The sequence below is a fragment of the Anaerococcus vaginalis ATCC 51170 genome, from assembly GCF_000163295.1.
GTDB classification, from domain to species: domain Bacteria; phylum Bacillota; class Clostridia; order Tissierellales; family Peptoniphilaceae; genus Anaerococcus; species Anaerococcus vaginalis.
Map to the genome: position 1 here is coordinate 1,705,966 of NZ_GG700527.1, position 57,671 is coordinate 1,763,636.

The following is a 57,671-nucleotide window of genomic DNA, read 5'->3' on the forward strand; positions in this document are numbered from 1 at the left end:
AATTAAAAAGGTAAAAACAGTATATTAAATATCTGGTGACGATAGCAGAAGGGATACACCTGTTCCCATACCGAACACAGAAGTTAAGCCTTCTAACGCCGATGGTACTCGGAGGGAGACCTCCCGGGAGACTAGGAAGTTGCCAAACAATCAAGACTAGCATAAGCTAGTCTTTTTTGTTGTCTATAAATATAATTTTTTTGATTTTAAATTTATTTTTTGCTTGTATTTTTTATTTTATTTTTTTAATATCTGATTATTTTTATATTTTACATAAGATATTTCTATTCTATTATTTTTTCCTTCATTTTATAATTATATTATAAAAAAAGGAGGTATTTATGATTGAAAATCAATTACTTTTAAGCTCGGTTTTTATTGCTGGCTTTTTATCGTTTTTTGCTCCTTGTACTTTTTCTTTGATGCCTGCTTATATTGGTATCATTACGGATCAAAGGGGAGAATATAAAAATTTTAAATTTGGAAAAATTTATATAAATATTGGTGCTATTATTAAAACTATGACTTTTATTTTGGGTCTTGCTACTAGTTTTGTTATTTTGGGTTTTGGTGCAGGTTTTTTTGGAAAATTTGTTAATAATAGATGGGTAATTTTTATTGGGGGACTTATTGTGTTTTTGCTGGGTCTTCATCAAATGGAAATTATTAATATTGAAAGATTGAATGTTACTAAGACTGTTAATTTTAAAAATAAGAAAACTAAGGCTTTGGGGACTTATCTTATGGGGCTTTCTTTTTCTTTGGGTTGGACGCCTTGTGTTGGTCCAATTCTTGGAGCGGTTCTTCTTACTTCTGCAAGTAGTGGTAAGGAATTTTATGGGGCTTTTATGATGCTAGTTTATTCTTTTGGCCTTATGGTTCCGTTTTTATTGATGGCTGTTTTATCATCTACTCTTAATAAAAATTTTGATTTTTTTAGAAAGCATCTTATTTTTATGAAACGTTTGGGTGGATTTTTGATAATGGTAATGGGCGTTGTTCTTATGACTAATCAATTGCCTAATCTTACTTCATTTTTTAATAATTTATTTATTTAGGAGGATATATGAAAAAATCTTTAGCAATTCCGTTTTTAGTTATAGCTTTTGCTCTTAGTGCATGCTCTAGTGAAAAATCGGCGGATAAAAATATGAATGATATGAAGGATAAAAATATTTCAAGTAATAGTAAGGAAAATAAAGATAGTGATAATTCTTTGAATCTTGAGGATAGGGACGGAAACAAGGTTTCTTTGGATTCTTTTAAGGGAAAGAAAACTTATATTAAGTTTTGGGCTTCTTGGTGTCCTATTTGTTTGTCAAGTCTTGGTGAATTGGATGAATTGTCTAATGGTAATGGGGATTATCAGGTTGTAAGTGTGGTTGCTCCTGACCAAATGGGGGAAAAATCTAAGAAGGATTTTATTAAATGGTTTGACGGTTTGGAATATAAAAATATTAATACTTTGTATGATACGAGTGGGGATTTTATTAAAAAATTTAATGTTAAATCTACTCCTACAAATGTATTTTTGGATTCTGAGGGTAAGCTTGTCAAGGTTGCTCCGGGGGCTTTGGATAAGGATACTATTAATGAAATTTTTAAACAGATTAAATAGGAGTTTTGTATGAAAAGTAAATTTATTTTTGTTTTTTTGATTTGTGCTATCTTTTTGGTGGCTTGTTCTAATAAATCTAAGAATAAGTCTAAGGATAATGGAAATATTTCTAGCACAAATGAAGAAATTGGCAAAAAAATTGATGAAATTATTGACTCTAATAATAAGAAAAATTTAAAGGAAATGGAAAATCAAAAAAATATGGAAAAAGAAAAGGGAAATTATTCTAAGGATGATCTTAAAAAAATCTACCTAGCTGGTGGTTGTTTTTGGGGTGTTGAGGAATATATGCAAAGAATTTATGGGGTTTATGATGCTGTAAGTGGTTATGCAAACGGAAAGGTTAATAATCCGACTTATAAAACGGTAAGTAGTGGCAAAAGTGGCTATGCAGAAACTGTGGAAGTAACTTATGATAGTAAAAAAATAAAGCTTGAGGACTTGCTTAATCATTATTTTAAAATAATTGATCCAACTAGCCTTAATAAACAAGGAAATGATAGGGGAAGTCAATATAGGACTGGGATTTATTATGTGGATGATTCTGATAAGGAAGTTATTGATAAGGTTATGAATTTTCAGGCAAAAAAATACAGCGAAAAAATTGTGGTTGAAAATATGAAACTTAAAAATTTTACTGTGGCTGAAGATTATCATCAAGATTATTTGAGGAAAAATCCGAATGGATATTGTCATATTGATTTATCGAAGGCTAATGAAGTTGTGATTGACCCTGCTAAATACCCAAAACCATCGGATGATGATTTGAAGAGAAAACTTACGGATATTCAATATAGGGTTACTCAAAAAAATGAAACTGAATCTTCTTTTTCTAATGAATATTGGGATAATAAGGAAAAAGGTATTTATGTTGATGTAGCAACTGGCGAGCCTTTGTTTTCATCAAGTGATAAATTTGATTCGGGTTGTGGTTGGCCATCTTTTTCTAAGCCAATAGCCAAAGATGTTGTGACATATCGTGAAGATAAGTCGTATAATATGAACAGAACTGAAGTGAGAAGTAGGTCTGGGGATTCTCATTTGGGGCATGTTTTTAATGATGGCCCTGAAGAACTTGGCGGTCTTCGTTTTTGTATAAATTCAGCTTCGATTAAATTTATTCCACTTAAAGATATGGAAGATAGGGGATATGGATATTTAAAACATCTTGTAAAGTAGGGGATTATGTATAAATTGTTAATAGCAGATGATGAATCAATCATAAGAAAGGGCATAAAAAATTTAATAGATTTTGAGAGTTTGGAAATTGATCAAGTTTTTGAGGCGGAAAATGGGAAAGAGGCTGTTGATTTGGCCTTAAAAAACAAGATAGATATAGTTATAATGGATATAAATATGCCTATAGTTGATGGTCTTAGTGCTAGTAAAAAAATAAAGGAGAAAAATCCAGATTCTTACTTGTTAATTCTTACAGGCTACAATTATTTTGATTATGCCCAAGCTGCTATTAGGGCAAAGGTGGACGATTATATTTTAAAACCTGTTAGCAAAAAAGATGTAGAATATATGTTAAAAACTGCTGTAAATAAGCTTAATATTAACAGAAAAAATGAGTCTTTGAAAGAGTATAATGATGAGAATTTAAAGGCAAAAGAATCTTATGAGGATATAAAAAAATATATTGATAAAAATGTATTTTGTGAAGATTTTTCTTTAAATAAGATGGCAAGCGACATTGGTTACAATAATAATTATTTAAGCAGTTTGATAAAAGAAATTTACGGTTTATCTTTCCAGGATTTATCCAATAAATTGAGAATGGAAAAGGCAAGGATTTTGCTTTTGACAAGCGATATGAAAAATCAAGAGATAGCAGATGCCGTTGGTATCTATGATGTTTCATATTTTTCTAATAAATTTAAAAAATATTTTGGCAAAAGTCCAAAACAAATTAGGAAAAAATAAATGAAAAAGATTTTCAAAAAAATAGAATTCAAAATAAGTGCTTGCTTTTTTGTAATTTCTATTCTTATAATATCTCTAATGCTTTTTTCTTGGTACAAGCAAAGTTCTTCAAAGCTTATGAAATACGAAAAAGAAGAAACAAGCCAAGAAGTCAAAAATGCAAGTATTTATGTGGCAAGCTATCTAGAAAAAAACAAAAACCTTGCAAGTCTGTTGGCTATGTCAGCCGAAAGTCAAAATATAATGGATGATAAGACGGATTTTAAAAATTTGAAAGACATAATAAAAGTTAGCGAAAAAAGCGATGAATTTATAAAAAAAATTTTCCTAGTTTCTGAAAATGGAAATATTATCTCAAATGAGAAAGTAAATTTAGAAACAAATAAGGATATGAAAAATATTTCTTGGTATAAAAAACTTATAAATTCAAATAATATGGCATTTGCAAGCAAGGCTGATTTTTCAAAAATATCTAGCGATTCGTCAAAAAATATAATAAGTATTTCCAAAGAAATTAAAGATAAAAACAACAAAAGATTGGGCTTTGTGGTTATAAATCTTTCCTATAAATTTTTGGAAGATTTTTTATCGACAATAAATTTTGGAAAAGATGGCTATGTTTTTATTTTGTCCTCAGAAGAAGAACTCCTTTTTAAATCAAAAAATATGGAAGATTTTGGCAAAAAAGATTACGAAAAACTTTTAAAAAAGAGGATGAAACCAGAAAAAATGGATTTTGTTTCATCCAATGTTTTTATTCCAAATACCCAATGGAAGCTAGTAGGAATTTCCTTTTCAAACGCAATTTCTAATTTAAAAAAACAATTAATAGAAAGCTCCCTAATTCTCGCCCTAATCGTTTTTGTTTTGACTTTGTTAGTGTCGATTTTTGTGTCAAAAAAAATAAGCAAACCAATAATTTATTTGATTGGAGAAATCAAAAAAACCGACAAAAAATTATATAAAATAGAATCACTCCCTCAAGCATCAAGTGAAATACAAATCTTAACAAAAGAATACAACAACCTAATAGATAGGATTTTTGTTCTAACAGAAGATATAGAAAAAAAAGAAGAACAAAAAAGAACCTACCAAGTCAAAGCTCTCCAAAGCCAAATAAATCCACATTTTTTATACAATACCTTGGATACAATTTTGTGGCTTGTAGAATTTGGCGAAAATGAAAAAGCAATAAAAGTAACCAAAAATTTAGGAATGCTTCTAAGAAACAGCCTAAACATTGACGAAGATTTCGTAAAACTTGATAAGGAAATAGGGCATGCAAAAAATTACCTAGATATACAAAAAATAAGATATGACAATAAATTTACCTACGAATTTATAAAAAAAATACAAACAAGCAGTCTATACGTTCCAAAATTAATACTCCAACCAATAATAGAAAATGCAATTTATCACGGAATAAGAGAAAAAAAATCCAAGTCTTACATTAAAATTATAGTAGAAAAAAATCCAGAATATTTAATAATAAAAATAATAGATAACGGACTTGGTCCAAAAGAAAAAAAAGAAAATATTCCAACAAAACTTGGAGGAATAGGCATGGAAAATGTAAATAATAGGATAAAACTTTTGTGTGGAGAAAAATATAATTTAAAAATGCAAAGAGAAAATGGCGAAACAATAGTAACATATAAACTAAAAATAATAAAGGAAATTTAAAAAATTAATAAAAAATGGGCTGTTTCAACAGCTCAGAGCGTAGACAAACCCTCAAGCACGAATATCGGACTTCAAAAATTGTTGATTTCTAAATTCCAAAATTCTAAAAACGCAAACTTGCTAACGCTCAAACAGTGCGTTTTTTGACGAATTTTAAAATTTGAAATCAAATCAATTTTTTCCGTATGATATTCTTAGCATGAGGATTTGTATACTTTGTCAACAGTCTGGGCTGTTTCAACAGCTCATTTTTTGTGTTTTAATTTATTTAAAGTTTTAGTTTACTTTTGAAAATCTAGTATGTTAATATATATGTAAAAATATTTAATAATGAGGATAATTTTATGAACTTAACTAAAAAAATTTTTACTAATAGGTTAATTTTAAGAAAGGCTAAGATTTCTGATGCATCTTTGGCTTATAAGAATTGGATGGATGATGAGGAAGTTACTAAGTTTTTAAGATGGAAAGCTCATAAAAATGTTCTTGAAAGTGAAAAAGTTATAAAAAACTGGGTTGATTCTTATAAAAATGATGATTTCTTTCAATGGATTATTGAACTTAAAGAATTAGCTGAACCGATTGGAACCATTAGTGTGATTTCTATTGATAAAAGTGTTAATTCTTGTCATATTGGTTATTGTATTGGGAAAAAATTTTGGAATATGGGATATACCTCTGAGGCTTTTTCTGCTATAATTTCTTTTTTATTTTCTCTTGGTTTTGATAGGATCGAATCTTCTCATGATCCTAATAATCCTTATTCTGGCAAGGTTATGGAAAGATGTGGTCTTGTTTATGAGGGTAGGTTAAGAAAGGCTGATTATAATAATCAGGGGATTGTTGATTCTTGTGTTTATGGTATTTTGAGGGAAGATTTTGAGAAATAATTTGTAAATTATTTATTTGGATTAGCTGGGCTTACAAAAATTTAAAAGGCGATAAAAATAATTTATCGCCTCAGAATGAAGACAAACCCAGGAAAAATCTCCTGGGTTTTCTAATATTATTAAATTTTTAATGAATGTTATAATATCTGGGCTGATTGTTTCTGTTTAACTGCTCATTAAATTTTTACTACAGACATGGCTGTATGTGTATTCGTTTTTATTTTCATGTCTATTTTTAACAATATAGGGACTGTAACAGGCCTTTCAATAAAAGCGGGATTAACAGATGAAAATAATGAAGCAAAAGATATGAATAAATCTTTTCTAGTAGATTCTTTAGGAACAATTGTAGCGGGGTGTTTAGGAACAAGTGTTGTGGGAACAACATTAAAAACTTCAGCCGGCATAGAAGAGGGAGGGCGAACAGGACTTATGGCAGTGACAAGTGCAGTAAAAGCTATAGATTTTGATAATATAACAGAAGCTATACCTGCATTTTTAACCTTTATCATAATTCCTCTTACTTACAGTATTGCGGATGGTATTATGATAGGAATTTTATCTTATGTAGTATTAAATATTATAACTGGTAAATTTAAACAAATATCTTTACCAATGTATGCTATGGGAATTTTGTCTTTAGTTAAAATGTTATTTTTATAAGGAGAGAGAAATGTTAAAGAGTGATATGAAAGCGAATTTGATAATAAAAGATGTCAAAGTAATAGATGTGTTTCAAAATGAAATTTACAAGGGAAATGTAGCAGTGAAGAATGGAAAAATTATTGGCATTGGAGATTATGAAGATGCAGATGAGATTGTAGATGCAAAAGGATCCTACCTATCACCAACTATGACTGACGGACACGTGCACATAGAGTCTTCTATGGTATCTCCAGCTGAATTTTTAAAATGTTTAGTTGCAAGAGGAGTTTCAACTATAATAGCAGATCCACATGAGATAGCAAATGTGTGTGGGCTTGATGGGCTTGAATACATAATAGATGAAACAAAAGATCTACCGGCACATGTATATGTAATGTTGCCATCATGCGTTCCATGTACACCATTTGAAACAAGTGGAGCTATTTTAAAAGCTTGCGATTATAAAGAGATGATAAATGATCCGAGAGTTTTGGGGTTAGGAGAAATGATGGATTTTGTTGGAACAGTAAATCGCTCAGAAGACATCTTGGAAAAAATTGACTTGGCTAAAAATAGCAATAAGGTAGTAGATGGACACGCCCCACTTTTATCAGGAAAGGCGTTGGACGATTATGTACTAGCTGGTATTTTAACAGACCATGAGTGTTCAGCTGTAGATGAAATGAAAGAAAAGATTCGCCGAGGAATGTACATTCAATTAAGAGAAGGTACAGCTGCTAAAAATTTAGAAGCACTGATAAAAGGAGTTACAAAAGATAACATAAGTCGTTGTTTCTTCTGTACAGATGATAGACATCCGCAAGACTTGTTAAAAGATGGAAATGTAGATAACAATGTGAGAAAAGCAATTAAATTGGGGATGGAACCTTTATATGCAATTAAAATGGCAACTTTAAATCCGGCTCAGTGTTACAAAATGGAAAATTCAGGGGCAATTGCACCGGGGTATGTTGCAGATTTCTTTTTATTCGATGATTTGAATAACATAAACGCAAAAGCAGTTTTCATTGGAGGCAAGAAAGTAGCAGAAGATGGAAAAGTAATAGTAGATTTTCCACAAAAACTTTCTCCAAAGGTACTTTCAAAAATGAATATAAGAGATTTTAAATTAGAAGATTTAAAACTTAGATTGAATTCAAACAGAGTCCATGTAATTGAAATGGAAAAAGAATCACTTTTAACTAAGAAAATTATCTGTGATGTAGATGTAAAAGATGGTTACTTCGAATACTCAGATGACGGAATAAGAAAAATAGTGGTAATTGAAAGACACACCGGAAATTCTGCAATAGCAATAGGATTGATAAAGGGATATGATATAAAAAATGCCGCTGTTGGAACTACAATAGCACACGATAGCCATAATTTAGTTGTTATTGGGGACAATGATGAAGATATGCTAAACGTAATAAAGAAAATAGATGAGATGAGTGGTGGAATGGCAATATCTTCAAATGGAAAATTAGAAGGGTCTTTAAGACTTGATATAGCAGGCATTATGAGTAGTAAATCAATGACAGAAGTACATGAAGAGATCAAGAAATTATTAGAAAAAGCAAAAGAGCTTGGAGTAGGAGATGGAATAGATCCATTTATGACTCTTGGATTTATGGCTCTACCGGTTATACCGGATATAAAGATGACAGACAAAGGATTGTTTGATGTAAATGAATTTAAACACATTCCTTTAGAAGTTTAAAAAGTAGGTGCATTTGCACCTACTTTGTCAACAGTCTTAGGCGATAAAAATAATTTATCGCCTTATATTTTTATTTATATTTATAAAATCCTTCGCCAGTTTCAATACCCTTTAAGCCTTTGGCAGCTCTTTCTTCCAATTTTTTAATAGCTTTTGCAATTGGAGAATTTGGATCATTTGCTTGAGGATTTGTTTTTGAAATATTTATTACAGTTGTAATACCAACTATATCAATTATTTCGAAAGGTCCTCTTGGAGAGCCAGTTCCGATTTTCCAATCCATATCTATATCTTTTGGATCAGCAACATCATTTCCATAAAGATTTAGACCGGCGTTAATAAATGGAACAAGCAAAGAATTTAAAATATATCCTGCTTGCTCTTTTTTGATTACAGCTGGATACATACCTATATTTTTTGCAAAATCAATAACACTTTCAAAAGCCTCATCACTTGTTTTGTCATGCTTCATTACCTCAGCAAGATTTTGTCTCCAAATTGAGTTAGCAAAGTGAAGACTTAAAAATTTGTCTTGTCTACCAGTATATTCTCTGAAAGTTGAAGGCAAGAAAGTTGAAGAATTTGTTGCAATAATTGTATCTTCCTTTAAATAAGAAGAAATTTTTTCATAAAAATCTTTCTTTTCATCAACAATTTCTGCAATTGCCTCAATAACAAGATCAGCATCAGAAAAAGCCTCATTCAAGTCAGTAGTGTATTTTATTTCTTTGAAAATTTTTTCATTTACATTTTTTAATTCTTCTATTTTTTCATTAGTAATTTCGTTTTTATCCTTGAAAAAAGACCTAGGGTAATTTGGATTTTCAGCTCCAATATATGAAGGACAAGCCATAAGCTCCTTAGAAAAAATATTGTGTAAATTTTCAATTCTTGGCTTAATTCTTTCAATAGAACCTTCACTTCTTCCCCAAATCGTTACATTAAATCCATGAAAAGCTGTGACGTATGCAATTTGAGCACCCAAAACGCCACCACCAGCTACGGTTACATTTTTTATTTTCATTATTAGCTCCTTTTTTATATATATTTTCCACTCATATATATTGATATACCCAAAATTTGATTTTTTAAATTTTATTGTAGAAATCGACATAATAAATTAGCAAATATAAAAGGAGATTTAAAAAATAAGCAAAAGCATCAGATACCAAGGTGTAATTTTTATTTATCCATTGATATTTTTAAGCTCTTTTACCATGTCTAATTTTGAAATTTTATAGCTTTCAATAATTTGTGTAATTATAAAAGTAAGTAAACTCAAGAAAAATGCAAAGGCAAATATTTTATTTGGGATAGATATATCCACAAAAATATCTATTTTTTCCATGGAAATTTTTATTAAAAATTTTAGTATTGTATTCAGTAGTGGCATTAGAACAATCTCAAAAATTACTAGTAAAAAGAGTATGGTATTGATGTATATTTTTACAACTTCTCTATCTTTAAATCCAAATATTTTAAGGTAGCTTATATTTTCTTTTGATTTATCAATAATAGTTGTTGAAATAACGCTCGTTATTATAAAATAAAAGGCTAGCGAAACAAGAAGGACAATTTTAAAAACAAATTTAAAGTGGTCAAAAAAATGGTCCATAAATTTTGTCATATCCTTTTTGTTTATCTCTGTTATTAAATTTTCTTTTGAAATATCTAACTTTTTATCTGATAAGTAACTATTAAAATACGAAGAATCTTTTCCTATTAATTTATTTAAGTTTTGTCTATTTGTTAAAATTTGCAAAGTTTTTATCTTATCATCAATTTTTTTAATCTTTAAGGTATTAGTTTTATTATTATAAGAGTTTAAGACTTCTATTGTATCATTTTTTTCTAGATTAAATCTTTGTGCAAGACCGTATGATATAACAACTTCATATTTATTAAGCTCATTTAAATTTTCATTATCATACTTGCTATTTTTATCAACTCCATAAATTTGAATTTTTTTGTCATCAAAATTTACCAAATTTACATTTACAATGCTAGCCATATCTGATTTTATGAGTTCATCCTTTGTCTTTACAAAGTAAATATGGTCATATTTCATCTCATCTTTCATTTTTTTTGCATAATTTTCAAAAGAAGGTTCAAGGCAAAGAGAGAAAACCAAAAGCAAATTTGCTAAGAAAATTCCAAATAGTAGGGCTAGAAAATTTAGTTTGTTGTTTAATATCAATCTTAGTTTTGTCTTTTGCATAAAAGAAAAATTTTTCAATTTAAGTTTTGATATTTTATTTTTCTTATATAAATTTTTTCTCAAAAAGTCAATAGGATTGTGATTTAAAGAAAAATATACAACAAAAAAATTAATTACTAAATATATAAAAATAGGCAAAATAGTCGTAAATGCAAAGGTAAGATAGCTTGTATTTAGCTCAAATTTTGGTAGTTCAAAGGAAAGATAATATACATCAGCATATTTTTTATAAAAATAAGTAAAGGCTATAAAATTTCCACAAATGGATGCCAAAATTGCCAAAAACAAAGGCATAGCCATATAATTTTTTAATAATTCCTTTTTTTTGTAACCAGAAGCTAAAAGACAACCAATTATTGGAGATTCATTTTCGATTAAATTTTTTATTTGCACAGCACTAATAAAGGCTAGAGAAATAAATAATAAAATACTAGCCGAAATCATAGTAGGCACATCCCCATCCATATCATCCATAATATAAGTTATGCATTTATTATCATATCTTGTAACACCATCAATCATTAGATTATTTTTATTGATAATTTTTCCAAAATTTTTAAGCCTTTTATTTGCAACTTTACTATTTTTAGAAAATTTATCATGATAAGAATAATTATAAACAATTTTTTTATCCTTTATCTTATCAAAAGTTTTAGAAGACAAAAGACAAACACCAAAATATCCTGTATCCATAACAATATCTTCCCTATTTTTAAGAAGAGTAGAATAGTCAGGCAAAGAAACAAGGCCTGTCACGAGATATTTTTTATTTTTAATTTTCAAAAAATCCCCTATATTTATTTTATTTGCCCTTGCATAATTAGCAGAAATAGCAATTTCATTGTCATTATTTGCCAATCTTCCATCAAAAATTTGACTAATATTGATATTATTTCTATTTTTAAAAACTCTTAAAGTCCTATCATCATGATAGTTTTCGTCAAAATAAAAATTTTCATAAACATTCAAAGAAAGATCTTCCAAGGCTTTGATTGTTTTATTAGATAGTTTATCAATACAAACAAATTCTCCATCCTCAACTTTTCCATCATCAATTTGCTTGTAATACAAATGTTTAATAGACTGTTGGGCAGTAAAAAATGATGATGAAAAAATAATTAAAATGGTTAAAGTTAAAAAAATAGAAAAAAATTTAAAAGGATTAGATTTTATTTGCCTATAAATTCTTTTATTAAGAGGATTTTTCATTACCAAGAAACCTCCTTAGCAGATATTTTATTTGGATTTACAAAAAGATTCTTTATTTTACCATCATGTAAATTTAAAATAATATCACACATTTTACTTATATTAGTATTGTGAGTTGCAATTAAAATCGTAGAATTATAAATTTTATTTAAATTTTCAATTAAATTCAAAACATCCTTGGCACTTTCATAATCAAGAGCACCAGTTGGCTCATCACAAATTAAAATTCTAGGGCTTTTTACCATAGCCCTTGCAATAGAAGTTCTTTGAGCTTGACCTCCAGAAATTTCATTTGGGAATTTATATTTTTGGTCAGATAAACCAAGATTATCAATCAAATCATCAATATCAAGAGGATTATCAGACAAAAATTTACCAAGCTCAATATTTTCTATAACATTTAAATCACTAATTAAATTATAAAATTGAAAAACAAATCCCAAATTATTACGCCTAAAAATTTCCAAATCTTTTTTATTTAATTCACCTAAATTTTGACCCAAAATATTAACATTTCCTATGTCAATTGTTTCAATTCCACCAATAATATTCAACAAGGTAGATTTTCCAGAGCCAGAAGGACCTAAAATACAAATTATTTTTCCTTCATCAAAAGATAAATCAATTCCCTTTAAAACTTCTATCTTGTTAGAATTTTTTCCATAAAACTTATGTAAATTTGAAATTTTAATCATAATTACCCCTTCTAAATAAAAAATTACAAATAAAGATTAACAAGTATACAATCTTTTTTTTATTATAAAACGAATGAGAATCTTTATCAACTAAAATGTGCAAAAGCTTTTATAAGTTTTTCTTATATGCACCATAACTTATATGTATTTTACAACGATTTCAATCTAATGTATTATAATAGTGAAAACGTAATCATTTTTAAAAAGGGGTGAATATTGTGAAAGAAAATGAAAAAATTTCAGGAAAGGCGTTAATTCCATTTTTGGTTTTTATCGTTATTTATCTTGCCACAGGTATCGTACTTCATTTAAGAGGAGTAGAAATGGCATTTTATCAATTGCCTGCACCTATTGCAGCTTTTGTTGGTATTATTAGTGCATTTTTATTATTTGGTGGAAGTATTGATGAAAAATTTGACAATTTAGTTGCAGGTTGTGGCGACTCAAACATTATAATTATGTGTTTGATTTACATATTGGCTGGCGCTTTCTCTGCTTTGGCTTCTGCCTCTGGTGGAGTTGATTCTGTAGTTGGTTTGGGACTTTCTTTTGTTCCTGCTAAATTTTTAACTGCAGGTGTATTTTTGATAGCTTGTTTCATTTCTATTGCTACTGGTTCTTCTGTTGGTACTATTACTGCTCTTGGACCTATAGCTGTTGGTCTTGCTAAATCTGGTGGTATCAATATGGCTTTGATGCTTGGTGCCTTGGTTGGTGGCTCAATGTTTGGTGATAACTTATCTGTTATTTCTGATACAACTATCGCTGCTACTAGAACTCAAAACTGTGAAATGAAAGATAAGTTTAGGATGAACTTGAAGATGGCTCTTCCTGCTGGAATAATTACTTTTATTTTGCTATTAATTTTGGGTGCACCTGAAAGTCAACCAGCTCAAAAAGATTTATCTTACGATATTATTAAGATTATTCCTTATATTTTCGTATTGGTAGTTGCTCTTATGGGAGTTAATGTATTTTTAGTTTTAACTGGTGGTATTGTTTTATCTGGTATTGTTCTTCTTATGAACAATGGATTTGACTTGCTTGCTCTTTCTCAAACTATGTGGGAAGGCTTTACTGGAATGTTTGAAATCTTCTTACTTTCTATGTTAATTGGTGGTCTTTCTAATATGGTTACCAAAGAGGGCGGTATTAATTGGATTATTGCAAAAATTAGAAAATTTGCTAAGGGAGAAAAATCTGGTGAGCTTGGTATAGCTGCACTTGTTTCTCTTGCTGACGTAGCAATTGCTAACAATACTGTTGCAATTATTATCTCAGGTCCAATCGCAAAGAAGATGTGTAATGAATATAAGATTGATCCTAGAAGATCTGCATCACTTCTTGATACATTCTCTTGCGTATTCCAAGGAATAGTACCTTATGCTGCTCAAGTATTGATAGCTGCAAGCTTTACAAAAGGCGCTGTAGCACCATTCCAAATCATACCATATTTCTGGTATCAATTTATTTTGGGAGTAGTTTCAATAATTTCAATTTATGTACCATTTACTCAAGCAAAAGATAAATGGAATTTTGAATATGATATGGCTGAATCAAAAGTTGCAGGTCATGTTAAAAATTTGGAAGACAATGAACAAGCTCACGCTTAGTTAGGGATAAATATTCCTTACAAAGCTTTGAAAGATTTTTGGAAGATTTGTAAACATAACCTATATCCATAGATAAATTTTCTGGATTTTCAAGCTTAACAGTTTTGATATTAGGAAATCCACTATTTGGATGAAGGCAACCTGTTCCAACATTAAAAGAATTTGTGTTGGAAATAAGACCTAAAGTCGTGCCCCTATCTTGGGTATAGATAACCTGTTTGTGATCAGGTAAGTTTACAAATTCTTCCGGCAAAATCTCAGTGTCATTTTGCTCATAAATTATCATAGGATAATTATAAAGATCATCTATCTTAATCAAATTTTCATTTGCTAATGGATGGTCTTTGTTAATGAAAACATGAGGAATGACCTTTGCAATTGTAACATAAGATAAAGATTTTTCTTTAAATAAATTAAAAATAGCTTGCCTATAAGGTTCATTTATGTAAATAAAGGCAAGATCAGAATAATCGTTTTCAACGTGGTTAATGGCATCAAGGGATGTGGTTTCTTTTAAATAAAATTTGAAAGAATTATCCTTGTACTTGTCAATTAATTTCATAAAAGCTGAAACAGCAAAATTAAAGTGCTGACTTGAGACTCTAAGCTCAGAAATATCCTTATTATCTGGAGCATATTGTCTTTGGATTTCCTTATACTTGCTGATTAAATCTTGGCATTTTATGAGATACTCAAGTCCCTTGGCGGTTGTTTGAGTTCCACTTTGATTTCTCTCAAAAATTTTAAAACCCAGTTCTTTTTCAAGATCATTTATAGCCATGGAAATGGCAGGCTGGGATGTGTAGAGGTTTTTTGCAGCCTTTGAAATAGAACCTGTTTTAGAAACTTCTATAGCGTAAATAATTTTGTTTAAATTCATAATATCTCCTTAGTCTCTTTGGATATATTATATTAAATATTTAGTAAAAATGAAACAATGGAAATGAAAGGATTAGAAAATGACAGAAAACAAAAAAAGATCATTTGCAACAGAAACAATTCACGCAGGCGCAATAAAGGATACATACGGTTCACTAGGACTACCAATATATCAAACATCAACCTTTATTTTTGAAAATGCAGAACAAGGTGGAAGAAGATTTGCCCTAGAAGAAGACGGATTTATCTATTCAAGACTAGGAAATCCAACCAACGATGCTTTGGAGAAAAAACTAGCAACACTCGAAGGAGCAGAAGCTGCAGTATCAACCTCATCAGGAATGGGCGCAATCACATCATCAATCTGGCCATTTATCAAAGCAGGAGATCATATCCTAGCATGCGGAACACTTTACGGATGTACATTTGCATTTTTAAATGAAATAACAAAATTCAACGTAGACGTAGAATTTATAGATATGACAAATCTAGAAGAAGTTAAAAAACATTTAAAAGAAAACACAAGAATAGTATATCTAGAAACACCAGCAAACCCAACCCTAGATGTAATAGATATAGAAGAAGTAGTAAAACTTGCAAAGAAAAACTCAAAAGACACATTAGTAATCGCAGACAATACATTTGCAACACCATACCTACAAAATCCATTAAAATTAGGAGTAGATATAGTAGTCCACTCAGCAACCAAATACCTAAACGGACACGGCGACGTAATAGCAGGATTCTCATGCGGATCAAAAGAATTAATGACTCAAGTAAGACTCGTAGGCCAAAAAGACTTCACAGGATCAGTTTTATCAGCACACGATGCATTTTTAATCTTTAGAGGAATGAAAACCCTCGAAGTAAGAATGAAACAACACGTAGCAAACACCAAAAAGGTTGTAGAAGCATTACAAAAACACAAAAACGTAGAAAAAGTATACTATCCAGGCCTAGAAGATTTCAAAAACCACGAAGTAGCAAAAAAACAAATGAAAGACTACGGAGCAATGGTAACATTCGAAGTAAAAGGCGGAATCGAAGCAGGAAGAACAGTCATGAATAACGTAAAATTATGTTCATTAGCAGTAAGCTTAGGCGATGCAGAAACATTAATCGAACATCCAGCAACAATGACCCACTCAACCTACTCAGAAGAAGCCCTAAAAGAAGCAGGAATAGCACCAGGCTTAATCAGATTATCAGTAGGCCTAGAAGATGCAGATGAAATAATAGAAGACTTAAATCAAGCCTTAGACCTAATCTAAAAATTATATGAAAAATCTCCCCGCGGGGAGATTTTTATTTTGCTAAATAAAAAAATATATAACAGGTAAATTACTCAAGACAAGTAGGCTTGGATTTTTTTCGATATTTATTCGAATTTACTTAAATAATGAGATCTATCCACGCATTTGCTATGCTTATTTAGTTAAGATAGGTAAGTTATTATTTAATTTCTAAACTTAAATTTTAAAATTTTTCTTACAAAAAAATCGTATTGGAAAACCCAATACGATTTTTTGCTTTTAGTTTATTTTATTTTCTAGTTTTTCTTTTTTCTTGAAAATATAGCTACAACGGCTGCTACTACTGCAACTGCAATGATTATTAATGTTTTGTTTGATTTGTTTTCTGTTTTATTTGTTTCTTGTTCATTGCTTGATGATTGTGCTGATGTTTCTTTTGATGATGCATCGTTTGATTGGCTTGGTTCTTCTTCTTTGCCTTCTGTTTTGTATTCTACTGATGATTTGTCTGTTTCGAATACGTATTTGTCATCTTCTTCTTTTACATCAATTTTGTCATCTTTTGAGCCGAATGCAACTTCTTTTTCAAAGGCTTTTTTAGGAACTGAGATTTTTACTGGATTATTTAATTTTTCTACAGGTTGTCCATAAGAGTCTACTATTTCGATTTTTCCACCTTTTTCGTCTTCGTCTGGTGTAACTTGAAGATTTAAAGCTTTATCGCTTGTATCTTTTTTAACTTCCATTGTTGTATCTGTGAAGTTTTCAGTAGCTCTTCTTCCATAGAATGTATATTCGTATTCGTTTTTCTTTAAATAATCTTTGTATTTGTCTTCTAAGTCTTTGTTGAATCCTTTTAATAAATCGAATGCTTTTTTAGCTTCTTCTTTATTTTTTTCTGTTGGATCTTTTTCTCCTGAAACTTTTGTATTTGCTATTTGTTCTTTTTCAAATTTGTCAATTTCTGGAGTGATGTCTTTCATGAAGTCATCTCTGTTTGCCTCTACCATGTGTAGGGTATCCATTGCCATCCAATAATGTGACTTGTCTTTGTCTGGATCATTTGTTTCGTTTTTAACTTCATCAATTGCATCTTCTTGGTTTGGATAGTATGCAACGTATGGTTGAACTAATGGAGAACCAAGTGTTAGCCACATTATTCCAGGATTTGTTGCCTCTGCGTCTTTTGAAACTTGGAAGATGTGTGATTCCATAGTATTTCTATTTCCTATTGGATAAGTTTCATCTCTTCCCCTGTCATTTGCTTCCAAATCAAAATTTTCTAGTCTGTTTCTTGTAAAGTCCATTACATTTTTAACAGAAATAGAACCTTTTTTAGCATCTTGTAGGAATTCATAAGTTTCAGTTTCCATATCAACTTTAGAATCAGGATTTAAGAATTTGATTCCTGAAGCAACTCTTGAACGGTTTGATGGAGAGAATTCTTTTTCTGCATAAGATTTTGCCAAATTTATAATTCTATCATCTTCATTTCCTTCAAAAGTTTTAGCTTTCTTTGCTGTTTCAAAAATTCCTTTAGAATAAAGATAATTTTCGTCTTCGCTCATTATATAATTGTCACTTTCTTCGCCTTTTGTTAGTTTTGCTTCATTTAGCCAGAAAGTATTTGGGAAAACTGAGAATTTATCTTTTGGATATTTCATTGCAACAAATTCATGGCCTGAATAAATTTCTACATACCAAGTATCTGTTTTGTCAGCAACTACAAGAGCATTTCCTTCAGCAGCTCCCTTTGTAGCAACTTCATTGGCTATTAATTTTACAGCATCTAGTGCATTGTCAGCACTTGATAATACAACTGTTGTAATTATTGCCTCACTAATTCCAATTGGCTTTCCTTCTTCTTCTCCATCAAGATATGGATCAACCTTTTGAACATCTTCGTTTGCAGATGCAGAAACAGTCATATCAGCCATAAGACCTTTTTCATTGTAACCAGCCTCATCAAACTTACCATATTCTGGAGTAGTATCGCTTATAGAAGTAAAACGGTAAGAATCGTGTGGAAGTTCAAATTCATATCCACCTTTTTCTGCGTAAGAAACATCTACAAGTTTTTCTCCTTTTTTGTATTTGCCAGCTTCATTGATTTTATAAACCTTGTTGTGATTTATTTCCAAATCCTCTGTACGACCAAAAATTGTAGTACCATCTTCAGTCAAATCGCTACCAACTATAACGCCTGTACAAGCTTTTGCAGGTAAGGCTAAGGCAGTAAATAAAAATACTGCACTCAATATTGAAACACATAATTTATTAAACATTTTCATAGTGTACCTCCAATTCATATTATAAATCAATTAAATAAAATAGACAAACGTTACCAAAAATAATTTTTATTCTTTATTTCTTTATCAGAAATGAGCAAAATCTTTTCTCTTTTGTAATAAATAATTGGAAATAAATTTATTTTTTGCTTATTATAATCAAATTATAGAAATGAAAAAAGATATTTCGGTGATTAAGAAAGAGGATTTTTAAAAATTAAAAAAAATAAAAAATTTTTCAAAAAAAATGTTTAGAATCGATTTCACTGGGTATTATTATAATAACAGAAGATAAAATCTTCTGATAGTCCACTAGCATGGATAATAAAAATGCTTAAGTTTATAGTGATATATGAGATTTAAAGCTATAAATGTATTTAGACTATAAAAATTTAAATGGATTTAAAATCTGAATTCTTATATTATAAAACTTTATAATAGTGAAGCTTTATTTAAAAAAAGAAAATAGTATAAGATTTCATAGAAAAAGTGGTGGAAATTAATTGTTAAAGTAGAGCCATCTGACATTTTTCTAAAAGATTTGTTTATAGGATAAATAGAAAAAAAGCAAGCAAACAATTGAATAGATAAAGATTTTGTTAGGAGGAAGTTTTCCCATAAAATAAAAAAATATACAAAAAATGTCAATGTGCTAAGATATTTAATATATGAATATAGAGATTAGAAAAAAGAAAGGACAATAAGAGTGATTGAACCAAAAACAGAATCCTGTGCTAGTGGACATATAAAATAAATCGACTTTAAATTGTAAAGAAAGTTTAAAGTCGATTTTTTTGTGTTTATTTTTAAAATTTTTTGTTGTATATTTTTAAATTATTTGATTTTTTTCCTATACATTAATTGGTTTACCAAGAACAAAAAGGAAATTATAAAAAGATTTGTAAAGGAATCTGGACTTGATTTTTTACTTATCAATGAAAAAATTATATCTAGTACAAGATATATTGTAAAAGCGAAAAGGGTGTGGATTGATGTGTAATTAAAAATTTCGGCATCTCTTTTGTCGCCAAATTTGTATTTTGTTAAAAGTAGGATGTTTACAACCAAGCTTGCAAGTAAAATTATTATTATTAATAGATTTGTTTTCATAATATATTCCTTTCTTTTTTGCTTTATCTTTATGATAGGTTAAAAAATATTCTGTGTCAAATAGCTTATTGAAGATATTTTCTTGAAAGTTTTAAAAAATTCTTATATAATAATAAGACATTAAGAGTCTAAAAGGAGCGGGCTATGGATACTTTAGAAAAATTGAAAATTTTGACGGATGCTGCAAAGTATGATGTGTCTTGTTCTTCATCGGGTTCTAATAGGAAAAATTCTTCAAAAGGATTGGGCAATGGGCATTTTGCTGGGATTTGTCATTCGTGGAGTGAGGATGGAAGATGTATTTCTCTTTTAAAAATTTTATTTACTAATAAGTGTATTTACGATTGTGAATATTGTATTAATAGGTTATCAAATGTCACAAAGAGAGCAGAGTTTACTCCTAGAGAAGTTGCGGATTTGACTATTAATTTTTACAAGAGAAATTATATTGAGGGTTTATTTTTATCTTCTGGAGTTATAAAAAATCCAAATTATACAATGGAGCTTTTGATAAAAACTGCGGATATTTTGAGAAATGAATATCATTATAATGGCTATATTCACATGAAATCAATACCAGGCGCTGATTCTGATTTGCTCAAAAAAATGGGACTTTTGGTGGATAGGATGAGTGTGAATGTGGAACTTCCTCTAGAAAAATCTCTAAAAATTCTAGCTCCCCAAAAATCTATAAAGGCGATTGAATCTTCTATGGATTTTGCCAATAAAAAAATTGTTCAAAGGAAAAATGAGATTAAATTATACAAGCATACTCCAAAATTTCTTCCAGCAGGACAAACAACCCAGATGATTATAGGAGCAGATGAGGAAAGTGATTTTGACATTGTAAGTAGGGCGGAAAATTTGTACGACGATTATTCATTAAAGAGGGTTTTTTATTCAGCTTTTGTTCCAGTTGTAAAAAGTGAATTTACAAAAGATATAAAAAAAGCTCCTCTTTTAAGAGAACATAGACTCTATCAAGCTGATTGGCTTTTGAGGTTTTATGGTTTTAAATCTTCTGATTTATTAAATGAGAAAAATAAAAATTTTAATTTAAGAATAGATCCCAAAACAGATTGGGCGATAAATAATATTTCGAAGTTTCCAATGGAAATCAACAAGGCGAGCTTTTATGATTTAATTAAAATTCCAGGAATTGGAATAATTTCTGCAAGAAAAATTGTAAATGCAAGAAAATACAGAAAACTTGAATATTGGCATTTGAAAGCCTTAAATATTTCTGTAAAAAAAGCCAGAAATTTTATAACTGTAAATGGCAAGTATCAAGGTTTAAAAGTCAAAGACAAAAAAGAGTTGAAAGAGAGGATGAGCCTTTCTGATCCAAAATCTTTTGAGCAATTATCATTTTTTGGGTGAAGTATGAAAATTATAGTTTATGACGGAACTTTTGAAGGTTTTTTGACGGTAATTTTTACACAATATAAAGAAATTTTCAAAATAAAAATAGAAAGGGAAAAAGATCAAATTTCTTTTCTTGACCAAAAATATATAAAAACAGATTTTGAAAAAGTAAAAAGAGTTGAAGATTCTATAAAGAAAAATATTTCCAAAGAATTTTTTTGTGATATAAAAATAGCCTTTAAATCAGATTATAAAAACAAGGACACGATAATTGCAAGATTAATAAAACTTTCTTTTTTAAAGGGAGGAAAAATTACAAAATCAACCAACAAATACGCCATAGCCTTTAATAAAATGGTTAAAAATTACAGCAGGGAGGCTCATACTTTTATGGGGCTTTTGAGATTTAAGGAAATCCAAGAAGGATTTTTGTTTGCCCAATATGAATCCCACAACGATATTTTAGAAGATTTGTCCAGACATTTTTTACAAAGAATGCCAAAGGAAAAATTTGTGATATACGACAAAAATAAAAACAAGGCTTTTGTATCAATTTATGGAAATTTTGAAGTGGTAGAAATATTAAATCTTGATATAAAAGAAAGTAAGAAGGAAGAATTTTTTCAAAATCTATGGATAGGATTTTACGATGCCATAGCCATAAAAGAAAGAAAAAATAAAAAACTAATTATAGAAAATATGCCAAAAAAATACTGGAAATATTTGCCAGAAAAAAATAGAAAAAATTGAAAAGGAGCACAAGCTCTTTTTTTATTGTAAAATAACATATTTAATTGCTTTGTGTTATCTATTTTAAAAAATATTATAATTATTTTTTAAAATTTATATTATAAAATTGGATTTAATATTTTTTATTGGGGTAAAAAATTAAAAGAGAGAGTAAGTATTTGAGTTTAAAAAATAATAAGGAGAAATATGGAAGATAGGACAAGAAATTTTCAAATTATAGGAGCAAGTCTTTCTTATATTCTTGTAATGTTAATATCATGGGTGAAAAATTTAAATACCAGCGGACCAAACGCTATATTTTCGACAATGATATTATTTGGATTGACTTATAAAACTTTTATAAAAAAAGAAAAACTTAAAAAAAGTGAATTTATTTTTAGATTTTTAACCATACTTGGTTTTGGCGCTATAATGCTTACAAGTTTTCGTGATTTAATTTAGGAGGAGATATGAAAAGACAAGTTGAAGTACCAATTTTTATTTTGGGAATAGTAATATGGGTTGTTGCAATATTTTTGCCAGTTGATAGTTTGGAATTTATTTTAGGAAACGGATTAAGGCCATTAGGACTTGCAACAATATTTATTTGCCCGATTTTGGGAATAATTGGAATGCTTTTTTCTATAAAAAATAGAAATATCATATTATCGTTTTTAAATATTTTTTTAATACTTGCTTTTCCAATTACTATGAGTATTGGATATTATTTTTAATAAATTGTAAAAAGACCTTATGTATCGGAGCGTAGACAAACTAAGGAAATTCTCATTTCGACCGAACGTAGTGAGCGGAGAAATCTCATTGGATCTCTCCGTGCGTTCGTTTCACTCACACTAAAACACGTTTGCTTTGCAAACTTCTTCGTGCTTTCACACTTAGTTTTAGGGATTATTGTGCCAAATCAAGGCACAATAATCTAGTCGATATGGGTTGTCTCATCACTTTAATTTTAAATTATTAAAAAATTATAATATGGATTTTGTATACGCTCTGAGACCTTAAGGTCTTTTTTTGTTGGATAAAATAATTTGAAGTAAAAGTCTTAGGGAAATCATTATTTTTTTGATAAATATTTTTAATTTTTATAAAAAATTTTATTTTTGTTTTTAGCCTTTGGAATTGTGGGATTTTATTTTTTGAAAATTTTCAAATTTTTTGAAAAAAAGTCTTGATTTTTATTTTGGAATATGATATAGTGAATTTACGGAAACGATACCGAAAACTGTTTGCTTTAATTTTTTTAAAATGCAAAGAAATTGAAAAATTCTAAAAAAATATTAATAGAGGGATTTTTGGGGTTTTCTTTTTATAAATGTTTTTGGTTAGTTTGAAAATAAAATGGAGGAATATTTTTTATGAAATTGAAGAAAACGTTATTGACAACTGCTTTAGTACTTGCATCTTCTCTTGCTCTTACTTCTTGTGGACAAAAAAATGATGCTGACAACAGCAATTCTAATGCAGGAAGTGCAGGAAGTGGAGAAAGTGCAAAGGGTTCTGTTTATTATTTAAACTTTAAACCTGAAGTTGAGGAAGTTTGGAACAAAATCGCAAAAACTTATACTGATGAAACTGGCGTTCCTGTAAAAGTTGTTACTGCTGCAAGTGGTACTTATGAATCTACTTTGAAAGCGGAAATTACTAAAAAGGATGCACCAACTCTTTTCCAAATCAACGGCCCTGTTGGTTACCAAAATTGGAAAGATTATACAAAAGATTTGAAAGATTCTGAACTTTACAAACATCTTATCGACAAAGAACTTGCTGTTAAGGATGGAGAAGGAGTATTTGGTATTCCTTATGTAGTTGAAGGATATGGAATTATCTACAACGATGCAATTTTACAAAAATATATAGGCCTTGACGGTGCAAAGATTAAAAGTGTTGATGAAATTAAAAATTTTGAAAAATTAAAAGAAGTTGCTGAAGATATGCAAGCTAAAAAAGAAGAGCTTGGCATCGATGGAGCTTTTGCTTCTACATCTTTAAAACCAGGTGAAGATTGGAGATGGCAAACTCACTTAGCAAACTTACCAATTTATTATGAATATAAAGATAATAAAGTAAAAGATATGGATGAAGTTAAATTCAAATATGCTGATAATTACAAAAATATTTTTGATCTTTATATTAAAAATTCTACAGTTGATCCAAATGCTTTAACTGGAAAAGCTGTTACTGATTCTATGGCTGAATTTGCTCTTGAAAAAGCTGCTTTTGTTCAAAATGGTAACTGGGCTTGGAGCCAAATTTCTGAAGTTTCTGGAAACAAAGTAAAAGAAGAAAATATTAAATTCTTGCCAATTTATACAGGTGTTAAAGGCGAAGAAAAACAAGGTATCTGTGTTGGTACAGAAAACTTCTTCTCTGTAAATTCACAAGCTAGTGAAGAAAATCAAAAAGCTACAGAAGAATTTTTAACTTGGTTATTTACTTCTGAAAAAGGAAAAGAATTTGTAACAAAAGATTTAGGATTTATTTCACCTTTCGATACATTTGAAGAAAAAGATCAACCATCAGATCCTCTTGCAAAAGAAGTTGTAAAATATATGTCTGACAAAGACTTATACAATATTGATTGGAACTTCACATCTTTCCCAAGCCAAGCATTCAAAGATTTCTTTGGACAAGCTCTAGGACAATATGCATCTGGAGAAATGAAATGGGATGAAGTTAAAGATTCTTTTGTAAAAACATGGAAAGATGAAAAAGCTGCTGCAAAATAAAAAAATAGCAGCCAAAAAAGATTATAGGTTAAATTAATCTATCTTTGTGATAGAAAAAATAGTCTGAATGTATGTTAGCTTGATTAAAAATCAATCCTGCATTCAGACTTTTTTTAAAACAAATCCATAAAGGAGGTTTTTATGGAAAAAATATTGAAAAAATATTTCCCATTTTTTGTATTACCTACTTTTTTAGTATTTTGTATAGTTTTTATTATTCCTTTTATACTTGGAATCGGACTTTCTTTTACAAAATTCACTACAATTTTTAATTCTGAGTTTGTAGGTTTTCAAAATTATGTAACAGCCTTATCAAGCGGACAAAGATTTGGCAGAGCTTTTGTTTTTACGGTTTTATTTACTATAGTTTGTGTAATTTCTATAAATGTTATAGCCTTTGCCCTAGCTGTTGTTCTTACAAGAAAAATTAGAGGCAAAAATTTATTTAGAACTGTATTTTTTATGCCAAACTTAATCGGTGGAATAGTCCTTGGTTATACTTGGCAAGTTATGATTGATTCATTTTTATTAAATTTTGGACAAACGCTTTTAGCAAATCAAAAATATGGATTTTGGGGCTTGGTAATACTTATGAATTGGCAATTGATTGGTTATATGATGGTAATTTATATAGCAGGTCTTCAAAATGTCCCACCATCACTTATAGAAGCTGCTGAAATCGACGGAGCAAGCAAGTGGCAAACTTTAAAATCTATAACAATTCCAATGGTTATGCCATCAATTACAATTTGTACATTTTTAACACTAACAAACAGTTTCAAATTATATGATCAAAACCTTGCCTTAACAGCAGGAGCACCATTGTATAAGACGGAAATGTTAGCTTTGAATATAGTAGATACTATGTTTTCAAGAAATGGATTTGAAGGAGTTGGACAAGCGAAAGCGGTTATTTTCTTTATTATAGTAGCAGCCATTGCCTATCTTCAAATCAGACTTACCAGAGAAAAAGAGGTGGAACAATAATGAAAGAAAAAACTATAAATGCAATTTTGTTTGTAATAATGTTATTTCTACTTGGAATTTTCCTATTTCCTATTGCCTTTATCCTTATGAATTCCTTTAAAGGAAAATTTTTCATAAGTGATTCTCCATTTACACTTCCAACAGGAGATACTTTTGCAGGGCTTGAAAATTATGTTTCTGGACTTGCAAGAACAGGATTTTTCCAAGCTGCAGGTTGGTCATTTTTTATAACAATAATTTCAGTTTTTGTAGTTGTACTTTTATCAGCAATGACTGCTTATTATTTAACAAGAGTAAAAAATAAATTTACACAAGTGATTTATTACTTGTTTGTTTTTTCAATGATAGTACCTTTCCAAATGGTTATGTTTCCAACAATAAAAGTTGCAGACTTTCTACATTTAAATAATCCAATCGGTATGGTTGTTTTATATTTAGGATTTGGAAGTGGGCTTTCAGTATTTATGTTCTCAGGATTTATAAAATCAATCCCAATAGAAATCGAAGAAGCATCAATGATAGATGGATGTTCGCCAATAAAACATTTCTTTTATATAATTCTTCCGATTTTAAAACCAACAGCAATTACAGTTGCAATTTTAAATACAATGTGGATTTGGAATGATTATCTTCTTCCATATCTTGTAATAGGAGTAAGTACTCCATACAAAACAATTCCAGTTGTAATCCAAATGCTTGTTGGAAGTAATGGAAACAAAGACTTGGGAGCTATGATGGCTATGCTTGTTCTTAGTATGCTACCAGTTATAGTATTTTATTTGACAATGCAAAAACACATAGTTAAAGGAGTTGCGGCAGGAGCAATTAAAGGATAAAAAATTGAAAAGAGTAACCATAAAAGACATAGCATCTATGTGTGGGGTAAGTGTGAGCACTGTTTCAAGAGCTATAAATAATGGTGGAGAAATAAGCGATGCCACCAAGCAAAAAATTCTTAAAACCATTGATGATTTAGGTTATGTGCCAAATCAAAATGCAAGAAATTTAAAAATTACAAAAACAAAAACAATAGCAGTTCTCATAAAAGGAATTACAAATCCTTTTTTTACACCAATGTTAAAAGTTCTCGAAGAAGAAATAACAAAAGCTGGTTACACTTTTGCTCTACAAAAAGTAGAAGAACATTTAAGTGAAATTGATATAGCTTATAAAGTTGTAAAAAATTTAAAGCCTGAAGGAATAATATTTTTGGGCGGATATTTTGTAGAAGATAGAAAAAAATTAAATTCTTTGGGAATTCCTTTTACAATGACGACGATAATAAATAAAGATTTAAAAATAAAAAAATCAGCTTGTCTTGGCGTAGATGATTTTGTTCAAAGCAAAAAAATAGTAAATTATTTGATAAGCATTGGGCATAAAAAAATTGCTTTTATAGCGCCAAGAATTGAAGATCAAAGTATAGGAAAGTTAAGGCTTATGGGCTACCAAAAAGCCCTAGAAGAAAATGAGATAGAATTTGATAAAAAATTAATTTTTTATCCAAAAAAGGGAACAAATCCCTATTCCATGGAACACGGATATGAAGTAGGCAAAAAAATTGTGAAAAAAAATATTCCGTGCACAGCAATTTTTGCAATTTCTGATACAGTTGCCATGGGAGCAATTAAGGCAATAGATGATTTTGGTAAAAAAATTCCGCAAGATTATTCAGTTGCAGGTTTTGATGGATTGGAAATAAATAAATATTTATTAAAACCAATCACAACCATAGTCCAACCAGCATCAGAAATTGCTTATGAGTCAGTAAAAGATTTATTTAAAATAATAAAGAAAAAACCGTATGAAAAGATAATGGAATTTGATGCTGAATTGTTTGTAGGAAAAACAACAGCACCAATTGTTAGTAAGGAGTTAGAATGAAAAAAGCAGGTATTTTATTACCCCTTCAAAGTCTAAATGGAGAAAATGGGATTGGAGATTTTGGAAAAGCTGCCTTTGATTTTATAGATATAATCAAAAAATCAGGATTCGATATGTGGCAAATTTTGCCATTAAATCCCTTAGGATATGGAAATTCTCCCTACCAGCCATATTCCTCTTTTGCTGGAGATGAAATTTATATAAGTTTAGACTTGCTATATGAAGACGGACTGCTTGAAAAAAAGGCTGAAAAAGTAGAGCAAAAAGAAAGAATTGACTATAATTTTGTAAGAAAATTTAAAGAAAAATATTTAAAAATTGCCTACGAAAATTTCAAAAAGACCAAAGAAAATCAAACAAAAGCTTACGAAGATTTTTTGAAATTTGATTTTGTGTACAATTATGGCGTTTTTATAACTTTAAAAAAAGAAAATAATTTAAGAAGCTGGAATGAATGGCCAGATGAGATGAAAAATTGGATTGTAGATAAAAAATTCGATTTGACACCTTACGAAGACAAAATCAATTATGAAATTTTTGTTCAATATATTTTTTACAAACAATGGATGAATTTAAAATCCTACGCCAACGAAAATAATATAAAAATTGTTGGAGATATTCCTTTTTATGTAGGACTTGATAGCCTTGATGTTTGGGAAAATCAACAATATTTTGAAATAACAAAAGAGGGCAATCCAAAATTAATTGCAGGCGTTCCACCAGATAATTTTTCGGCTACAGGACAAAGGTGGGGAAATCCTATTTATAATTGGGAAAAAATAAAAGAGGATGATTTTTCTTTTTGGATAAATAGACTTGCCTATAACGGAAAACTTTACGATATAGTAAGGCTTGACCATTTTAGAGCCTTTGATACTTATTGGGTAATAGATTCAAAAAATGAAACAGCTATAGAAGGCGAATGGCTTTTTGCACCTGGCTATGAATTGTTTGAAAAAATAAAAAAAGATTTGAAAGATGTAGAATTTATCGCGGAAGATTTAGGCGAAATAAGACCAGAAGTTTTTGAGCTTAGAGATTATTTTAACCTAAAAGGAATGGTAATAATTCAAACAGATATAAGAGCAACTGAAAAAAATTATATATACGCACCAGAAAATTCTATTTGTTATACAGGAACCCATGATAACAAAACGATTATGGATTGGTTTGAAGATTTAAGCGAAGAAGAAAAAGAAAATATAAATAAACTTTTCCAAAAAATCGGCATAAGAAACGAAAATATTTACGATAATTTTTTTGAATTTGCAATCAGATGCGATAGCGAATATGTAATAATTCCTCTACAAGATATTTTGGGTTTGGGCAAAGAAGCAAGAATAAATACACCAGCCACCTTGGATGAAAAAAATTGGTCTTATAAATTCAAATCAATGGAAAAATTAAAAGAAAAAGAAGAATTTTTGAAAGAAATTATAGAAAAAAATAGGAAATAAATTCATAATATTATAATTTACCCTGTAAATTTTAATATTAAAGGAGAAAAAATGGCAAATTTAAGTTTAAAAAATATAAATAAAATTTATGACAACGGCTTTCATGCTGTAAAAGATTTTAATATGGAAATAGAGGACAAGGAGTTTATAATCTTTGTAGGACCATCAGGCTGTGGAAAATCTACGACTCTTAGAATGATAGCAGGGCTTGAAGATATAAGCTCTGGAGAGCTAAAAATTGATGGGAAAGTTGTCAACGATGTCCTACCAAAAGATAGAGATATAGCTATGGTTTTCCAAAATTATGCTCTATATCCACACATGACAGTTTATGATAATATGGCATTTTCATTAAAAATAAATAAGGTGCCAAAAGATGAAATTGACAAAAAAGTAAAAGAAGCAGCAAAGATTTTGGATATAGAAAATCTATTAAAAAGAAAACCAAAACAATTATCAGGTGGACAAAGACAAAGAGTTGCTATGGGACGTGCTATAGTTAGAAATCCAAAAGTATTTTTGATGGATGAGCCATTAAGTAACCTTGATGCAAAACTTAGAGTTCAAATGAGAATAGAAATTTCAAAATTATATCAAAAATTGGGAACAACAATGATCTATGTAACTCACGATCAAACAGAAGCAATGACTCTTGGAACAAGAATAGTTGTAATGAAAGATGGAGTTGTTCAACAAATTGATACACCACAAAATCTTTACGATCATCCAAAAAATTTATTTGTTGCAAGTTTTATAGGCTCACCACAAATCAATTTGATAGATGTTAAAGCCGTAAAAGAAGGCGAAGAAGTATTCGTAGAAAATGATTATTTAAAATTAAAACTTCCAAAAGAAAAAGCAGATATATTAATCGATAAGGATTATATAGGAAAAAAAGTTGTATTTGGAATAAGACCTGAATCAATTTATGACGAAGAAGACTTTTTAGAAAAAGCTAGCGATGGCTCAATAATAAATGCAAAAATTAGAGTATTTGAGCTAATGGGAGCAGAAGTTTATTTGTATTTTGATTTAGGCGAAGATCAAATAACAGCAAGAGTAAATCCATCAACAAAAGCAAAAGTTGGACAAGAAGTAAAATTTGCTTTTGATATGGAAAAAACCTACCTCTTTGATCCAGAAACTTCTCTTATAATAGAATAAAAAATAAAAAACTGGTAAATATTTTTTTAAAACTTCTAATCAAAAGCGATTAGGAGTTTTTTGTTTTAAAAATTTTAAAAGTTAAAAGAAATATTTTTTAAAAAATTTCAAAAAATTTATTTTTGAGATTGATAAATATTGACAATTAAATTCGTTTTTTGTAAAATTTAGGAGATTATAGAGATTTAAATAATTATTTTTAATTAGTCTAATAGATTTGATAAAAAATTTTAAAAAAATATAAAGGAGATGCCTATGGAGAAAAGAAAAAATATTGATCTTACAAAGGAAAATATTGGAAAATCTTTAATAAAACTATCCATTCCTTTAACTCTTACAGCTTTTGTCCAAATCGCCTATACTTTGGTAGATATGATTTGGATAGGTAGACTTGGCTCTAATGCGGTTGCTGCTGTTGGAGTTTCTTATTTTTTGGCGTGGATTGCTGAGGCTTTGTCTTTGATTGCAAAAATTGGCGGAGGAGTTTATGCGGCTCAGGCTTATGGAAGAAAAGATAAAAAACTTACGTCTTTGATTTTACAAAATGGATATTTTCAAGGAAGTATTACTTCAATAATCTACATAATTTTAATATTTACTTTCAAAACTTATATTATAGATTTTTATAAACTAGGAGCAGAGGTTTCAAATTTTGCAAATGCTTATCTTTCTATAACAGCTTTGGGTTATATATTTGTATTTTTAAATCCGATTTTTTCCCAATCATTTTATTCGATTGGAGAAAGTATTACTCCTTTTAAAATAAATACAATTGGTTTGGTTTTAAACATAGTTCTTGATCCGATTTTTATTTTTGGTTTTGGACCAATTCCCGAATTAGGAATAAGGGGTGCGGCAATAGCTACTGTTACGGGACAAGCCACTGTATTTTTTATATTTTTATTTGTTATGAAAAGAAAAGTTGGCGTAATAAAAGATTCTCTTGAAAATTTTACACTTTCAACAAAATGGCAAGTGAGAATTTTTAAACTAGGACTTCCCGTTGCTTTTATCAGCGGAATCCACGCTCTAATAACTATGATTTTAAATAAATTAATGGCAAATTTTGGACCAAAACCAGTTGCAGTTTATTCAATAGGAAGTCAGCTCGAATCAATTTCTTGGAAAACAACAGAAGGATGCCAAGTTGTAGTTCAATCATTAATAGCACAAAATTATGGAGCAGGCCTAATGGATAGAGTGAAAAAAGGCGTCAAAGAAAGTCTAAAACTTGTCGGGGCAATTGGAATTATTGCTACAATTATTTTGTTTGCATTTAGAAATTATTTATTTGAAATTTTTGTGCCAGGCGATTTGGAAACAATAAATTTGGGTGCAAAATATTTGGCAATTCTTTCAGCAAGCCAACTTATGATGGCATTAGAAATAGGCTCTACAGGAATTTTCCAAGGCTTGTCAGATACAAGAACGCCATCAGCAATTTCTATAATATTTAACGCAGCAAGAATTCCAATATCAATTTTATTAATGCCATATTTTGGTGTTTTAGGAATCTGGCTATCAATGACAATAACATCAATTATAAAAGGACTTCTTTCACTTTTTCTTTTGAAAAAGAAAATGAAAAAGAATTTAAAAGTTATAGATTTTAGATGATTTTTTAAAATAAGAAAAATATTCAAAAAAATAACCACCTTTAGGTGGTTTTATTTTATAGATTTTTAATTTTTTCCATATCAATATCTTTGATATTATCAATTACCATATCTGCTTGTTTTTTTATTTTGTCCCATTCGTTTTTGTTGTAGGGGAAATCTTTTATGCCTACGGTTTTTATTCCAAGTTTTTTGGCGGATTTTACTGCATATAGGGCATCGTCGAATAAAACTGCGTCTTTTGCATTAATTTTATAATTATCAAGTGCCTTTTGCCAATATTCCTTGTCGCTTTTTTTGTAAGGAAATTTATCTGGAGTCAGGATAAAATCAAATAAATTTATTATGCCAAGTCTTCTTAGGGCATTTTCTAGATGAATTTTGTCAGTTGATGAACAAATACACATATCATAGCCATCGTTTTTTAATTTTTGTAAAATTTCAACAGCTCCGTCTTTTGCTAACAAATGATTTTTGTAGGCATCTGTTATTGTAGAAGAAAAATAATCTAAAACTTCTTTTTCGCTTTTGTCTTTGCAGACATTTTCTTTTAACCATTTTACTGTATCCAAAAATGATAAGGCTTCAATTTTTCCTTTCTCTTCAGTTGTAAGTTTGTAATTATATTCTTTTAAAAGTTTTGCTATTGGTTCTAGCCAAATGTGCATGGAATCAAGAATCGTTCCATCGCAATCAAAAAATAATTTCATAAAAACTCCTTAAAATTTTCTTATGCAAGTTTTATATTATCTTCAATGTAAGATTTTGGGAAAATTGAAGTTAATAAGTTCATATAATGTTCAAAATTTATAGTTTTATTTAAACTCATTAGCTCAAGATCAACTCCAAACCATGAAATGTTTATGTCAGTTTGCCTAAAGCCCAAATTTTTGTAAAAATTCTTTCTTTTTTGCCTTTGAACAAGGTTACAAGCATTTTCAACGCAAGGTTCAATTTCAATTATTATTGTTTTATTTTCTCTTTCATTCAAAAGTTCTATAGATTTTGAGCCAAGACTTAGTCCCCTATAATCGCTTTTTATGGCAAAATAATCAATCAAAAGTGTGTTATTGCTATCTGAATCCAAGGTAATAAACATTCCTACAAATTCATCGTCAAGCAAAATCGGAATAATTCTTCCCAAAGAATTTTCGCAAACTTTTATAATTTGGTCTAGAGGTTTTCTTTCAGCTTTTGGGAAAGCTTCTATATATAAATTTTTAATTTCTTCTAAGTGTTCTAAATAAGAATTTGATAAAGTTAAATTCATAAACTCCCTTTCGTTTTTCTTTACATATATTAAATAATCATACTGCAAGAAAGCTTAAAATCAAGAGATTTAGCCTGACCTTTGCCTTGTGCTATAATAAAATACAAAGGAGAAATTAAAATGAAAATATTATTTGAGCTTTACATAACTTTTTTTAAAATAGGAGCCTTTACCTTTGGAGGAGGCTACGCCATGCTTCCGCTTTTACAAAGAGAATTGGTCGATAAAAGAAAATGGATTAGCCAAGAAGAAATTTTAGATTATTACGCAATAGGGCAAACAACTCCAGGAATTATTGCTGTAAATACTTCGACTTTTTGTGGGAGAAAAAGAAAAGGAAATTTGGGAGGGATATTTGCCTCCTTGGGTTTTATCACCCCATCAATAATAATCATCACCCTTATTGCAAATTTTTTAAAAGAATTTTCCCATTTATTAATTATCCAACACGCCTTTGCTGGAATTAGAATTGCAGTTTCAGCTCTAGTTTTAAATACAGTAATAAATATGGTCAAAAAAACTGCTGATACAAAAATAAAAATTTTAATTTTTTTATTAACTTTTATTGCGATAGGAATTTTTTCTATTTCGCCAATTATTATAGTGATTTCTTGCGGAATTTTTGGAATTATTTTTGGAGGCAAATATGCTTAGGTTGATGTGGGAATTTTTTAAAACTGGACTTTTTGCAATTGGAGGAGGAATGGCAACTTTTCCATTTTTGCAAAAAATGGCAGAAAATTACGATTGGTTTACAAGCGAAGAATTATTAGATATGATTGCCGTTTCAGAATCAACGCCCGGAGCAATAGGAATAAATGTTGCAAGTTTTGCAGGATATAGAGCCTATGGTTTTTTTGGAGCAATCCTTGCAAGCATTTCTTTGATAGCGCCTGCAATAATTATAATTTTAATAATAGCTAAATCTTTGGATAAATTTAAAACATCTCTTACAGTAAAAAATGCTTTTGAATACATAAGACCATCAACAGCAGGACTTATTTTGGGAGCTATGTTAAATGTAATGATAATTTCCTTATTTAATGTAAAATTATATGAAAAAACAGGAAATTTTCTAGATTTATTTCAAATAATCCAACTTGTTTTGTTCCTAGGATTTTTATTTTTATTAAGAAAATACAAAAAAATCCATCCCCTACTAATAATAGGGATGGGGGCTTTGTTTGGGATTGTGTTTAAATTATAAAAAGCAGGAATTTATACTCCTGCTTTTTTGAAATTAAAATTTTGTAGGTAAAATCATTGCAAAATATGCCTTCCACCTGTATTTTAAAATTATTTTTAAAAAATCACCTAAAAGTTTGGAGTCCTTATTGTCATAAAGGGCATCTCTTAAATAAGGATAGAGCTTATATGAGGCATAGTTTATATTTGTCTTATTGTTTGACAAGTCTTTATATTGGTCTAAAATTTCTTTTCTACAAGATTTGCTTAATTTTAAATTTTTATCATTGTAAATTTGGTGAATTTTTTCCATAAAATACTTTTGTTTTTCTTTTTTTCTCATAAATCTACCTCCAACTTGTATGATACAATAGTTCATTTATTTGTAAATGCTTAGATGCCAATGAAAAAGGTGAAACTTAGCCAAATAAAAAAGCAAGAGTTGGCCCTCCTGCTTTTTTGTGATTCCATGAATCTATATTCCTTTACTTAAAATAATATACTTATTTAAAAACAAAATTCAATGAGTATTTTTTAAAAAAAGTAAAAACTGCGAAATAAAAATTATGATATAATATTTTTATTATCGTTAACCTATACTGGTAACAGTTAGGGGGTGATTATCATAGATTATGTCATAACTTTAATAGTATCTATTTTGGCAGGAATAATTTGTCATTTTACCTGCAAGTGGCTAGATAGATATTTTAACGATAAGTAGCCCAAAATAAAAAAGCAGGAGTTGGCCCTCCTGCTTTTTTGTGATTATCATTATGTTGTCATAACTTTTTGTCAATTACATTATACTAATTAATCAAAAAAAAGCAAGAAACAAATCTTGCTTTTTCCTTAAAAATATTTTATTTTTTTCTCACGCTAATTTTGTGAACTTCTCCTAAAATTAATGGAATAAAGGCAAGTGCTAAAATTATTATCCATTGCCAGGTTATTAATTCTAATTCAAATAAATATCTTAATGGTCCTACGTACATTACTATTAAGAGTAGGGCAAATGATAGGATATTTGCTTTTATTAATTGTTTATTTGATCCAATTCCCAATTCTTTTAGGGTATATTTTGTACTTCTTACAGAAAATGCTCTCAAAAGCTCGCTTGTAATTAAGGTTGCAAAAACCATTGTGTGAGCTCCTTCTATATTTCCTGGGAAAATCAATTTTAATCCTATTATATAAGAAATTAAAACTGCAAAGGTAATTGCTAGGGATTGAACGATTAGTGAATTTCTCAAATCTCCAGAAATTATTGATTCTTTTGGATCTCTTGGCTCTCTTTCCATTATATCTTTTTCTCCTGGTTCAACTCCAAGAGCAAGGGCTGGGAAAGCATCTGTTACTAGGTTTAACCAGAGTAATTGGATTGGTGTTAATGGAGAAGGAAGTCCAAATAAAATTGACAAAAATACAATCAAAACTTCTGCAATGTTACATGAAAGTAAGAATGAAACAAATTTTCTAATATTTGCAAAAATTATTCTTCCTTCTTCGACTGCATTTACAATTGTTGCAAAATTATCGTCAACCAAAATCATATTTGCTGTATCTTTTGCAACATCAGTTCCTGTAATTCCCATTGAAATTCCTATGTCAGCATTTTTAATTGCTGGAGCATCGTTTACTCCGTCTCCTGTCATGGCAACTATTTCGCCGTTTTCTTGAAGGGCGTTTACAAGTTGAACCTTATTTTGTGGAGATACTCTTGCGAAAACTCTTTTTTCTTTGGCAATTTTTCTAATTTCAACATCTGTCATATTATTTAATTCTTTTCCTTCAATTGCTTGATCTTTGGAATCTGCAATTCCCAAATCTCTTGCTATTGCGAAGGCTGTTTCTAAATAATCTCCAGTAATCATTAAAACATCAATTCCTGATGAGTGGCACTCTGCTACAGCTTTTTTTGCTTCTGGTCTTGGTGGATCTATCATTCCAGTAAGACCTACAAATACCATTTCTTTTTCTATATTTTCGCTTGTCAAATCTTCATTTTTTATTGAATCAAATTCCCTAAAGGCATAAGCCATTACACGAAGAGCTTGTTTGGCAAGATTTTTATTTTCATCCATTGCCTTTTGCTTTAAATCTTGTGTGAAATCTACAATTTCTCCATTTAATAAAATTTTTGAAGAATTTGAAATTATTATATCCGGAGCGCCTTTTGTCATTGCCTTATAATTTTCTTCGACGTTATGGAAGGTTGTCATCATTTTTCTGTCAGAATCAAAAGGAATTTCTTCAATTCTTGGATGTTTTTTTTCTAAATCCTCTTGAACTATTCCCCATTTTTCAGAAAATGTAAGCATAGCGCCTTCTGTTGGATCTCCAATAATTTTATATTGCTTATCTTCCAAAACCAAATCAGCATCATTGCATAAAGTCGAAATTTTCATTAGAAGTTTTATATTTTCTTCATCTTCTATTTTTTCATCATTAAGTTTTATGTGACCTTTTGGCTCGTATCCACTTCCTTCAACTTCATATTCTTTTTCATTTGTCCAAATTTTTGTAATGGTCATCTCATTTTGAGTCAAAGTTCCAGTTTTATCTGAACAAATTGCTGTGGTTGCTCCTAAAGTTTCTACAGAAACTAGAGATTTTACAATTGCTTTTCTTTCTGCCATTCTGTTCATTCCGATTGATAAAACTATTGTTACAACTGCTGTAAGTCCTTCAGGAATTGCTGCAACTGCAAGAGAAACTGCAACCATTAAATTATCTAAAAGCGAATCGCCAGTTCTAAAATATCCAACAACAAATACAATTATACAAACAACAACTACAAGAATTGCCAAAAGTTTTGATAATTTATTTAATTGTCTTTGTAATGGCGTATCCTTATCTTCAACTTGATGAAGGCTTGATGCGATTTTTCCCATTTCTGTGTCAGAACCAGTTTGAGTAACAATTCCTCTTGCGTGTCCGTAAGTTACAATTGTTGATGAGAAAGCAAAGTTTTCCCTATCGCCAATTCCTACTTCGCTGTCATAAACAGCCTCAGAATTTTTTTCTGTTGCAACAGATTCTCCAGTAAGAGAAGACTCGTCGATTTTTAAATTTGATGATTCTAATAAACGCATATCAGCTGGAACAATATCGCCAGTTTCAATTACAACTACATCTCCTACAACCAATTCTTCTGCTTTTACTTTTATTTTTTTGCCATCACGAATTACGCTTGCCTCAGGCGATGACATTTTTTGCAAGGCCTCAACAGAATCTTCAGCTTTTCCTTCTTGAATAATTGACATAATTGCATTGATAATAACGATAGCAATAATTATAAAACATTCAACTTTATCGCCTGTAAAAGCTGATACGATTGATGCAACTATCAACAAAATAACCATAGGATCAATAATTTGCTCGGCAATTTTTTTGCCAAGAGATTTTTTCTTCTTGGATTCAATTTTATTTGGGCCGTTTTCTTCAAGACGTTTTGCTGCAAGTTCGCTTGACAAGCCTCTTGCGCTATCTGAGTCAAGTTTTTTTACAATATCATTTTTTTGACCTAAATAGTCCATTCCTACCTCCTTAAATTTTTTTATTTTAATTTTTTTCTTTACAAAAAGAAAAGACTTCTGGCACATAGCCAAAAGTCTTGCTACCAAGTGGTTTATTCAACCGGGTTAAACCGTAATGACGATTGAATAATTAAGCTACTCCCTCTTGTTGATATAATTATATGTTAAATATTTTAAAAATCAATTTTAATTTGTAGATCCAGCCGCAGCCGCATCGTCTCTATTTTTCATTTCATTAATGCAAAGACAAAGAGCAATCAAAACTAAAGTGAAATTTTCGTCATAAACCGTAAGCTCATATTGGTCGCTAAAAGCAAAAAATTTCTTGTTCATATCAGCAATCAAATTATTTTTGTAATAAACTTCAAAATCATGGTCCATAAAAGAGCCTTTTAAATTTAATTCTTTTCCATCATAAAAAGCATCGACTTTCCTTTTTAAAAAAGATAATTTTTGATTTATTTCCATACGACTTCCATCACAAAAATCAACATAATAAGTTTGGAGAAAAGAAAGGATTTTTTTGGAAATATTAAATAAAATATTTCCATCCATATCTTTTAATTTCGCCTCATAACCTACAAATTTAAAATCTTGGTCAAAAAAGAAAACTTCCTTTCCATTTTCATCCAAAATCGGATACTTATCTGTAATTTTAAAAAATTTTTCCTTAAAATAATATTTTTTCATAAAAAACTCCAATCTGCTTTTTTAATTTATACCCTCAAAAATATAATAAAACAAAAAAAATAAATTATTTGTAAAGTCTTTTGTATTTGTGTTGACATTTATAATCTAGGGTATAAAATTAGATGAGATATGCCTTTGAATTAGGCTTTAAATTTTATTAGTTTTTATATAAGGAAAGAAAATGAGAAATATTAGTAAAAATAAACAAAATTTTTTGGAAAAATTATCAGATAAAATTACATCAAATCCACCCTTGTATTTGACTTTGGGTTTTGCAATTTTGATTATTATTGGAGGATGTATTTTATCTTTGCCGATTTTTACAAGAAGTGGCAAGGCTACAAATTTAGTTGATTCGATTTTTGTTGCCTCATCTGCATCTTGCGTTACGGGACTTACAACTGTAAATACGGCTGAACATTGGAATACATACGGTCATATTTTAATTTTGATTTTAATTCAAATTGGAGGACTTGGTGTAATGACTTTGGCTACACTTTTTCCACTACTTTTGAGAAAAAAAATCGGCTTAAAATCTAGGCAAATTTTGAAAGAACAATTAAATATCGACACCCTCCAAGGCATTATGAAATTATTTAGATATGTTTTGGTTTTTACTTTTTTGGTAGAAATTTTGGGAGCAATTTTATTATCCCTTAGCTTTGTGCCGATTTTTGGAATGGCAAAGGGCTTGTGGTATTCGATTTTCCATTCGGTTTCTGCTTTTTGTAATGCAGGCTTTGATCTTTTGGGAGATTCAATTTATCCATACAGAAATGATAATTTAATAAATATAACTCTTATGAGTTTGGTTGTAATCGGCGGACTTGGTTTTATGGTTACAGCAGAAATTTTTAGAAAAAAATCTTTCGAAAAATTATCAACTCACGCCAAATTAGTTTTGATAATAAGCGCAAGTCTTATTGTTATAGGAACACTTGCTTTTTATTTAATCGAAAGTCAAGTTGGTGGAGTTTTGTACAAAGAAGGATTTAAAAATTCCATAATGCAATCAGCTTTTCAATCAATTTCTGCAAGAACTGCGGGATTTTATTCTGTAAAATTAAATCAAATGCACGATACAAGTGTTTTGCTTTTGATAATTTTGATGGTAATAGGTGGATCTCCAGGATCAACTGCTGGTGGATTAAAAACAACAACTTTTGGAGTTTTGATTTTATCAACAATTTCAATTTTTAAACAAGAAGATGAAGTTACAATTTTTAAAAAACATATAGAACCAAAAATCATTAGAAAGGCACTAGCGATTATAATGGTTTATTTGGGACTTATATTTATAGTTATTTTTATTTTATCATTGAGCGAAAATTTTAAAGTAATTGATATTTCTTACGAAGTTTCATCAGCCTTTGCAACAGTTGGAGCAAGTAGAGGAATCACAGGGGACTTGTCAACACTTGGAAAAATTTTAATAACAATAAGTATGTATCTAGGAAGAATTGGTCCAATGACTATGGCTTATTCAATTGGACTTAAATCAAAAACAAAATATATAAGATATCCAGAAGCAAATATTAGTATAGGTTAGGAGAAAAAAATGATAAAAAGTGTAATAGTTTTAGGAATCGGAAGATTTGGAGAAAGAGTTGCGACAAAACTTTTTGAAGATGGTTTGGAGGTTATGGCGGTTGATAAGAATTATGATTTAGTTCAAAATATTTCAGGAAAAGTAACAAGCGCTGTTCAATGTGATATTGCAAACGACAAGGCCCTTGAAGAATTAGGAATGGGAAATTTTGATGTGGCAGTAATAGCGACAGGAGAAAGTCTTGAGGCGTCAATGGCTGCAACACTTTTTGCAAAAGACCATAATGTAGAAAAAATTATAGCCAAAGCAACATCAACAAATCACGCAAGAATTTTGAAAAAAATTGGAGCAGATCAAATAATTTTTCCAGAAATTGATATGGGAGAAAAACTTGCAAGAAGCATAGCAGGATCAAATCTCCTACAATTTTTCCATTTTTCAGACGATTATTCTATGATAGAATTAAAAGCCTACGATGAGCTTGTAGGAAGATCTCTAAAAGAAATAGATTTTAGAAAAAAGTATAAAATGATGGTAATAGCTTATAAAAGAGATGGAGAATTAATAATAAATCCAGAAGCAAATTGGAAAATCGAAAAAGATGATACTTTGGTATTATTAGGAGATAGCGATCATGCAGATAAGCTCCAAAAAGAAGTTGACAGATACAAATAAAAATCAAGATAGGAAAACGAAAATTCATCTTATAAATGTTGAAAACAAAAGGATGTAAAAATTCGTGAAAAAAGTTTGCATTTTTTAAAAATCATGCTATAATAATATTAGCTAGTAAATAGCTAGGTTTTTCATTATTAATTCCTTATAGTTTTCCCTATAGAAAACTAGGACTAACTTATTCTTTTCTATATTATAAAAAGGCCCAAAGGGGTCTTTTTATTTTGGGAAATATTTTCAAAGATTTTATTTTATTTTTTGCATATTTAAATCAAGATCCATTTTTGTTATCTTTATATTTTAATTTTCTAATTTCCTTGCATTTTATTTTTTACAATTGAAATAAAAAATCCCTGTAGTATATTGAAAAAAATAAAAGGAGAAAATTATGTTTTATTTCGACAGAACTTATGTTTTAGTTTTGATTGGACTTCTTATTAGTAGTCTTGCTCAAGCTAACATTCAAAGAAAATTTGATAAGTATAAAAAAATTAAAACTCAAAAATCTATAACAGGTTTTGACGCTGCAAGATATATTTTATCTACAAATTCTTATAATGACATTTCTATTAAAAAAGTTGGAGGATCTTTGTCTGATTATTTTAATCCAATTAATAAAGAAATTGCTTTATCAGAAACTTCTATGACTGACACTTCAATTGCATCTCTTGCGGTTGCAGCTCATGAGTGCGGTCACGTTATCCAATATAAAAAAGGTTATATTCCTTTAAAAATAAAATCTTATATAGTTCCAGCAGTAAATCTTGGATCAAAATTATCTTTTCCTATGATTTTGTTAGGAATTTTTCTTTCTATGGGAAAATTAATTAGCATTGGAATATTTTTATTTTCTTTTGTTTTAATTTTTCAAATTATTACTCTTCCTGTAGAATTTGATGCTTCAAGGAGAGCTTTGAAAGTTTTAAATGAATCGGGCATGCTCGTTGGTGTTGAAAATGATTATGCAAAAGATATGTTAAAAGCTGCAGCTTTAACTTATGTGGCAGCGACAATTTCTACTGCTTTACAATTTTTAAGACTTTGGATTTTGTTTGGCAATAGGCGAGATGATTAAAAAAATTAACAAGGCTAAAATATTTTAAAATATTTGGCCTTGTTTTTTTATATTTTTATTGCATATCAATATTCTTGAATCTATACTATTTTAGTGTACAATAAAAATAAGATTCGAATTGAATCTTTATTTATTATTTGAAAGGTCAGAGAAAGTCAAAGAAATCGAGGTAAATCTATGGCAGGACTAACGTCTGATATAGAAAAATTCTTGAAAGCTCTTTTGGAAGATACTCAAGATGGTTTTGTAGAAATTGGAAGAAATGATTTGGCAACAAGGTTTGAGTGTTCTCCAAGTCAAATTAATTATGTGCTTTCTACAAGATTTACTCCATACAATGGATATTTAATTGAAAGCAAAAGAGGCGGCAACGGCTTTATAAGAATTATTACTATAGTTGAAGATGAAGATGATTATATAAAATATATTATTAAAAATTTAGATAAAGAATTAACTGAGGAAAGGGCAAAAAGTTTTTTTACGGAACTTTTTAACAAGGGATATATGGACGAAAATGAATTGGGAATTGCAGTTTACGCTATCCTTGATAAGTCCCTTATGAATGTAGAAAAAAATAAGAGAAATTTAGTAAGGCATGATATAGTAAAAAATATTTTACTGAGCTTTCTAATAAGGAGTTAATTATGAAGTGTGACAGATGCGACAACGAAGCAAATGTAACTGTAAAAGCAATTATAAATGGCATAGAGCATGATTTCCACTTGTGCAATGATTGTATGGAAAAATTATCCAAAGGCGAAGGAAATTTTCTTTTTGATGGAAATGAAAAAGATATTGATATAAATAATTTTGATTGGAAAAGCTTGGTAGATAAATTTGTTCCAAGCCTGGATCAAATTATAGATTCTTATTATGATTATAAAATTTCCAAAAATAATTTTTCCTATGATTATTTTTCATCATTAAAAGAAGAAACTTGTCCAAAGTGTGGAAATTCTTTGACAAATATAAAAAGTGGAGTTTTTGGATGTCCTCATTGCTATGAAATCGACAAAAAACTTACGGTAGAAATTTTGAAGGCTGTAAATAATTTGAAAAAATATGACGGAAAATTTCCAAAAAAACACAGAGATTTCAGAGAAGTGGCAATAAAAATTAAAAATTTGCAAGAACAGTTGCAAAAATCAGTTGAGATTGAAGATTTTGAGAAGGCTCAAGATCTTAAAGAAAAAATAGATGAATTAAATATGAAGGTGAGAAATTGATAGATTATTATAAGGACATAATACTTGAAAACAACTTATCTTTGAAAAGAAATATTGAAGGATATAATTTTCCCATAAGTCTTTCGGAAAAAGATTCTCTAGAAATTATTGAAAAATTTAGGGGGATTTATGGGGATGAATTGATACTTTTAGATGAGATAGATGAAAATACTTTAAATAAACTTATTAATGCAGGAATAATTACAGAAGATTCAAAAAATAAAGAAGCTGTGATTGGTTTTGTTTTTGAGGATGATTATATTCTTGTTATAAATGATAAAGACCATATTTCTATAAATATTTCAAATTTTGGAGAAGAAATTAAACTTGCTTATGAAAGGGCGATGGAAATTGAAGAAGATTTGGATAAAAAATTTGATTTTTCCTTTTCTCCTCAATATGGATATTTGACAAGTTTTGGTAGAGATTGTGGCAATGGAATTGAAATAAGGTTCAAATTATTTTTGTTTGGACTTTTGGATAATACCCAAGCATATCTAACCTTAAAATCAAGTCTTGCTCATGATGGAATTTATCTTACAAGATATGTTCCAGAATATTTTAAATCCTATGACGATGATATTTATATTTTGAAAAATTTCGGAAATTATAGGGAAAAAATTGACGAATATTTGGAAAATTTTGAAAATATTTTAGATACAATTGTTAGAAATGAGAGAAGATTTAGGAGAGATTTCCAAAGTTTAAATGGATTAAATGATGAAGATATAAAAGATTCTATAAAAATTTTGGAAGATAATTTGGAAAGCAGAAATTTAAAGACAATGACTGCTATGATAAATTGTCTTTATGATTTAAAAAAATATAATATTTTGGGTTTTAAAACAAAATTATCAAATCAAGAAATTGAGTATTTGATTTTCAATATTACAAAGGATAAGTACAAGGGCAACCGTGACAATGAAAGATATGAATTTTTAAATTCGTACATGGAGGCTAGATAATGGAAAATAACAAATTAAATAGGCTAACAGGTCAGGCTCGAAGGGAATCCTATTCTCTTAGCCACGATTATATAGGAGTTGAACATTTGCTTTTGGCTCTTATGAAAACAGGTTCTCTTGCGACAAAAGCTTTGGAAGAAGCCGGTGCAAATTATGAACTTTTAAGGTCAATTGTAATAAATAATATTGGCAAGGGATCTGCAGTAAGACCTGCAAAGGAATATTCTAATAAAGTAAGACAAATTTTTGATAGGGCAAGACTTTTTGCCCAAAAAAGAAAAAAAGTTTCTGCAAGCGAGGAAGATATTCTTCTTGCAATTTTAAATGACGATGATTCATTTACAAATTTAATGTTTATGTTGTCAGGTCTTGATAAAAAAATTATTAGAGATAATTTGATTCGTTTGCAAAATGAAGAAAAATCTTCTAATACATCTAATAATTTGAGCGAAAATTTAAAAAAATTCGCCAAAAATTTAAATGAAATGGCAGAGGCTGGAAAAATTGATCCAGTTATTGGAAGGGAAGATGAAGTTGAAAGAGTTATTCAAATTCTTTTAAGAAGAACAAAAAACAATCCGATTTTGATTGGAGATCCAGGAGTTGGAAAAACTGCCATAATCGAAGGACTTGCTCAAAGAATTGTTGATGGAAAAGTTCCTTTTGTTATGAAAGAAAAAACAATTGTCTCACTTGATCTTGCAAGTATGATTGCAGGAACAAAATATCGTGGGGATTTTGAAGATAGGCTAAAAAAATTATTTGGAGAACTGGAACAAAGAGAAGATGTAGTTTTATTTATTGACGAATTTCACATGGTTTTGGGAGCTGGAGCAAGTGAAGGCTCTATGGATGCAGCAAACATTTTAAAACCAATTCTTGCCAAAGGCGATATTCAAATAATTGGTGCGACAACAATTGATGAATATAGAAAGCATGTAGAAAAAGACCAAGCTTTAACTAGAAGAATGCAACCAGTTCATGTAGAAGAGCCAAATAAAGATGACACAATAAAAATAATTGAAGGATTAAAAGATAAATACGAAGACCACCACAAGGTGGAAATTACAGGTGAAGCCATAAAAGCTGCAGTAGATTTATCACAAAGATATATCCAAGACAGGTTTTTGCCAGATAAGGCGATTGATGTAATTGATGAGGCTTGTTCAAAAGAAAGAATCAAAAATTACAAGGAAAACAAGGACCAAGTTTCAAATAAAGAAATTTTAGATGGGCTTATTGAGGAAAAAAACCAAGCAATAAATGAGCAAAATTTCGAAAAAGCAGCAAGTCTAAGAGATCAAATAAACGAAGCACGTGAAAAACTCGAAAAAGAAAAAGAAGAAAAGAAAACTGATTTAAAAATTTCTTTTGATGAAGTTGCAAAAATTGTTTCATCTTGGTCAAAAGTTCCGATAACAAAATTAACAGAAGATGAAAAACAAAAATATATGGACCTTGATATTGATCTTAAAAAAGAAGTTATAGGTCAAGATAAGGCTATTGATAAAATTTCTCACGCTATAAAAAGAGCAAGAGTCGGCCTAAAAGATCCCAAAAAACCAATAGGTTCATTTATTTTTGTAGGGCCAACAGGAGTTGGTAAAACATATCTTGCAAAATCTTTGGCAAAAAATTTATTTGGAGATATGGATAATCTAATCAGGATGGACATGAGTGAATATATGGAAAAATTTGCCGTGTCAAGACTTGTTGGATCTCCTCCAGGATATGTTGGTTACGAAGAAGGCGGTCAACTAACAGAAGCTGTAAGAAAACACCCATATTCTGTAATTTTATTTGACGAAATTGAAAAAGCTCATCCAGATATTTTCAATTTACTTTTACAAATTCTTGATGATGGACGTTTGACAGACGGTCAAGGAAGAACTGTAGATTTTAAAAATACAATAATAATTATGACAAGTAACGTTGGAGTTTCTTCTTTAAATCAAAATCCAAAAATTGGATTTGGAACTGGAGATGTGGAAAAAGAAATTGACGATTCAAATAAGGAAATAATAAATAAGGCAATAAAAAATGCCTTTGCTCCAGAATTTTTAAATAGACTTGACGATATAATAATGTTCAACTCACTTGATAAGAACGCCATCAAAGAAATTACAAAAATTTTACTTGATGAAACGAAAGAAAGACTCAAAAATCTTGGAATAGAGATAAATTACAACAAGAGAGTTGTAGATTTACTATCAGAAGGCGGATTTTCAAAAGAATACGGAGCAAGACCACTTGAACGTCACATTACAAATAAAATCGATAACCAATTGGCAGAAGAAATATTGGAAGGAAAATTATCAAAAGATATGAAAATTAACCTTACAGTAAAAGAAGGAAAAATAAATTTTGCCAACAAAAAAGAAAAAATAAAAGAAGAAATACCTATTTCTTAAAAAATATAAATAAGCTGCTGTAAAAATTTTACAGCAGTTTTTTAATGGAACAAAAAACACATAGAAAAATTTCTATATGTGTGGTAAAATAAATTTTAGGAGGAGAGAAATGGATAATAAATATATAAATATTTCTAAAAAATTAAAAGTTCTAAGTGATCCCAAAAGACTTGAAATTGTAGATATGCTATCATGCGAGGAGCTTTGTGCTTGTGAAATACTAGAAAAATTTGATATAAGCCAACCAACCTTATCAAGTGATATGAAAAAACTTGAAGATGCGAATATAATAAAAAGTCGCAAGGAGGGTAAAAATGTATTTTATATTGTAAACAAAGAAAATCTAGATGAACTTTATAATTTATTGGGAAAAATATTTGAATCCAGCCTAGATTGTATCTGCAAAAAATAATTTTTTTGCTCAAATACATAGATAAATTTAAATGTATCTATATTTAGATTTAAATTTCCTCAAAAAAAATAAAAGGAGAAAATTATGAAAAAAATAAGAATATATGAACCAGCGATGTGTTGCTCAACAGGAGTTTGTGGGGTAAGTGTTGACCCTGAGCTTTTAAGAATGTCAAGCCTAGTAGAAAAATTAGATAAAAAAGGAATAGATATAAAAAGATTTAATCTTAACAATGCCCCTCAAGAATTTGTTGAAAATAAAAAGGTAAATGAAATTTTAAACGAAAAGGGAGAAGATATTCTTCCTCTTACAATGGTTGATGATGAAATAATAAAAAGTGGAGCATATCCTTCAAATGAAGAATTTGAAGAAATTTTATCTATAAAAATTGATAAAAAAAATGAAGAAGAAAGTTCTTGTGGATGCTCTTCTGATAGTGGATGTTGTTGTTAAGGAATAGAAGGTATTTTATGGAAAAATTTAGTCCTGAGAAAATAAAATTAGGAAAATATATATTTTTTACAGGAAAGGGAGGAGTTGGAAAAACATCCACTGCTTGTGCTACGGCTGTTAATTTATGTGAAAAGGGATCTAAGGTTTTATTGGTAAGCACAGATCCGGCCTCAAACCTCCAAGATATTTTTGTGGAAAAATTAGATAATGAAATTACAAAAATTGAAGAAGTAGAAGGTTTGTTTGTTGCAAATTTAGACCCAATTAAGGCAGCAGATGAATATAAGAAAAGTATAGTATCTCCCTATATTGGTAAACTTCCAGATAGTGTAATAAATAAAATGGAAGAAGAATTATCTGGATCATGTACTGTAGAAATTGCAGCTTTTAATGAATTTGCAAAATATATTACAGATAAAGAAACTGAAGATAAATACGATTTTATTATTTTTGATACAGCACCAACCGGCCACACTTTAAGAATGTTACAACTTCCACAAGCTTGGGATAATTTTATTGAAGATAATACCCAAGGTGTATCTTGTTTGGGACAACTATCAGGTCTTGAAAGTCAAAAAGGTATGTATAAAAAAGCTGTAGAAACTTTATCTGATAAATATAAAACAAGTTTAATCCTTGTAACAAGACCAGAAGATGGTCCTTTAAAAGAAGCTGATAGGGCTTCAAAGGAATTAAAAGATATAGGTATTAAAAATCAAATATTATTGGTAAACGGCCTATTAACTATATATGATGATAAAATATCCAAGGTCTATTATGAAAAACAAAAAGAATCCCTAGAAAAAATGCCAAAAAATTTAAAAAAATTACAAAATTATCTTATACCTTTAAGAGGATATAATATAACAGGAATTTCAAATCTTAGGGCCTTGTTTGATGAAGATACTTATACAGAAAAAACTTTTGACAAAGAAATAAAAATTGATAAAAAATTAAAAGATATAATAGATGATTTGTACAAAAATAATAAGAAAGTTATATTCACAATGGGAAAAGGTGGAGTAGGAAAGACAACTGTGGCAGCGGCTATAGCTCTTGGACTTTCAAAAAAAGGAAAGAAAGTTCATCTTACAACAACTGATCCAGCAGATCATTTAAAATATACAATAAAAGAAAATGAAAATCTATCAGTAAGTCATATTGATGAAAAGTTAGAGCTTGAAAAATATAGGAAAGAAGTTTTACAAAAGGCGAAAGAAACTATGTCAAATGATGATCTTTCTTATATAGAAGAAGATTTAAGATCACCTTGTACACAAGAAATAGCAGTTTTTAGAGCTTTTGCAGATATTGTAGAAAAAAGTGAGGAGGAAATAGTTGTAATTGATACAGCTCCAACCGGCCACACTCTTTTATTATTAGAATCAACCCAAAGTTATAACCAAGAAATAATGCGTTCAAATGGAGATATTCCAGAATCAACTAAAAAACTTTTGCCAAGACTTAAAAATGAAAAAGAAACAGAAGTTATAATAGTAACACTTGCAGAACCAACTCCAGTTTATGAAGCTTTAAGACTTGAAGAAGATTTAAAAAGAGCAGGAATTTTTAGCAAATGGTGGCTTATAAATTCCTCATTATATGCTTCAAACACAACAAATAAAATCCTAAAATCAAAAGCAAATGAAGAAGTAAAATGGATTAATTATTTAAATGACCATACAAAGGAAAATTTAGCTATAATTGGTTGGAATCCTAAAAAATTAAGTGGAGATGTCTTAGAAGATTTAATAAAGTAGTTAAAAGATTTGGACAATTATTTAATTACACAAATTTTAGTATAGAAATAGGCTTAAAAATTTATTTAAGCCTATTTTTTAAAAATTATTCTAATCCTTCTCAATTTGATAATCTGAATTAAGTTCGCTTTCTCCTGTTTTTGAAATTATGGTTGGATTTGTTAATATTAATATGTAGCAAGTTTCATCAAGATGATTTTCTACAATAAATTTTCCTTGCATGAAACAAGTAAGGGCAAAATCAAACCCATTATAATTATTTTTTTGTTCATTAAATCATAAGCTAATCTTCCTTATAAACTTTTCTTACTGCTTTTTCTAAATCATCAAAATATTTCAAAATTTCAAGTTCTTCCATGCTGAGCTTAACTTCTTTTTCAATTTTTATATTTGTCTTATCTCCATCTTTGTGAGGTAGGTCTTTTTTAAATTCATCCAGATAAGAAATTATAAGATTTTCTATAGTTTCTTTAGCCTTGTCATTATAAGTAAAACCAAAATTTTTCATTTGGTCATCAAGCAAACTTTCCCCGTTTTTTTCTATGAAATCCTTGGCATAAATTTTTAAATCATCATAAGAATTCCCCATCAAATCATTTACAACTTTTAAATCATTTATTGCATAATAAAGTTTGGAAGAAGTATCGCAAATTGCCAAAAGCTGAGTTTCGTATAAACTTTTTTCGATAGATTCTTCGCCGTTTTCATTAGTCAAATTAGCCCTAAGACTTCCCTTATTTTTTTTGATTTTTTCAAGATCAGAGCTAAAAATAAAATACAAATTATTTGCATAATCCACGCATTCTTCCATAAGAATATCACGAGTTTTGCTAAGATTTTCATTATTTTTTTCATAAATTTTGTAAGCGTAAGTATCTTCAAAAAGCTCATCAGCCATAGAAGACTTGTAAGTTTCAATGCTTTTTGCATTTTCTTTTTTAGGATTATACATAATAAAGGCGTCTTTTTTTATTTCTTCTTCAGAAAAATTTTTTCCATTTTTTATGATATTACATCCTACAAATATAGAAAATAGACTTATAAGAAGTAATAGTTTAATTTTTATTTTCATTAAAGCTCCTTGTGATTATTTAAGAGAATAATAAGTAATAATGCCGATAATAAAAAGAATAATTAGGACAAATATGATTGATAAGAGTATTTTTTTATGAAATTTTCATAAGATAAGCTCCTTTAGAAAACATTTGCACAACATATAAACAGTTTATCAAAAAAATATTTATAAATCAATTTAATCTATATTTAAAATATTAATTTTAGTAAAGTTATAAAATCACATTGAATTTAAGCGAAATTTTTAAATTTAAAATGGGCTTTACAAAATATAAGATTCTGTAAAAGCCCAATTTTTATACTTTATTTTTTCTTAACTTTTTATATAAAACAAATATTAACATTCCTATTATTGCATTTACAACAATTGCTCCACCGGGTTTTATATCGAATTGATAACTTAGAATAATACCAAGCATCATATAGATTACGCCGAGTGTAATTGTTATAAAAAATGTTTGTTTATAACTTTTAGCAATAATTAATGCTGTTGCTACTGGTAAAACTATTAAGCTTGTAACCATTAAAGCTCCAATTATTTTTACAGACAAGGCTATAGTTATGGCTGCAAGGAGAGTAAAAGATGCATCAAGTCTTTTTACTTTTACTCCAGAAAGCCTAGCTGTATTTGGATCTATCGCTATAGCTAAAAGAGATGAATATCTTGAAATTGATAATATTAAAACCAAAATAAAGGCAATACTTGTATTTACTATATCTCTATCTGTAACTGATGAAATTGATCCGAAAAGGTAAGATTCAAAAGAATTTCCACCTGGAGCAAAATCTGAAAGAATGGCTGCAATTCCTAAACCAGTACTCATAATAACTGCTGTTGCCATATCTCCATATTGTGGAAGTTTTTTTCTTATAAGTTCTATCAAAAAGGCAGCTACAATACAAACAATTGATGATCCTAAAAGTGGATCAAAACCTAATATTAATCCCATTCCAACTCCAGCAAGAGCTGTGTGAGATAGGGCATCACCTATCATGGAAGTTTTTCTATTTACCATTACAATTCCTATTATAGGAATCATAATAGAAAGTAAAAATCCCAAAATAAGTGCCTTTCTCATAAAAGCAAATTCTAGCATTTTTTCAAACTCCCTTCTATCATTTCATATTTTGTCATTTTAATATTTAAAGATTCCATTTCTTTTAATTCGTGAGTAACCATAATTATAGTTACATTAAATTTTTTTGAAAGAAAATCTATTGTTTCAAAAAAATGGTCCTTAGAATACTTATCAACTCCTGCTGTCGGTTCATCAAGAATTAAAATTTTTGGATCATTTATCATAGCTTTTGAAATCATCGCCCTTTGAGCAAGACCTCCCGACAATTCATTTACAGGAGTGTTGATATAATTTTCCATACCCATTTTTTTTAGTATATCTTTTGCTTTTTGGTAATGATTTTTCTTGGGGATTTTAATAAGACCAAATTCTTCGTAAAGATTTAATGAAACTAGTTCAAGGCAAGTTATAGGAAAGGCAATTTTATTTACTATATTTATTTGTGGGACATAGCCAATGTCTTTAAAAGAAACATAATCTTCAATATTTTTGCCAAGAATTTTAATTTCTCCACTATTATTTTTTAATTCTCCAAGCATAAGTTTTATTAAAGTTGATTTACCTGAACCATTTCCACCAAGAATTACCGTAAATTCACCGACATCAACATTCAAATTGCAATTTTTTAAAACAGGAATTTGTGAATAAGAAAAATTCAAATTATTTATTGACACTGCTTTCATTATTTTCCTCCTCAGTCATAGATTTGTAGAGATTTTCAAGATTCATTTCCATAAGATCAATATAATTAAGTTTACCTTTCTCCTGTTCCTTATTAACATATTCCATAGAAGCAAGAGGAGAGATTTTCCCACCAATTTCTTCAGCTAAAGCCTGAGCTTGTTTTGGATTTTGTCCATATTCATAAAAAACTGTGGAAATATTTTTGCTTTCAGAAAAGTCTATGGCTTTTTTTATAGTTTTAAGGCTAGGATTTTCTAAACTTGTTAGACCTTGAAGTGGATATTGAAACAAATCAAAATCTCTTGCAACATAAGCATAGGCATAATGAACTACTAAGAAATTTCTCTTATTTTTATCGATTTTTGAAAATTTTTCTTTATATTTTGCATCAATATCAGTAAGTTTATCAACATACTTTAATTTATTTTTCTTATAAATTCTTTCATTTTTCGGATATTTTTCGGTTAATTTTTCATTGATAGCATTCAAATATTTTTTTGCATTGGTAATGGATAACCATGAGTGGGGATCATAAGTTATTTTATCAAATCCAGAAGATGAACCTTCCATCAAAGGTTCTTCCTTTTTTTCATCTTTTAAAAATTTACCATCACTTCCAACCAAATTATATGGAAGAAGATCTTCACTTATCCTGTCGCTTATAAAAATATAATCTCCATCTTTTGGAATATTAAAGAAAATTTCTCCAGACTCATGTCCCATCTCAAGGCCATAAACCTTTCCTTCTTCAAGATCGAAAGTTTCTTTTTGATGAATTAGCTCTCCCTTTTGGCTCATTATATCTTTACATTTTTTTACCAAATTTTCTCCACGAGTACCATCATCTTTTATAAAGGCAACCCTCATCATATCTTCATGAGTGTGGCCGAAATCAAATTTATTTTTCCCCTTTTTTAAATTTACTTTAGACATATATTGAAAATCACCAATAGCTGCTGCTCCCTTATAAGTAATAAGATCAACAGAATCAGATAATTTTAAAATATCGAGATTTGGTAAATTTTCCTTAACCTTATCAAGCCAAGGTTCCATATTAGCACCGTTTACAACCAAAAGATCACACTTTGCTAGCTTTTTCATATCCTTAGGACTTGGCTCCCAAAGGTGAGGTTGCTTATCAAGGGGCATAAAAGATTCTACATCTATCGTGTCATCACCAATCATTTTTGTCATTTCATAAACAGGATAAAAGGAAGTATAAACCAAAGGTTTATCGGAAGAGTGTTCATTCTTGTTTGCACAAGAGCTAAAAAGAAAAAGCAAGAAAACAAAAAAACTTATATATCTTTTTTTCATTCTTCCTCCTTAGAAAGAGGGTTGAAAAATTTCAACCCACATAAATTATTCAGTAATTTCATCAATTATTTGTGCATCAGTTGTGTTTGGTTTTACAAAAGTAGGGAACCAACTTTCATCTTTTAATAATTTATCCTTGTCATCACCATATCTCATGTGGAAATGTGTTAGACTTTCTTCTCCATGAATTGGCATCATAAGAATAAATTTATAAGGTGCATCATCATTTTTAGCTTCAAAAATATCCCATTCTAATTTATGGCCACCATGTTCAACTTCTTCTTTTCCAACATATTTATATTCGCTCTCACTGATAACGTCACCTTTTTTATCTGGAAAATCTTTTAAGAATTTTATTTTATTATCTTTTATTTCAAGACCACCAAAATCACATTTTCTTTTCTTTAAATAATTTTCCTTAGCTTCTTTTTCATCAACTTTTTCTTTTTCAGCTAAGGTTTTAAAAGCACTTTGAACTTCATCTTTGTCAAGATATCCGCCCATATTATTCCATTCACCTTCCCAATCAGCAAGGCTTACTTCGCTAGATTTTTCCTTATCAGCATCAGAAGAATCATTGCTTTTATTAGAAGCATCATCTTTTTTCATTTCTTGAGAAACATTTGTACTAGAAGGCTCATCATTTTTTGGATCCTTTTGACAAGCTGTCAACATAAGTCCCAAAGATAAAAGGGCAACTAAACTAAGTGATTTTTTATTTTTCATTTCATTCTCCTTATTATTTAATTTATAAATTTGTATTTTTAGTTAATTAACTATCGACAAATAAATGATAACAATAAAAAAAACAAATGTCAAGAATGATTTGCATTATCAATTAAAATTTTCTAAAAATTTAAAATAAATGGATGAAGAAACTTCTCTACGAAAATATAAAAAACCAATGAAATCAATAAGAATATGGATAAACTTTAAAATCTAAGCTATAAAAATTTTTTCTATTATTAAATCTTTAAAACTTATATTTTAAATTTGATATTTGGAAAAATGAAACTTGTAAAATCATTATGAAAATAAATGTTGAGCTTATGTTTAAAACTAAAAATTATAAAAGTTTTTTATTAACTGATTAGTGTAAAATGTAAAAATAAATGTCTGTTGTAAAAAATTATTCATTTAAATATAAGGATTCTGATCACATAAATTTGTTTTATTTGAATTGATAATGTCGAGGCAATAATAGAAAAATTTTAAAATTTGAACTAATCTTTTTATTTTACATAGTTGAAATTTATAAATTTTATTAGATATTTATATCTTATGTAAAATAAAATTATATTTTGTATAGTGCAGATTGTTGACAAAGTAAAAAAATTGCCTATTTTGATCTAGTGGAACGAGCGAAGAAATCTCATGTGATTTCTCCATGCCTTCGTTTCACTCACGCTAAAACACCTTTGCTTTGCAAACTTTTCTGTGTTATCAAACTAGTTTTAGGAATAAATGTGCAAAATCAATGCCCATTTATCTAGTTGAGATGGTTTTTTTCCTAATTTTATTTTGAATTACTAATAAATTACTAAACTTACTTTGTCTACGCTCTGAATTATATTTTGTATAATGCTAACTTATTTTACCTAGGCTTTAAATTTAAGATTTTTAATCATATACTAGATTAAATTTTATGATCTATGTAATTTTCAAAAATATTTTTAAAAATCACTATATATGTGTAATCTTTAAAGTAAAAATCATAAAAATTTCCATAAGCCCAAATTCTACACTTTGGATGTTTTGAATTTTCTATAGTTTCTATATTTTTTATGTCTTTAAACTTTATAAATTTTGGGAAAACAGGAAATTTTTCAAAAATAATAATAGAATTTTTGCTAACTCCTTGACTTTTTAAGGATAAGAAAAAACCAAAGCTTATCAAGAAAATTATGGAAAAATCTAGAAAAGTAAAAGAAAATTTGTAAATTATCAAAAATAAAATCAAAAAAAGTCCTAGGCAAATAAAATAATATATTGGTAAAAACATGGTCTTAGTAATTATTTTATTTTGTATGGATTTGATAAAAATAATCCATACTAATAAGCCGATCAATAAAAAATATTTCATAGTACCTCCTTGTATTTATCTACCCAAATTTTGGGTAGAAATTTATCGGGAGGCTATATGTTCTTAAAAGATACATTCAAAAAATATTTTGATGAAAAATTAATATTTATTATTTTTACAATTTTAGCTATGGTATATCTATCTTTGAAATTGTTGATAAATGGAGGAGGTCTAATATTTTTATTTTATTTTTTTATTTCTATTTTGACCTCCCTTATTTTTAGAGAGGCTTGTCTTTCGGACGAAATTTATTTTGAGGATAAGAAAAAACTAAATAAAAATAATATCCTATCATATATTTTAAGTAAAAATTTATTTGCAATTTTTCTTACAAGTATGCTGGTAATTTTAGTTTTTCTGCTTAGTTTTTTGTTAAAATATAAATTAGTAGGTATCAAAGATTTTTTTGACATTATAATTTTAATTCTTGCTACATTGGCAAGTGAGAATATAGTTTTGTTATTTTATAATAAGCCTATATTTACTGAACATCCAAAATCAATGATTGGAGATAAATATATAGGCAAAGGCTATATTAAATCATTTCTTCCATCTTTTTTTATTGATTTATTAATAACTTTAGTCTTTGAAAGACTTTCTTTGATATATTTATTTATTTTTTGTTATTTTATTTCTATAATTATTTTTTATATTAGGGTAAAAAATAGGGGGTTATATGATTAATTTTGCAACAATTGGATCAAACTTTATAGTTGAAAATATTTTAAAAACTGTAGTAAAAATGGACGGATACAATTATTATGGGGCATATTCTAGGTCTATTGAAAAGGCGGATTATTTGAAAGAAAAATTTGGGGCAGAAAAATCATTTGATGATCTTGAAAGAATGCTTGAAGATCCAAAAATTGATTTTGTTTATATAGCAAGCCCAAATTCTTTGCATTATAAGCAGGCGAAAATGTGTCTTTTGGCAAATAAAAATGTGATTTGTGAAAAGCCATTTTTTACAAATACAAAAGAGCTAGATGATTTAATAAAAATTTCAAAAGAAAGAAATTTGTTTTTGTTTGAGGCAATTTCTATAAAATATTTGCCAAGCCTTGAGCTTTTAAAAAATCTTTTGGGAAAAATCGGAAAAATTTCCACTTGTATGATTAATTATTCCCAATATTCATCAAGATTTGATAAATATAAAGAAGGAATTGTTGAAAATATTTTTAAAAGCGAATTTTCGGCAGGAGCCTTGGCAGATCTTGGAATTTATAATTTGCATTTGATTTATGAACTTTTTGGAAAAGGAAAAGATTATTCATATTTTGGAAATATAAATCCATACGGCGTTGATATTTCAGGACAAGGTTTAATTTCTTATGGGGATTTTTCTGTGTCATTTACCAATGCCAAAGATACAAAAAGCGAAAATTTTATAATAATCCAAGGCGAAGAAGGCTATATAAAAGTTTTGGGAAATATTCAAGAGGCAGAAAAAATTGAATGTTTTTCAGATGGAAGGCTTGAAATTATTGATATAAAAAAAGAAAAAGATTTGTATTTTTATGAATTTGAATATTTTAAGAAAATTTTTGAAAATAAAGACTACAAGTCATTTGAAAAAAGACTTTTTGAATCAAAAGATGTTTTGGAAATGTTTGAAAAATTGAAAAAAATTGGGAAAATCAGAGATTGCTATAATATGATAGAGCCAAGTATTAAATAAATTTTTTGAAAAAATTATAAAATATTAAAAGAAAAAAATCTTAGGAAATTTTAAAAAGCCTAAGCTATTAAAATTTCCTAAGAAAAATTCCTATTACAATTCATTTATATTTTATTTTTTCAAGTTCTAACAAATATTTTTTCAAATCAAGTCCATAAAAGAATCCGCCCAAATTATTTTTTCCTACAACTCTGTGGCAGGGAATTCTTAATAAAATCGGATTTTTCCCACAAGCAGAGCCAATAGCTTGGTAGGCCTTAGAATTTAAATTTTCGCCAATTTCTTTGTATGTTATAGTATTTCCATAAGGAATTTTTTCAATTTCTCTCCAAACTTTTTTTTGAAAATCTGTCCCTTGAGGATTTATTTCAAAAGAAAATTTTTTTAAATTCCCATCAAGAAAGGAAGAAATTTCTTCAAAAGCAAAATTTGAAACAAAAGATTTTTTGCCAGACTTTTCTTCATCAACCAAAGCAATTTTTTCAATTTTTTCATTATATTCAATTTCAAAAATAAATTTATTTTTTTTATAATATGCTTTCATTATTTTATTTGTTCTCTGAAAGGAAATTGATTTATTTCGTTTACAAGTATGTAAACTCTACTTATATCTTTTTCTATAAATGGATTAATAGTTATATCTAACCAGTAGTTTACATCATCGCTCATTTCTGATCTTTTTCTTAAAGGAAGATATAAGGTGAATTTATCTTGGAAAGAATGAATTTTTTCTTCACTTGCTTCAAATCCGTAAGGAATATCAACATATCTTACTGCCATATCTTGTCCATCAATATTTTGAATTTCTTCAGTATTTATTGGACTATTTATTTCTGCTCTATCAAGTTTTAAA

General features: G+C 28.8%; 55 protein-coding genes and 1 rRNA gene (1 of these 56 running past the window's edge). 36 read left to right on the forward strand and 20 right to left on the reverse strand.

Annotated features, from left to right (window positions below):
* Positions 1–31 precede the first annotated feature (31 nt).
* The 9 genes from rrf to ade all read left to right on the forward strand — a co-directional run bounded on the left by rrf (position 32) and on the right by ade (position 8,482).
* Positions 32–148: ribosomal RNA gene (gene rrf, locus HMPREF0078_RS07935) — 5S ribosomal RNA — on the forward strand.
* A gap of 193 nt (positions 149–341) precedes the next feature.
* Positions 342–1,058 carry a cytochrome c biogenesis CcdA family protein gene (locus tag HMPREF0078_RS07940; RefSeq protein ID WP_004839634.1) on the forward strand — a complete coding sequence of 239 codons (717 nt, stop codon included), beginning with the start codon at positions 342–344 and terminating at the stop codon, positions 1,056–1,058.
* A gap of 8 nt (positions 1,059–1,066) precedes the next feature.
* Positions 1,067–1,618 (forward strand): redoxin family protein, encoded by a 552-nt coding sequence (locus HMPREF0078_RS07945; RefSeq protein ID WP_004839635.1) that lies wholly within the window; start codon positions 1,067–1,069, stop codon positions 1,616–1,618.
* A 9-nt stretch (positions 1,619–1,627) separates the two neighbouring features.
* Complete coding sequence (gene msrB / locus HMPREF0078_RS07950) at positions 1,628–2,797, forward strand: peptide-methionine (R)-S-oxide reductase MsrB (RefSeq protein ID WP_004839636.1); 1,170 nt, start codon at positions 1,628–1,630, stop codon at positions 2,795–2,797.
* A gap of 6 nt (positions 2,798–2,803) precedes the next feature.
* Entirely contained in the window at positions 2,804–3,544 is a 741-nt protein-coding gene (locus HMPREF0078_RS07955) for a response regulator transcription factor (RefSeq protein ID WP_004839637.1), read from the forward strand.
* On the forward strand, positions 3,545–5,227 hold the full coding sequence (locus HMPREF0078_RS07960; RefSeq protein WP_004839638.1) for a sensor histidine kinase: 1,683 nt from the start codon (positions 3,545–3,547) through the stop codon (positions 5,225–5,227).
* A 344-nt stretch (positions 5,228–5,571) separates the two neighbouring features.
* Positions 5,572–6,117, forward strand: a complete 546-nt coding sequence (locus tag HMPREF0078_RS07965; RefSeq protein WP_004839639.1) for a GNAT family N-acetyltransferase — start codon at positions 5,572–5,574, stop codon at positions 6,115–6,117.
* 195 nt (positions 6,118–6,312) lie between these two features.
* Entirely contained in the window at positions 6,313–6,780 is a 468-nt protein-coding gene (locus HMPREF0078_RS07970; protein WP_155811440.1) for a solute carrier family 23 protein, read from the forward strand.
* A gap of 10 nt (positions 6,781–6,790) precedes the next feature.
* The gene (gene ade / locus HMPREF0078_RS07975) at positions 6,791–8,482 is read left to right on the forward strand and encodes an adenine deaminase (protein ID WP_004839641.1); all 1,692 of its coding nucleotides are present in this window, start codon (positions 6,791–6,793) and stop codon (positions 8,480–8,482) included.
* Positions 8,483–8,552: 70 nt separating this feature from the next.
* Here the strand turns inward: ade and HMPREF0078_RS07980 are convergent, their stop codons facing one another.
* The 3 genes from HMPREF0078_RS07980 to HMPREF0078_RS07990 form a co-directional block, all read right to left on the reverse strand.
* The gene (locus tag HMPREF0078_RS07980) at positions 8,553–9,506 is read right to left on the reverse strand and encodes a 3-hydroxyacyl-CoA dehydrogenase (protein WP_039920649.1); all 954 of its coding nucleotides are present in this window, start codon (positions 9,504–9,506) and stop codon (positions 8,553–8,555) included.
* 162 nt (positions 9,507–9,668) lie between these two features.
* Entirely contained in the window at positions 9,669–11,909 is a 2,241-nt protein-coding gene (locus HMPREF0078_RS07985; RefSeq protein ID WP_004839643.1) for an ABC transporter permease, read from the reverse strand.
* A complete protein-coding gene (locus HMPREF0078_RS07990; RefSeq protein WP_004839644.1) occupies positions 11,909–12,604 on the reverse strand; it encodes an ABC transporter ATP-binding protein in 696 nt (231 codons plus the stop codon). Before HMPREF0078_RS07990 ends, HMPREF0078_RS07985 begins: the two co-directional genes overlap by 1 nt.
* A 218-nt stretch (positions 12,605–12,822) precedes the next feature.
* Here HMPREF0078_RS07990 and HMPREF0078_RS07995 point away from each other — a divergent pair, with 218 nt between their 5' ends.
* On the forward strand, positions 12,823–14,217 hold the full coding sequence (locus HMPREF0078_RS07995; RefSeq protein ID WP_004839645.1) for a Na+/H+ antiporter NhaC family protein: 1,395 nt from the start codon (positions 12,823–12,825) through the stop codon (positions 14,215–14,217).
* On the opposite strand, the gene HMPREF0078_RS08000 is transcribed toward HMPREF0078_RS07995, so the two are convergent.
* Positions 14,180–15,097: a LysR family transcriptional regulator gene (locus HMPREF0078_RS08000; RefSeq protein WP_004839646.1), complete on the reverse strand. Its 918-nt coding sequence runs from the start codon at positions 15,095–15,097 to the stop codon at positions 14,180–14,182. The two genes, HMPREF0078_RS07995 and HMPREF0078_RS08000, sit on opposite strands and share 38 nt — an antisense overlap.
* A gap of 79 nt (positions 15,098–15,176) precedes the next feature.
* Between HMPREF0078_RS08000 and megL the strand changes: the two genes are divergently transcribed.
* Complete coding sequence (megL, locus tag HMPREF0078_RS08005) at positions 15,177–16,367, forward strand: methionine gamma-lyase (RefSeq protein WP_004839647.1); 1,191 nt, start codon at positions 15,177–15,179, stop codon at positions 16,365–16,367.
* Between the two features lie 278 nt (positions 16,368–16,645).
* Here megL and HMPREF0078_RS08010 read toward each other — a convergent pair whose 3' ends face one another.
* Together HMPREF0078_RS08010 and HMPREF0078_RS08015 are read right to left on the reverse strand one after the other, a co-directional pair.
* The gene (locus tag HMPREF0078_RS08010; RefSeq protein WP_004839648.1) at positions 16,646–18,640 is read right to left on the reverse strand and encodes a dipeptidase; all 1,995 of its coding nucleotides are present in this window, start codon (positions 18,638–18,640) and stop codon (positions 16,646–16,648) included.
* A gap of 831 nt (positions 18,641–19,471) precedes the next feature.
* On the reverse strand, positions 19,472–19,747 hold the full coding sequence (locus tag HMPREF0078_RS08015; RefSeq protein WP_004839649.1) for a hypothetical protein: 276 nt from the start codon (positions 19,745–19,747) through the stop codon (positions 19,472–19,474).
* A 144-nt stretch (positions 19,748–19,891) separates the two neighbouring features.
* Between HMPREF0078_RS08015 and HMPREF0078_RS08020 the strand changes: the two genes are divergently transcribed.
* The 11 genes from HMPREF0078_RS08020 (at position 19,892) to HMPREF0078_RS08070 (ending at position 31,697) form a co-directional block, all read left to right on the forward strand.
* Positions 19,892–21,127, forward strand: a complete 1,236-nt coding sequence (locus tag HMPREF0078_RS08020) for a putative DNA modification/repair radical SAM protein (RefSeq protein ID WP_004839651.1) — start codon at positions 19,892–19,894, stop codon at positions 21,125–21,127.
* A 3-nt stretch (positions 21,128–21,130) separates the two neighbouring features.
* Positions 21,131–21,862: a TIGR03915 family putative DNA repair protein gene (locus HMPREF0078_RS08025; RefSeq protein ID WP_004839652.1), complete on the forward strand. Its 732-nt coding sequence runs from the start codon at positions 21,131–21,133 to the stop codon at positions 21,860–21,862.
* A 186-nt stretch (positions 21,863–22,048) separates the two neighbouring features.
* On the forward strand, positions 22,049–22,303 hold the full coding sequence (locus HMPREF0078_RS08030; RefSeq protein ID WP_004839653.1) for a hypothetical protein: 255 nt from the start codon (positions 22,049–22,051) through the stop codon (positions 22,301–22,303).
* 8 nt (positions 22,304–22,311) lie between these two features.
* Complete coding sequence (locus HMPREF0078_RS08035) at positions 22,312–22,575, forward strand: hypothetical protein (RefSeq protein ID WP_004839655.1); 264 nt, start codon at positions 22,312–22,314, stop codon at positions 22,573–22,575.
* A gap of 642 nt (positions 22,576–23,217) precedes the next feature.
* On the forward strand, positions 23,218–24,588 hold the full coding sequence (locus tag HMPREF0078_RS08040; protein WP_004839656.1) for an ABC transporter substrate-binding protein: 1,371 nt from the start codon (positions 23,218–23,220) through the stop codon (positions 24,586–24,588).
* 141 nt (positions 24,589–24,729) lie between these two features.
* Positions 24,730–25,575, forward strand: a complete 846-nt coding sequence (locus HMPREF0078_RS08045; protein WP_004839658.1) for a carbohydrate ABC transporter permease — start codon at positions 24,730–24,732, stop codon at positions 25,573–25,575.
* On the forward strand, positions 25,575–26,411 hold the full coding sequence (locus HMPREF0078_RS08050) for a carbohydrate ABC transporter permease (protein WP_004839659.1): 837 nt from the start codon (positions 25,575–25,577) through the stop codon (positions 26,409–26,411). Before HMPREF0078_RS08045 ends, HMPREF0078_RS08050 begins: the two co-directional genes overlap by 1 nt.
* A gap of 4 nt (positions 26,412–26,415) precedes the next feature.
* Positions 26,416–27,459, forward strand: a complete 1,044-nt coding sequence (locus tag HMPREF0078_RS08055; protein ID WP_039920655.1) for a LacI family DNA-binding transcriptional regulator — start codon at positions 26,416–26,418, stop codon at positions 27,457–27,459.
* Positions 27,456–28,916 carry a 4-alpha-glucanotransferase gene (malQ, locus tag HMPREF0078_RS08060; RefSeq protein ID WP_004839662.1) on the forward strand — a complete coding sequence of 487 codons (1,461 nt, stop codon included), beginning with the start codon at positions 27,456–27,458 and terminating at the stop codon, positions 28,914–28,916. The genes HMPREF0078_RS08055 and malQ overlap by 4 nt, the downstream gene beginning before the upstream one ends.
* Before the next feature lie 51 nt (positions 28,917–28,967).
* Positions 28,968–30,080: an ABC transporter ATP-binding protein gene (locus HMPREF0078_RS08065; protein ID WP_004839663.1), complete on the forward strand. Its 1,113-nt coding sequence runs from the start codon at positions 28,968–28,970 to the stop codon at positions 30,078–30,080.
* A gap of 255 nt (positions 30,081–30,335) precedes the next feature.
* On the forward strand, positions 30,336–31,697 hold the full coding sequence (locus HMPREF0078_RS08070) for an MATE family efflux transporter (RefSeq protein WP_039920657.1): 1,362 nt from the start codon (positions 30,336–30,338) through the stop codon (positions 31,695–31,697).
* Between the two features lie 55 nt (positions 31,698–31,752).
* On the opposite strand, the gene HMPREF0078_RS08075 is transcribed toward HMPREF0078_RS08070, so the two are convergent.
* On the reverse strand, positions 31,753–32,406 hold the full coding sequence (locus HMPREF0078_RS08075; RefSeq protein ID WP_004839667.1) for an HAD family hydrolase: 654 nt from the start codon (positions 32,404–32,406) through the stop codon (positions 31,753–31,755).
* Between the two features lie 20 nt (positions 32,407–32,426).
* Positions 32,427–32,966, reverse strand: a complete 540-nt coding sequence (locus HMPREF0078_RS08080) for a GNAT family N-acetyltransferase (RefSeq protein WP_004839669.1) — start codon at positions 32,964–32,966, stop codon at positions 32,427–32,429.
* A gap of 120 nt (positions 32,967–33,086) precedes the next feature.
* Here HMPREF0078_RS08080 and HMPREF0078_RS08085 point away from each other — a divergent pair, with 120 nt between their 5' ends.
* Both HMPREF0078_RS08085 and HMPREF0078_RS08090 read left to right on the forward strand, forming a co-directional pair.
* The gene (locus HMPREF0078_RS08085; protein WP_004839670.1) at positions 33,087–33,620 is read left to right on the forward strand and encodes a chromate transporter; all 534 of its coding nucleotides are present in this window, start codon (positions 33,087–33,089) and stop codon (positions 33,618–33,620) included.
* Positions 33,613–34,173, forward strand: a complete 561-nt coding sequence (locus HMPREF0078_RS08090) for a chromate transporter (protein ID WP_004839672.1) — start codon at positions 33,613–33,615, stop codon at positions 34,171–34,173. The genes HMPREF0078_RS08085 and HMPREF0078_RS08090 overlap by 8 nt, the downstream gene beginning before the upstream one ends.
* 33 nt (positions 34,174–34,206) lie before the next feature.
* On the opposite strand, the gene HMPREF0078_RS08095 is transcribed toward HMPREF0078_RS08090, so the two are convergent.
* From HMPREF0078_RS08095 to HMPREF0078_RS08105, 3 genes are all read right to left on the reverse strand, one after another.
* Complete coding sequence (locus HMPREF0078_RS08095; RefSeq protein ID WP_039920659.1) at positions 34,207–34,494, reverse strand: hypothetical protein; 288 nt, start codon at positions 34,492–34,494, stop codon at positions 34,207–34,209.
* Positions 34,495–35,011: 517 nt separating this feature from the next.
* On the reverse strand, positions 35,012–37,687 hold the full coding sequence (locus tag HMPREF0078_RS08100; RefSeq protein WP_039920661.1) for a cation-translocating P-type ATPase: 2,676 nt from the start codon (positions 37,685–37,687) through the stop codon (positions 35,012–35,014).
* A gap of 186 nt (positions 37,688–37,873) precedes the next feature.
* A complete protein-coding gene (locus tag HMPREF0078_RS08105) occupies positions 37,874–38,377 on the reverse strand; it encodes an LURP-one-related/scramblase family protein (protein WP_004839678.1) in 504 nt (167 codons plus the stop codon).
* A 181-nt stretch (positions 38,378–38,558) separates the two neighbouring features.
* Between HMPREF0078_RS08105 and HMPREF0078_RS08110 the strand changes: the two genes are divergently transcribed.
* The 10 genes from HMPREF0078_RS08110 to arsA all read left to right on the forward strand — a co-directional run bounded on the left by HMPREF0078_RS08110 (position 38,559) and on the right by arsA (position 48,903).
* Positions 38,559–39,926, forward strand: coding sequence for a TrkH family potassium uptake protein (locus tag HMPREF0078_RS08110; RefSeq protein WP_004839679.1), 1,368 nt, complete (start codon positions 38,559–38,561; stop codon positions 39,924–39,926).
* Positions 39,927–39,935: 9 nt separating this feature from the next.
* The gene (locus tag HMPREF0078_RS08115) at positions 39,936–40,601 is read left to right on the forward strand and encodes a potassium channel family protein (protein WP_004839682.1); all 666 of its coding nucleotides are present in this window, start codon (positions 39,936–39,938) and stop codon (positions 40,599–40,601) included.
* Positions 40,602–40,989: 388 nt separating this feature from the next.
* Positions 40,990–41,676 carry a zinc metallopeptidase gene (locus HMPREF0078_RS08120; RefSeq protein WP_004839684.1) on the forward strand — a complete coding sequence of 229 codons (687 nt, stop codon included), beginning with the start codon at positions 40,990–40,992 and terminating at the stop codon, positions 41,674–41,676.
* A 177-nt stretch (positions 41,677–41,853) separates the two neighbouring features.
* A complete protein-coding gene (locus HMPREF0078_RS08125; protein WP_004839685.1) occupies positions 41,854–42,318 on the forward strand; it encodes a CtsR family transcriptional regulator in 465 nt (154 codons plus the stop codon).
* 2 nt (positions 42,319–42,320) lie between these two features.
* Positions 42,321–42,902: a hypothetical protein gene (locus tag HMPREF0078_RS08130; protein WP_004839686.1), complete on the forward strand. Its 582-nt coding sequence runs from the start codon at positions 42,321–42,323 to the stop codon at positions 42,900–42,902.
* Positions 42,899–43,867, forward strand: a complete 969-nt coding sequence (locus tag HMPREF0078_RS08135; protein WP_004839687.1) for an ATP--guanido phosphotransferase — start codon at positions 42,899–42,901, stop codon at positions 43,865–43,867. The genes HMPREF0078_RS08130 and HMPREF0078_RS08135 overlap by 4 nt, the downstream gene beginning before the upstream one ends.
* Positions 43,867–46,278, forward strand: a complete 2,412-nt coding sequence (locus HMPREF0078_RS08140; RefSeq protein ID WP_004839689.1) for an ATP-dependent Clp protease ATP-binding subunit — start codon at positions 43,867–43,869, stop codon at positions 46,276–46,278. Before HMPREF0078_RS08135 ends, HMPREF0078_RS08140 begins: the two co-directional genes overlap by 1 nt.
* Before the next feature lie 109 nt (positions 46,279–46,387).
* The gene (locus HMPREF0078_RS08145; RefSeq protein WP_039920662.1) at positions 46,388–46,690 is read left to right on the forward strand and encodes an ArsR/SmtB family transcription factor; all 303 of its coding nucleotides are present in this window, start codon (positions 46,388–46,390) and stop codon (positions 46,688–46,690) included.
* Between the two features lie 84 nt (positions 46,691–46,774).
* Positions 46,775–47,143: an arsenite efflux transporter metallochaperone ArsD gene (gene arsD / locus HMPREF0078_RS08150; RefSeq protein ID WP_004839691.1), complete on the forward strand. Its 369-nt coding sequence runs from the start codon at positions 46,775–46,777 to the stop codon at positions 47,141–47,143.
* A 17-nt stretch (positions 47,144–47,160) separates the two neighbouring features.
* On the forward strand, positions 47,161–48,903 hold the full coding sequence (arsA, locus tag HMPREF0078_RS08155; RefSeq protein WP_004839692.1) for an arsenical pump-driving ATPase: 1,743 nt from the start codon (positions 47,161–47,163) through the stop codon (positions 48,901–48,903).
* Between the two features lie 90 nt (positions 48,904–48,993).
* Here the strand turns inward: arsA and HMPREF0078_RS09340 are convergent, their stop codons facing one another.
* From HMPREF0078_RS09340 to HMPREF0078_RS08185, 7 genes are all read right to left on the reverse strand, one after another.
* Complete coding sequence (locus HMPREF0078_RS09340) at positions 48,994–49,125, reverse strand: hypothetical protein (RefSeq protein WP_004839693.1); 132 nt, start codon at positions 49,123–49,125, stop codon at positions 48,994–48,996.
* A 61-nt stretch (positions 49,126–49,186) separates the two neighbouring features.
* Entirely contained in the window at positions 49,187–49,975 is a 789-nt protein-coding gene (locus tag HMPREF0078_RS08160) for a hypothetical protein (protein WP_004839694.1), read from the reverse strand.
* Between the two features lie 298 nt (positions 49,976–50,273).
* Complete coding sequence (locus HMPREF0078_RS08165) at positions 50,274–51,074, reverse strand: metal ABC transporter permease (RefSeq protein WP_004839695.1); 801 nt, start codon at positions 51,072–51,074, stop codon at positions 50,274–50,276.
* Complete coding sequence (locus HMPREF0078_RS08170) at positions 51,068–51,739, reverse strand: metal ABC transporter ATP-binding protein (protein WP_004839696.1); 672 nt, start codon at positions 51,737–51,739, stop codon at positions 51,068–51,070. Before HMPREF0078_RS08170 ends, HMPREF0078_RS08165 begins: the two co-directional genes overlap by 7 nt.
* Entirely contained in the window at positions 51,717–53,057 is a 1,341-nt protein-coding gene (locus HMPREF0078_RS08175; RefSeq protein ID WP_004839697.1) for a metal ABC transporter solute-binding protein, Zn/Mn family, read from the reverse strand. Before HMPREF0078_RS08175 ends, HMPREF0078_RS08170 begins: the two co-directional genes overlap by 23 nt.
* Positions 53,058–53,102: 45 nt before the next feature.
* Entirely contained in the window at positions 53,103–53,783 is a 681-nt protein-coding gene (locus HMPREF0078_RS08180) for a ZinT/AdcA family metal-binding protein (protein ID WP_004839699.1), read from the reverse strand.
* Between the two features lie 910 nt (positions 53,784–54,693).
* Complete coding sequence (locus HMPREF0078_RS08185; RefSeq protein WP_004839700.1) at positions 54,694–55,140, reverse strand: hypothetical protein; 447 nt, start codon at positions 55,138–55,140, stop codon at positions 54,694–54,696.
* A gap of 57 nt (positions 55,141–55,197) precedes the next feature.
* Between HMPREF0078_RS08185 and HMPREF0078_RS08190 the strand changes: the two genes are divergently transcribed.
* Both HMPREF0078_RS08190 and HMPREF0078_RS08195 read left to right on the forward strand, forming a co-directional pair.
* On the forward strand, positions 55,198–55,824 hold the full coding sequence (locus tag HMPREF0078_RS08190) for a hypothetical protein (protein WP_004839701.1): 627 nt from the start codon (positions 55,198–55,200) through the stop codon (positions 55,822–55,824).
* On the forward strand, positions 55,817–56,818 hold the full coding sequence (locus tag HMPREF0078_RS08195) for a Gfo/Idh/MocA family protein (protein WP_004839702.1): 1,002 nt from the start codon (positions 55,817–55,819) through the stop codon (positions 56,816–56,818). Before HMPREF0078_RS08190 ends, HMPREF0078_RS08195 begins: the two co-directional genes overlap by 8 nt.
* A gap of 100 nt (positions 56,819–56,918) precedes the next feature.
* Here HMPREF0078_RS08195 and HMPREF0078_RS08200 read toward each other — a convergent pair whose 3' ends face one another.
* Positions 56,919–57,362 carry a methylated-DNA--[protein]-cysteine S-methyltransferase gene (locus tag HMPREF0078_RS08200; RefSeq protein WP_004839705.1) on the reverse strand — a complete coding sequence of 148 codons (444 nt, stop codon included), beginning with the start codon at positions 57,360–57,362 and terminating at the stop codon, positions 56,919–56,921.
* Positions 57,362–57,671, reverse strand: partial view of a hypothetical protein gene (locus HMPREF0078_RS08205; protein WP_004839707.1) — the 3' end only. Its footprint extends 548 nt past the window's final position; the window shows 310 of its 858 coding nt (coding positions 549–858); the start codon falls outside the window, past its right edge; its stop codon occupies positions 57,362–57,364. Before HMPREF0078_RS08205 ends, HMPREF0078_RS08200 begins: the two co-directional genes overlap by 1 nt.

Coding starts and splice junctions, on each gene's coding strand:
- HMPREF0078_RS07940 (WP_004839634.1), top strand. CDS start 342: ATGATTGAAAATCAATTACTTTTAAGCTCGGTTTTTATTGCTGGCTTT.
- HMPREF0078_RS07945 (WP_004839635.1), top strand. CDS start 1,067: ATGAAAAAATCTTTAGCAATTCCGTTTTTAGTTATAGCTTTTGCTCTT.
- msrB (WP_004839636.1), top strand. CDS start 1,628: ATGAAAAGTAAATTTATTTTTGTTTTTTTGATTTGTGCTATCTTTTTG.
- HMPREF0078_RS07955 (WP_004839637.1), top strand. CDS start 2,804: ATGTATAAATTGTTAATAGCAGATGATGAATCAATCATAAGAAAGGGC.
- HMPREF0078_RS07960 (WP_004839638.1), top strand. CDS start 3,545: ATGAAAAAGATTTTCAAAAAAATAGAATTCAAAATAAGTGCTTGCTTT.
- HMPREF0078_RS07965 (WP_004839639.1), top strand. CDS start 5,572: ATGAACTTAACTAAAAAAATTTTTACTAATAGGTTAATTTTAAGAAAG.
- HMPREF0078_RS07970 (WP_155811440.1), top strand. CDS start 6,313: ATGGCTGTATGTGTATTCGTTTTTATTTTCATGTCTATTTTTAACAAT.
- ade (WP_004839641.1), top strand. CDS start 6,791: ATGTTAAAGAGTGATATGAAAGCGAATTTGATAATAAAAGATGTCAAA.
- HMPREF0078_RS07980 (WP_039920649.1), bottom strand. CDS start 9,506: ATGAAAATAAAAAATGTAACCGTAGCTGGTGGTGGCGTTTTGGGTGCT.
- HMPREF0078_RS07985 (WP_004839643.1), bottom strand. CDS start 11,909: ATGAAAAATCCTCTTAATAAAAGAATTTATAGGCAAATAAAATCTAAT.
- HMPREF0078_RS07990 (WP_004839644.1), bottom strand. CDS start 12,604: ATGATTAAAATTTCAAATTTACATAAGTTTTATGGAAAAAATTCTAAC.
- HMPREF0078_RS08000 (WP_004839646.1), bottom strand. CDS start 15,097: ATGAATTTAAACAAAATTATTTACGCTATAGAAGTTTCTAAAACAGGT.
- megL (WP_004839647.1), top strand. CDS start 15,177: ATGACAGAAAACAAAAAAAGATCATTTGCAACAGAAACAATTCACGCA.
- HMPREF0078_RS08010 (WP_004839648.1), bottom strand. CDS start 18,640: ATGAAAATGTTTAATAAATTATGTGTTTCAATATTGAGTGCAGTATTT.
- HMPREF0078_RS08015 (WP_004839649.1), bottom strand. CDS start 19,747: ATGAAAACAAATCTATTAATAATAATAATTTTACTTGCAAGCTTGGTT.
- HMPREF0078_RS08020 (WP_004839651.1), top strand. CDS start 19,892: ATGGATACTTTAGAAAAATTGAAAATTTTGACGGATGCTGCAAAGTAT.
- HMPREF0078_RS08025 (WP_004839652.1), top strand. CDS start 21,131: ATGAAAATTATAGTTTATGACGGAACTTTTGAAGGTTTTTTGACGGTA.
- HMPREF0078_RS08030 (WP_004839653.1), top strand. CDS start 22,049: ATGGAAGATAGGACAAGAAATTTTCAAATTATAGGAGCAAGTCTTTCT.
- HMPREF0078_RS08035 (WP_004839655.1), top strand. CDS start 22,312: ATGAAAAGACAAGTTGAAGTACCAATTTTTATTTTGGGAATAGTAATA.
- HMPREF0078_RS08040 (WP_004839656.1), top strand. CDS start 23,218: ATGAAATTGAAGAAAACGTTATTGACAACTGCTTTAGTACTTGCATCT.
- HMPREF0078_RS08045 (WP_004839658.1), top strand. CDS start 24,730: ATGGAAAAAATATTGAAAAAATATTTCCCATTTTTTGTATTACCTACT.
- HMPREF0078_RS08050 (WP_004839659.1), top strand. CDS start 25,575: ATGAAAGAAAAAACTATAAATGCAATTTTGTTTGTAATAATGTTATTT.
- malQ (WP_004839662.1), top strand. CDS start 27,456: ATGAAAAAAGCAGGTATTTTATTACCCCTTCAAAGTCTAAATGGAGAA.
- HMPREF0078_RS08065 (WP_004839663.1), top strand. CDS start 28,968: ATGGCAAATTTAAGTTTAAAAAATATAAATAAAATTTATGACAACGGC.
- HMPREF0078_RS08070 (WP_039920657.1), top strand. CDS start 30,336: ATGGAGAAAAGAAAAAATATTGATCTTACAAAGGAAAATATTGGAAAA.
- HMPREF0078_RS08075 (WP_004839667.1), bottom strand. CDS start 32,406: ATGAAATTATTTTTTGATTGCGATGGAACGATTCTTGATTCCATGCAC.
- HMPREF0078_RS08080 (WP_004839669.1), bottom strand. CDS start 32,966: ATGAATTTAACTTTATCAAATTCTTATTTAGAACACTTAGAAGAAATT.
- HMPREF0078_RS08085 (WP_004839670.1), top strand. CDS start 33,087: ATGAAAATATTATTTGAGCTTTACATAACTTTTTTTAAAATAGGAGCC.
- HMPREF0078_RS08090 (WP_004839672.1), top strand. CDS start 33,613: ATGCTTAGGTTGATGTGGGAATTTTTTAAAACTGGACTTTTTGCAATT.
- HMPREF0078_RS08095 (WP_039920659.1), bottom strand. CDS start 34,494: ATGAGAAAAAAAGAAAAACAAAAGTATTTTATGGAAAAAATTCACCAA.
- HMPREF0078_RS08100 (WP_039920661.1), bottom strand. CDS start 37,687: ATGGACTATTTAGGTCAAAAAAATGATATTGTAAAAAAACTTGACTCA.
- HMPREF0078_RS08105 (WP_004839678.1), bottom strand. CDS start 38,377: ATGAAAAAATATTATTTTAAGGAAAAATTTTTTAAAATTACAGATAAG.
- HMPREF0078_RS08110 (WP_004839679.1), top strand. CDS start 38,559: ATGAGAAATATTAGTAAAAATAAACAAAATTTTTTGGAAAAATTATCA.
- HMPREF0078_RS08115 (WP_004839682.1), top strand. CDS start 39,936: ATGATAAAAAGTGTAATAGTTTTAGGAATCGGAAGATTTGGAGAAAGA.
- HMPREF0078_RS08120 (WP_004839684.1), top strand. CDS start 40,990: ATGTTTTATTTCGACAGAACTTATGTTTTAGTTTTGATTGGACTTCTT.
- HMPREF0078_RS08125 (WP_004839685.1), top strand. CDS start 41,854: ATGGCAGGACTAACGTCTGATATAGAAAAATTCTTGAAAGCTCTTTTG.
- HMPREF0078_RS08130 (WP_004839686.1), top strand. CDS start 42,321: ATGAAGTGTGACAGATGCGACAACGAAGCAAATGTAACTGTAAAAGCA.
- HMPREF0078_RS08140 (WP_004839689.1), top strand. CDS start 43,867: ATGGAAAATAACAAATTAAATAGGCTAACAGGTCAGGCTCGAAGGGAA.
- HMPREF0078_RS08145 (WP_039920662.1), top strand. CDS start 46,388: ATGGATAATAAATATATAAATATTTCTAAAAAATTAAAAGTTCTAAGT.
- arsD (WP_004839691.1), top strand. CDS start 46,775: ATGAAAAAAATAAGAATATATGAACCAGCGATGTGTTGCTCAACAGGA.
- arsA (WP_004839692.1), top strand. CDS start 47,161: ATGGAAAAATTTAGTCCTGAGAAAATAAAATTAGGAAAATATATATTT.
- HMPREF0078_RS09340 (WP_004839693.1), bottom strand. CDS start 49,125: ATGCAAGGAAAATTTATTGTAGAAAATCATCTTGATGAAACTTGCTAC.
- HMPREF0078_RS08160 (WP_004839694.1), bottom strand. CDS start 49,975: ATGAAAATAAAAATTAAACTATTACTTCTTATAAGTCTATTTTCTATA.
- HMPREF0078_RS08165 (WP_004839695.1), bottom strand. CDS start 51,074: ATGCTAGAATTTGCTTTTATGAGAAAGGCACTTATTTTGGGATTTTTA.
- HMPREF0078_RS08170 (WP_004839696.1), bottom strand. CDS start 51,739: ATGAAAGCAGTGTCAATAAATAATTTGAATTTTTCTTATTCACAAATT.
- HMPREF0078_RS08175 (WP_004839697.1), bottom strand. CDS start 53,057: ATGAAAAAAAGATATATAAGTTTTTTTGTTTTCTTGCTTTTTCTTTTT.
- HMPREF0078_RS08180 (WP_004839699.1), bottom strand. CDS start 53,783: ATGAAAAATAAAAAATCACTTAGTTTAGTTGCCCTTTTATCTTTGGGA.
- HMPREF0078_RS08185 (WP_004839700.1), bottom strand. CDS start 55,140: ATGAAATATTTTTTATTGATCGGCTTATTAGTATGGATTATTTTTATC.
- HMPREF0078_RS08190 (WP_004839701.1), top strand. CDS start 55,198: ATGTTCTTAAAAGATACATTCAAAAAATATTTTGATGAAAAATTAATA.
- HMPREF0078_RS08195 (WP_004839702.1), top strand. CDS start 55,817: ATGATTAATTTTGCAACAATTGGATCAAACTTTATAGTTGAAAATATT.
- HMPREF0078_RS08200 (WP_004839705.1), bottom strand. CDS start 57,362: ATGAAAGCATATTATAAAAAAAATAAATTTATTTTTGAAATTGAATAT.